Origin of the sequence: Streptomyces sp. NPDC059875, assembly GCF_042731085.1 — a bacterium.
GTDB lineage: Bacteria > Actinomycetota > Actinomycetes > Streptomycetales > Streptomycetaceae > Streptomyces.
On sequence record NZ_JBHWJZ010000042.1, the window covers coordinates 1 to 56,089 of the forward strand.

General features: G+C 71.4%; 55 protein-coding genes and 1 pseudogene (1 of these 56 cut by a window edge). 41 read left to right on the forward strand and 15 right to left on the reverse strand.

Going from position 1 to position 56,089, the window contains the following annotated elements:
• Nucleotides 1–50: 50 nt before the first annotated feature.
• Nucleotides 51–722 (reverse strand): response regulator, encoded by a 672-nt coding sequence (locus ACFV9D_RS33855; protein WP_385155041.1) that lies wholly within the window; start codon nt 720–722, stop codon nt 51–53.
• A gap of 10 nt (nt 723–732) precedes the next feature.
• On the reverse strand, nt 733–1,647 hold the full coding sequence (locus ACFV9D_RS33860) for a RecB family exonuclease (protein ID WP_385155044.1): 915 nt from the start codon (nt 1,645–1,647) through the stop codon (nt 733–735).
• Between the two features lie 241 nt (nt 1,648–1,888).
• Here ACFV9D_RS33860 and ACFV9D_RS33865 point away from each other — a divergent pair, with 241 nt between their 5' ends.
• The 3 genes from ACFV9D_RS33865 (at nt 1,889) to ACFV9D_RS33875 (ending at nt 4,681) form a co-directional block, all read left to right on the forward strand.
• A complete protein-coding gene (locus ACFV9D_RS33865) occupies nt 1,889–3,022 on the forward strand; it encodes a site-2 protease family protein (RefSeq protein WP_385155176.1) in 1,134 nt (377 codons plus the stop codon).
• Between the two features lie 18 nt (nt 3,023–3,040).
• A complete protein-coding gene (locus ACFV9D_RS33870) occupies nt 3,041–3,928 on the forward strand; it encodes a tRNA (adenine-N1)-methyltransferase (protein WP_019884997.1) in 888 nt (295 codons plus the stop codon).
• A gap of 180 nt (nt 3,929–4,108) precedes the next feature.
• Complete coding sequence (locus ACFV9D_RS33875; RefSeq protein ID WP_385155048.1) at nt 4,109–4,681, forward strand: hypothetical protein; 573 nt, start codon at nt 4,109–4,111, stop codon at nt 4,679–4,681.
• 4 nt (nt 4,682–4,685) lie between these two features.
• On the opposite strand, the gene ACFV9D_RS33880 is transcribed toward ACFV9D_RS33875, so the two are convergent.
• Nucleotides 4,686–4,997, reverse strand: a complete 312-nt coding sequence (locus ACFV9D_RS33880; RefSeq protein WP_385155051.1) for a ferredoxin — start codon at nt 4,995–4,997, stop codon at nt 4,686–4,688.
• A 255-nt stretch (nt 4,998–5,252) separates the two neighbouring features.
• Between ACFV9D_RS33880 and arc the strand changes: the two genes are divergently transcribed.
• The 6 genes and pseudogenes from arc to prcA all read left to right on the forward strand — a co-directional run bounded on the left by arc (nt 5,253) and on the right by prcA (nt 10,975).
• Complete coding sequence (gene arc / locus ACFV9D_RS33885) at nt 5,253–7,019, forward strand: proteasome ATPase (RefSeq protein WP_385155054.1); 1,767 nt, start codon at nt 5,253–5,255, stop codon at nt 7,017–7,019.
• Between the two features lie 177 nt (nt 7,020–7,196).
• Nucleotides 7,197–8,708: a depupylase/deamidase Dop gene (gene dop, locus ACFV9D_RS33890; RefSeq protein WP_385155057.1), complete on the forward strand. Its 1,512-nt coding sequence runs from the start codon at nt 7,197–7,199 to the stop codon at nt 8,706–8,708.
• Between the two features lie 136 nt (nt 8,709–8,844).
• The gene (locus ACFV9D_RS33895; RefSeq protein WP_215071186.1) at nt 8,845–9,057 is read left to right on the forward strand and encodes a ubiquitin-like protein Pup; all 213 of its coding nucleotides are present in this window, start codon (nt 8,845–8,847) and stop codon (nt 9,055–9,057) included.
• Nucleotides 9,058–9,113: 56 nt separating this feature from the next.
• Nucleotides 9,114–9,371: pseudogene (locus ACFV9D_RS33900) on the forward strand (endonuclease VII domain-containing protein); the annotation flags it as partial.
• Nucleotides 9,323–10,162, forward strand: coding sequence for a proteasome subunit beta (gene prcB, locus ACFV9D_RS33905; protein WP_385155062.1), 840 nt, complete (start codon nt 9,323–9,325; stop codon nt 10,160–10,162). The pseudogene ACFV9D_RS33900 and the gene prcB, both read left to right, overlap by 49 nt.
• 45 nt (nt 10,163–10,207) lie before the next feature.
• Nucleotides 10,208–10,975: a proteasome subunit alpha gene (gene prcA / locus ACFV9D_RS33910; RefSeq protein ID WP_385155065.1), complete on the forward strand. Its 768-nt coding sequence runs from the start codon at nt 10,208–10,210 to the stop codon at nt 10,973–10,975.
• Nucleotides 10,976–11,035: 60 nt separating this feature from the next.
• Here prcA and ACFV9D_RS33915 read toward each other — a convergent pair whose 3' ends face one another.
• Nucleotides 11,036–12,052 carry a LacI family DNA-binding transcriptional regulator gene (locus tag ACFV9D_RS33915; protein ID WP_385155068.1) on the reverse strand — a complete coding sequence of 339 codons (1,017 nt, stop codon included), beginning with the start codon at nt 12,050–12,052 and terminating at the stop codon, nt 11,036–11,038.
• Nucleotides 12,053–12,179: 127 nt separating this feature from the next.
• Between ACFV9D_RS33915 and ACFV9D_RS33920 the strand changes: the two genes are divergently transcribed.
• From ACFV9D_RS33920 to ACFV9D_RS33985, 14 genes are all read left to right on the forward strand, one after another.
• Nucleotides 12,180–13,502: an MFS transporter gene (locus ACFV9D_RS33920; RefSeq protein ID WP_385155071.1), complete on the forward strand. Its 1,323-nt coding sequence runs from the start codon at nt 12,180–12,182 to the stop codon at nt 13,500–13,502.
• Between the two features lie 9 nt (nt 13,503–13,511).
• On the forward strand, nt 13,512–14,873 hold the full coding sequence (gene pafA, locus ACFV9D_RS33925) for a Pup--protein ligase (protein ID WP_137990376.1): 1,362 nt from the start codon (nt 13,512–13,514) through the stop codon (nt 14,871–14,873).
• A gap of 118 nt (nt 14,874–14,991) precedes the next feature.
• Nucleotides 14,992–15,930: an FKBP-type peptidyl-prolyl cis-trans isomerase gene (locus ACFV9D_RS33930; RefSeq protein ID WP_385155074.1), complete on the forward strand. Its 939-nt coding sequence runs from the start codon at nt 14,992–14,994 to the stop codon at nt 15,928–15,930.
• Between the two features lie 61 nt (nt 15,931–15,991).
• Nucleotides 15,992–16,363: an FKBP-type peptidyl-prolyl cis-trans isomerase gene (locus tag ACFV9D_RS33935; RefSeq protein ID WP_385155077.1), complete on the forward strand. Its 372-nt coding sequence runs from the start codon at nt 15,992–15,994 to the stop codon at nt 16,361–16,363.
• A 139-nt stretch (nt 16,364–16,502) separates the two neighbouring features.
• Complete coding sequence (locus ACFV9D_RS33940; protein ID WP_385155080.1) at nt 16,503–17,483, forward strand: helix-turn-helix transcriptional regulator; 981 nt, start codon at nt 16,503–16,505, stop codon at nt 17,481–17,483.
• Nucleotides 17,484–17,499: 16 nt separating this feature from the next.
• On the forward strand, nt 17,500–18,456 hold the full coding sequence (locus tag ACFV9D_RS33945) for a helix-turn-helix transcriptional regulator (protein ID WP_385155085.1): 957 nt from the start codon (nt 17,500–17,502) through the stop codon (nt 18,454–18,456).
• A 98-nt stretch (nt 18,457–18,554) separates the two neighbouring features.
• Entirely contained in the window at nt 18,555–18,818 is a 264-nt protein-coding gene (locus tag ACFV9D_RS33950) for a hypothetical protein (RefSeq protein ID WP_385155088.1), read from the forward strand.
• Between the two features lie 105 nt (nt 18,819–18,923).
• Nucleotides 18,924–19,121 carry a hypothetical protein gene (locus ACFV9D_RS33955; RefSeq protein WP_385155091.1) on the forward strand — a complete coding sequence of 66 codons (198 nt, stop codon included), beginning with the start codon at nt 18,924–18,926 and terminating at the stop codon, nt 19,119–19,121.
• Nucleotides 19,122–19,376: 255 nt separating this feature from the next.
• Complete coding sequence (gene tatA, locus ACFV9D_RS33960; protein WP_385155094.1) at nt 19,377–19,661, forward strand: Sec-independent protein translocase subunit TatA; 285 nt, start codon at nt 19,377–19,379, stop codon at nt 19,659–19,661.
• A gap of 107 nt (nt 19,662–19,768) precedes the next feature.
• Entirely contained in the window at nt 19,769–20,680 is a 912-nt protein-coding gene (gene tatC, locus ACFV9D_RS33965; protein ID WP_385155179.1) for a twin-arginine translocase subunit TatC, read from the forward strand.
• A gap of 43 nt (nt 20,681–20,723) precedes the next feature.
• Nucleotides 20,724–21,650 carry a diacylglycerol kinase gene (locus ACFV9D_RS33970; RefSeq protein WP_385155096.1) on the forward strand — a complete coding sequence of 309 codons (927 nt, stop codon included), beginning with the start codon at nt 20,724–20,726 and terminating at the stop codon, nt 21,648–21,650.
• Between the two features lie 44 nt (nt 21,651–21,694).
• Nucleotides 21,695–24,523: a DEAD/DEAH box helicase gene (locus ACFV9D_RS33975; protein WP_385155099.1), complete on the forward strand. Its 2,829-nt coding sequence runs from the start codon at nt 21,695–21,697 to the stop codon at nt 24,521–24,523.
• A gap of 192 nt (nt 24,524–24,715) precedes the next feature.
• Nucleotides 24,716–26,104: a cytochrome P450 gene (locus ACFV9D_RS33980; RefSeq protein ID WP_385155102.1), complete on the forward strand. Its 1,389-nt coding sequence runs from the start codon at nt 24,716–24,718 to the stop codon at nt 26,102–26,104.
• A 7-nt stretch (nt 26,105–26,111) separates the two neighbouring features.
• A complete protein-coding gene (locus ACFV9D_RS33985) occupies nt 26,112–27,275 on the forward strand; it encodes a winged helix DNA-binding domain-containing protein (RefSeq protein ID WP_385155105.1) in 1,164 nt (387 codons plus the stop codon).
• A 75-nt stretch (nt 27,276–27,350) separates the two neighbouring features.
• Here the strand turns inward: ACFV9D_RS33985 and ACFV9D_RS33990 are convergent, their stop codons facing one another.
• Both ACFV9D_RS33990 and ACFV9D_RS33995 read right to left on the reverse strand, forming a co-directional pair.
• The gene (locus ACFV9D_RS33990; protein ID WP_385155108.1) at nt 27,351–27,782 is read right to left on the reverse strand and encodes an ABA4-like family protein; all 432 of its coding nucleotides are present in this window, start codon (nt 27,780–27,782) and stop codon (nt 27,351–27,353) included.
• The gene (locus tag ACFV9D_RS33995) at nt 27,779–28,681 is read right to left on the reverse strand and encodes a hypothetical protein (protein WP_385155111.1); all 903 of its coding nucleotides are present in this window, start codon (nt 28,679–28,681) and stop codon (nt 27,779–27,781) included. Before ACFV9D_RS33995 ends, ACFV9D_RS33990 begins: the two co-directional genes overlap by 4 nt.
• 177 nt (nt 28,682–28,858) lie before the next feature.
• On the opposite strand from ACFV9D_RS33995, the gene ACFV9D_RS34000 reads away from it, so the two are divergent.
• Nucleotides 28,859–29,491, forward strand: a complete 633-nt coding sequence (locus ACFV9D_RS34000; RefSeq protein WP_385155113.1) for a MerR family transcriptional regulator — start codon at nt 28,859–28,861, stop codon at nt 29,489–29,491.
• 253 nt (nt 29,492–29,744) lie between these two features.
• Here the strand turns inward: ACFV9D_RS34000 and ACFV9D_RS34005 are convergent, their stop codons facing one another.
• Nucleotides 29,745–30,581: a siderophore-interacting protein gene (locus ACFV9D_RS34005; protein ID WP_385155116.1), complete on the reverse strand. Its 837-nt coding sequence runs from the start codon at nt 30,579–30,581 to the stop codon at nt 29,745–29,747.
• 73 nt (nt 30,582–30,654) lie between these two features.
• A complete protein-coding gene (locus ACFV9D_RS34010) occupies nt 30,655–31,560 on the reverse strand; it encodes a 5'-3' exonuclease H3TH domain-containing protein (RefSeq protein ID WP_385155182.1) in 906 nt (301 codons plus the stop codon).
• Nucleotides 31,561–31,917: 357 nt separating this feature from the next.
• Between ACFV9D_RS34010 and ACFV9D_RS34015 the strand changes: the two genes are divergently transcribed.
• The 4 genes from ACFV9D_RS34015 to ACFV9D_RS34030 all read left to right on the forward strand — a co-directional run bounded on the left by ACFV9D_RS34015 (nt 31,918) and on the right by ACFV9D_RS34030 (nt 36,303).
• Nucleotides 31,918–32,991, forward strand: a complete 1,074-nt coding sequence (locus tag ACFV9D_RS34015; protein WP_385155119.1) for a glycine betaine/L-proline ABC transporter ATP-binding protein — start codon at nt 31,918–31,920, stop codon at nt 32,989–32,991.
• On the forward strand, nt 32,984–34,789 hold the full coding sequence (locus ACFV9D_RS34020; RefSeq protein WP_385155121.1) for an ABC transporter permease/substrate binding protein: 1,806 nt from the start codon (nt 32,984–32,986) through the stop codon (nt 34,787–34,789). The genes ACFV9D_RS34015 and ACFV9D_RS34020 overlap by 8 nt, the downstream gene beginning before the upstream one ends.
• A 156-nt stretch (nt 34,790–34,945) precedes the next feature.
• The gene (locus ACFV9D_RS34025; RefSeq protein ID WP_385155124.1) at nt 34,946–35,497 is read left to right on the forward strand and encodes a helix-turn-helix domain-containing protein; all 552 of its coding nucleotides are present in this window, start codon (nt 34,946–34,948) and stop codon (nt 35,495–35,497) included.
• A complete protein-coding gene (locus tag ACFV9D_RS34030) occupies nt 35,494–36,303 on the forward strand; it encodes a helical backbone metal receptor (RefSeq protein ID WP_385155127.1) in 810 nt (269 codons plus the stop codon). Before ACFV9D_RS34025 ends, ACFV9D_RS34030 begins: the two co-directional genes overlap by 4 nt.
• Here ACFV9D_RS34030 and ACFV9D_RS34035 read toward each other — a convergent pair.
• Nucleotides 36,230–37,387, reverse strand: a complete 1,158-nt coding sequence (locus ACFV9D_RS34035; RefSeq protein ID WP_385155130.1) for a TDT family transporter — start codon at nt 37,385–37,387, stop codon at nt 36,230–36,232. The genes ACFV9D_RS34030 and ACFV9D_RS34035 overlap by 74 nt on opposite strands.
• 70 nt (nt 37,388–37,457) lie before the next feature.
• Between ACFV9D_RS34035 and ACFV9D_RS34040 the strand changes: the two genes are divergently transcribed.
• Nucleotides 37,458–38,393: a LysR family transcriptional regulator gene (locus ACFV9D_RS34040; protein WP_385155133.1), complete on the forward strand. Its 936-nt coding sequence runs from the start codon at nt 37,458–37,460 to the stop codon at nt 38,391–38,393.
• Between the two features lie 291 nt (nt 38,394–38,684).
• Here ACFV9D_RS34040 and ACFV9D_RS34045 read toward each other — a convergent pair whose 3' ends face one another.
• The 3 genes from ACFV9D_RS34045 to ACFV9D_RS34055 form a co-directional block, all read right to left on the reverse strand.
• A complete protein-coding gene (locus ACFV9D_RS34045; RefSeq protein ID WP_385155136.1) occupies nt 38,685–39,365 on the reverse strand; it encodes a gamma-glutamyl-gamma-aminobutyrate hydrolase family protein in 681 nt (226 codons plus the stop codon).
• Nucleotides 39,366–39,393: 28 nt separating this feature from the next.
• On the reverse strand, nt 39,394–40,836 hold the full coding sequence (gene eat, locus ACFV9D_RS34050; RefSeq protein WP_385155139.1) for an ethanolamine permease: 1,443 nt from the start codon (nt 40,834–40,836) through the stop codon (nt 39,394–39,396).
• A gap of 116 nt (nt 40,837–40,952) precedes the next feature.
• The gene (locus ACFV9D_RS34055) at nt 40,953–41,684 is read right to left on the reverse strand and encodes a FadR/GntR family transcriptional regulator (RefSeq protein ID WP_385155185.1); all 732 of its coding nucleotides are present in this window, start codon (nt 41,682–41,684) and stop codon (nt 40,953–40,955) included.
• A gap of 99 nt (nt 41,685–41,783) precedes the next feature.
• On the opposite strand from ACFV9D_RS34055, the gene ACFV9D_RS34060 reads away from it, so the two are divergent.
• From ACFV9D_RS34060 to ACFV9D_RS34075, 4 genes are all read left to right on the forward strand, one after another.
• Nucleotides 41,784–43,148 (forward strand): glutamine synthetase family protein, encoded by a 1,365-nt coding sequence (locus ACFV9D_RS34060; protein ID WP_385155142.1) that lies wholly within the window; start codon nt 41,784–41,786, stop codon nt 43,146–43,148.
• A complete protein-coding gene (locus ACFV9D_RS34065; protein ID WP_385155188.1) occupies nt 43,115–44,530 on the forward strand; it encodes an aldehyde dehydrogenase family protein in 1,416 nt (471 codons plus the stop codon). Before ACFV9D_RS34060 ends, ACFV9D_RS34065 begins: the two co-directional genes overlap by 34 nt.
• Before the next feature lie 5 nt (nt 44,531–44,535).
• Nucleotides 44,536–45,321, forward strand: a complete 786-nt coding sequence (locus tag ACFV9D_RS34070; protein ID WP_383557580.1) for a 3-oxoacyl-ACP reductase — start codon at nt 44,536–44,538, stop codon at nt 45,319–45,321.
• 124 nt (nt 45,322–45,445) lie between these two features.
• Entirely contained in the window at nt 45,446–46,354 is a 909-nt protein-coding gene (locus tag ACFV9D_RS34075) for a DUF2510 domain-containing protein (protein ID WP_385155145.1), read from the forward strand.
• A 7-nt stretch (nt 46,355–46,361) separates the two neighbouring features.
• Here ACFV9D_RS34075 and ACFV9D_RS34080 read toward each other — a convergent pair whose 3' ends face one another.
• Nucleotides 46,362–47,564, reverse strand: coding sequence for an amino acid deaminase/aldolase (locus ACFV9D_RS34080; protein WP_385155148.1), 1,203 nt, complete (start codon nt 47,562–47,564; stop codon nt 46,362–46,364).
• Between the two features lie 126 nt (nt 47,565–47,690).
• On the opposite strand from ACFV9D_RS34080, the gene ACFV9D_RS34085 reads away from it, so the two are divergent.
• Complete coding sequence (locus tag ACFV9D_RS34085) at nt 47,691–49,475, forward strand: hypothetical protein (RefSeq protein ID WP_385155151.1); 1,785 nt, start codon at nt 47,691–47,693, stop codon at nt 49,473–49,475.
• Nucleotides 49,472–50,659: a type VII secretion-associated serine protease mycosin gene (mycP, locus tag ACFV9D_RS34090; protein ID WP_385155154.1), complete on the forward strand. Its 1,188-nt coding sequence runs from the start codon at nt 49,472–49,474 to the stop codon at nt 50,657–50,659. Before ACFV9D_RS34085 ends, mycP begins: the two co-directional genes overlap by 4 nt.
• Here the strand turns inward: mycP and ACFV9D_RS34095 are convergent.
• A complete protein-coding gene (locus ACFV9D_RS34095; RefSeq protein WP_385155157.1) occupies nt 50,634–51,488 on the reverse strand; it encodes a serine hydrolase in 855 nt (284 codons plus the stop codon). The two genes, mycP and ACFV9D_RS34095, sit on opposite strands and share 26 nt — an antisense overlap.
• A 95-nt stretch (nt 51,489–51,583) precedes the next feature.
• Between ACFV9D_RS34095 and ACFV9D_RS34100 the strand changes: the two genes are divergently transcribed.
• Nucleotides 51,584–52,318 carry an SseB family protein gene (locus ACFV9D_RS34100; protein ID WP_385155161.1) on the forward strand — a complete coding sequence of 245 codons (735 nt, stop codon included), beginning with the start codon at nt 51,584–51,586 and terminating at the stop codon, nt 52,316–52,318.
• A 143-nt stretch (nt 52,319–52,461) separates the two neighbouring features.
• Here ACFV9D_RS34100 and ACFV9D_RS34105 read toward each other — a convergent pair whose 3' ends face one another.
• On the reverse strand, nt 52,462–52,821 hold the full coding sequence (locus ACFV9D_RS34105) for a DUF1844 domain-containing protein (protein WP_385155163.1): 360 nt from the start codon (nt 52,819–52,821) through the stop codon (nt 52,462–52,464).
• Between the two features lie 316 nt (nt 52,822–53,137).
• Here ACFV9D_RS34105 and infC point away from each other — a divergent pair, with 316 nt between their 5' ends.
• The 5 genes from infC to ACFV9D_RS34130 all read left to right on the forward strand — a co-directional run.
• Nucleotides 53,138–53,854 (forward strand): translation initiation factor IF-3, encoded by a 717-nt coding sequence (gene infC, locus ACFV9D_RS34110; RefSeq protein WP_385155191.1) that lies wholly within the window; start codon nt 53,138–53,140, stop codon nt 53,852–53,854.
• 123 nt (nt 53,855–53,977) lie between these two features.
• Entirely contained in the window at nt 53,978–54,172 is a 195-nt protein-coding gene (gene rpmI, locus ACFV9D_RS34115; RefSeq protein ID WP_019884943.1) for a 50S ribosomal protein L35, read from the forward strand.
• A gap of 107 nt (nt 54,173–54,279) precedes the next feature.
• The gene (rplT, locus tag ACFV9D_RS34120; RefSeq protein WP_043227974.1) at nt 54,280–54,666 is read left to right on the forward strand and encodes a 50S ribosomal protein L20; all 387 of its coding nucleotides are present in this window, start codon (nt 54,280–54,282) and stop codon (nt 54,664–54,666) included.
• A 136-nt stretch (nt 54,667–54,802) separates the two neighbouring features.
• A complete protein-coding gene (locus tag ACFV9D_RS34125) occupies nt 54,803–55,642 on the forward strand; it encodes a TrmH family RNA methyltransferase (protein ID WP_385155168.1) in 840 nt (279 codons plus the stop codon).
• An 83-nt stretch (nt 55,643–55,725) separates the two neighbouring features.
• Nucleotides 55,726–56,089: the 5' end (the start) of an ATP-binding protein gene (locus ACFV9D_RS34130; RefSeq protein ID WP_385155170.1), read on the forward strand. Its footprint extends 785 nt past the window's final position; only the first 364 of its 1,149 coding nucleotides appear in the window; its start codon is at nt 55,726–55,728; the stop codon falls past the right edge of the window.

Here is a 56,089-nt window from a genome sequence, read left to right on the forward strand (position 1 = left end):
GGCACGCCTACAGCGTGCCGGGCCCCTTCCCGTACGTCCCACTCCGCCGGCTACTGCCCGCCGGGGCGCACCAGACCGCTCTCGTACGCGTACACCGCCGCCTGCACCCGGTCGCGCAGCCCCAGCTTGGTCAGCACATGGCCCACGTGCGTCTTCACCGTCGTCTCGCTGACGAACAGATCCGCCGCGATCTCCGCGTTGGACAGACCGCGCGCCACCAGCTTCAGCACCTCGACCTCACGCTCGGTCAGCGTGTTCAGCGTGTCCGGCACCTGCTCGTCGCCCGACGGCAGATGCGCCGAATACTTGTCGAGCAGCCGTCGCGTGATCGACGGAGCCAGCATCGCCTCACCCGCCGCGACCACCCGGATCGCCTGTACCAGCTCGTTGGCCGGCGCGTCCTTCAGCAGGAACCCGCTGGCCCCCGCCCGCAGCGCCTCCACCACGTACTCGTCCAGATCGAACGTCGTCAGCACCAGCACCTTCGCCGGACCGTCCCGCCCGGGACCCGTGATCTGCCGGGTCGCCTCGACCCCGTCCATCCGAGGCATCCGGATGTCCATCAGGACCACATCGGGCTGCAGGGCCCGCACCTGCTCCAGAGCCTGGAGGCCGTCGCCGGCCTCACCCACGACCGCGATGTCCTGCTCCGCCTCCAGAATCATCCGGAAACCGGTACGTAGCAGCGGCTGGTCGTCGACCAACAGGACGCGGATAGCCACAGAAACTCCTTCACGGCGCGGGCTGGACCGGCCCCATTCTGCCCTGCCCCGATTCGCCCGACTCCGGCGGGCGCGCGGAAACGATCTCGCTCCGGATCTCCAGCGGATACACCGGGGGAGTCCCCCCGAACTCCGGACACACCGCCTGGTGGTCGCACCAGCCGCACAGCTTCGTCGGACGCGGGCGCCACTCACCCGTATCCGTCGCCAGCCGGATGGCCTCCCACAGGGCGAGCAGCTTCCGCTCCACCCGCAGCAGATCCGTCTCCACCGGGTCGTACGTCAACACATCGCCACTGCCCAGGTACACCAGCTGCAGGCGACGCGGCACCACCCGCTTCAGCCGCCAGATCACCAGCGCGTAGAACTTCATCTGGAACAGCGCGCCCCCGCTGTACTCCGGCCGCGGCGCCTTGCCCGTCTTGTAGTCGACGATCCGTACCTCGCCCGTCGGCGCCACGTCGATCCGGTCGATCACCCCGCGCAGCCGCAGCCCCGACTCCAGCTCCGTCTCCACGAACAGCTCACGCTCCGCCGGCTCCAGCCGCGTCGGATCCTCCAGCGTGAACCACCGCTCCACCAGCTGCTCCGCCTCGCCCAGCCAGCGCGTCAGACGCTCACCCTCGGCGTCCTCGGCGAACAGCTCGCCCAGCTCGGGCTTCGACTCCAGCAGCCGGTCCCACTGCCCCGGAATCATCGCCTTCGCCCGCGGCGCCGTCCGGTCCACCGCGGGATCGTCGAAGAGCCGCTCGAGCACCGCGTGCACCAGCGTGCCCCGGGTCGCCGCCTCGCTCGGCTTCTCCGGCAGCCGGTCGATCACCCGGAACCGGTACAGCAGGGGACACTGCATGAAGTCGCTCGCCCGCGAAGGCGACAACGACATGGGCGTCCTGGCCCCCACGGGCGGCTGCTCGCTCGTACTCATGACTCAGACCCTACGACCCGCCACTGACAGCGAGCCGCATACCATCGACGACAGACCCCGTCACGCTGCATGATCGAAGAGTGACGCACGACAGGGGTCGGGCGGAAGGCTACGAGAGGAACCCGTGAACCAGGACGACGAGCGCGGCGAGAACAAGCGGCCGCGGTCCGGCGACGCGGAACCGCCGGCCGGCGCCGACTCCCGCACCCGACGGAACGAGGAACCCGGCGGAGGGATCCTCATGGGCCGCCCCTTCGGCGTGCCCGTCTACGTCGCCCCCAGCTGGTTCCTCGTCGCCGCCCTCATCACCTGGGTCTTCGGCGACCAGATCGAACGCGTCCTGCCCGAGCTCGGCGCCGCCCGCTACCTGGTCTCCCTCTTCTTCGCCATCGCCTTCTACGCCTCGGTCCTCGTCCACGAACTGGCCCACACGATCGCCGCACTCCGCTTCAAGCTCCCGGTGCGCCGCATCCAGCTCCAGTTCTTCGGCGGCGTCTCCGAGATCGAGAAGGAGACCGAGACGCCCGGCCGCGAGTTCGTCCTCGCCTTCGTCGGACCGTTGCTCTCCCTCGTCCTCGCCGGCGTCTTCTACCTCACGCTGTACGCCGTCGAACCCGGCACCGTCCCCGGCGTGCTCCTCGCCGGGCTGATGATCTCCAACCTGATCGTCGCGATCTTCAACCTGCTGCCCGGCCTTCCGCTCGACGGCGGCCGCATGCTCCGCGCCGTCGTCTGGAAGATCACCGGCAAGCCCATGGCCGGCACCGTCGCCGCCGCCTGGGTCGGCCGGGCGCTCGCCGTCACCGTCCTCATCGGCCTCCCGCTCCTCACCCGGACGGGACTCCTCGGCAACTCCACCGACGACATCAGCGGCATGGACACCGTCACCGACGCCCTGCTCGCCGCGATCCTCGCCGCCATCATCTGGACCGGCGCCGGCAACAGCCTGCGCATGGCTCGGCTCCGCGAGCACCTCCCCGAACTCCGCGCCCGCACCCTCACCCGGCGCGCCATCCCCGTCGAACCCGCCACCCCGCTCTCCGAGGCCCTGCGCCGCGCCAACGAGGCCGGAGCCCGCGCCCTCGTCGTCGTCGACGGCCAGGGCAGCCCCACCGGCCTCGTCCGCGAGAGCGCCATCGCCGGCGTCCCCCAGCACCGCCGCCCCTGGGTCGCCGTCTCCACCCTCGCCCAGGACCTCACCGACGGCATGAGGGTCCCCGCCGAACTCACCGGCCAGCCCCTCCTCGACCACCTCCGCGCCAGCCCCGCCTCCGAATACCTCGTCGTCGAGGACACCGGCGAGATCTACGGGGTCCTCTCCGCCAACGACGTGGAACGCGCCTTCGTCAAGGCCATGGCAAGACCCTCCGCGTAACCCCGGTACTCTGGTCACATGTCCGAACCGACCGGTGCCGCCCGCCGTCGCGGGCCCTTCAAGGTCGGGGACCAGGTCCAGCTCACCGACCCCAAGGGACGCCACTACACGTTCACGCTCGAGGCCGGGAAGAATTTCCACACCCACAAGGGTTCCTTCCCCCACGACGAGCTGATCGGTGCTCCCGAGGGCAGTGTTGTCCGTACCACGGGAAACGTCGCCTACCTCGCGCTGCGCCCCCTGCTCCCCGACTACGTCCTGTCCATGCCCCGCGGTGCCGCCGTGGTCTATCCCAAGGACGCGGGGCAGATCCTGGCCTTCGCCGACATCTTCCCCGGCGCCCGCGTCGTGGAAGCCGGGGTGGGCTCGGGCTCGCTCAGCAGCTTCCTCCTGCGCGCCATCGGCGACAGCGGAATGCTGCACTCCTATGAGCGCCGCGAGGACTTCGCCGAGATCGCCAAGGGCAACGTCGAGCGCTACTTCGGTGGCCCGCACCCCGCCTGGCAGCTCACCGTCGGCGACCTCCAGGACAACCTGTCCGACACCGACGTCGACCGCGTCATCCTGGACATGCTCGCCCCCTGGGAGTGCCTGGAGGCCGTCTCCAAGGCGCTCGTCCCCGGCGGCATCCTCTGCTGCTACGTGGCGACCACCACCCAGCTCGCGCGCACCGTGGAGTCCATCCGCGAATTCGGCTGCTACGCCGAACCGCAGCCCTGGGAATCCATGATCCGCAACTGGCACGTGGAAGGCCTGGCCGTCCGCCCGGACCACCGGATGATCGGCCACACCGGCTTCCTCGTCACCGCCCGCCGCCTCGCGGACGGCGTCGAGCCCCCCATGCGCCGCCGCCGCCCCGCCAAGGGCGCGTACGGCGAGGACTACGAAGGCCCCAACAAGGGCTGACGCCCCGACAACGAAGGCGTGCCGCCGCCGAGTTCCCGCCCGGAGCGGGGAACTCGACGGCGGCACCTTCACGTTCGGCATCTTTGCGGACTGCCCGCACCCCGACTGTTCCACCCACCTGTGACGTGTGGCACGATGCCCGCAACTCCTTCCGCGCCACCCTCACAGGAGACATCCCGCGTGCAGCCCCCCGCCGTCCCGGACCTCGCGCACACCCACGCCCGGCCGGTGCACTGGCTGGCCACCGCGACCGCGATGGCCGCCGTCGTGGCCGCCGCCGGCCTGCTGCAGCCCGGCCCCGCCACCGCGACGACCGCGGCCGCCGGCAGCGGGACGACTGCCCCGCGGCCCGCGCCCGACGCCGCGTCGGCCGACTATCCCCTGGAGTGCGGGGGAGCCCCCGTCAAGATCGCGCAGCGGGCCACCGGGGACCTCGACGGCGACGCGAACCCCGAGACCGTCGCAGTCGTACACTGCGAAGCCGGTTCGGGCACGCCTCCGCACGCCCTCTACGTCCTGACCCACGCCAAGTCCGGCCCGGGCGCGCGCGTGGTCGCGACCCTCGTGGAGCCCACCCAGCAGAAGAACGTCGCCGGCCTCGCCGTACGCGACGGGGCGGTCACCGCCACCCTGCTCGGCTACTCGTCCCCGGACGTACCCAGTTGCTGCCCCGACGAGCAGGAGCGCGTCAGCTGGCGATGGGAGGGCGGCACCTTCGTCCGCGCCGCCCGGAGCGACGCTCGGAGTGTGTGACGGGTCACTCCGCGTCAGGGCCGTAGACCTCGACCCTGTCCGAAACCCGGCGCACGTGGATGCAGTCGCCCGGGCACTCCTTCGCGGAGTCCACCACGTCCTGCAGCAGCGGCAGCGGCACCGGCGTGGTGGCCCCGGCGTCCTGCAGCAGCTCGTCGTCCGCGCTCTTCACGTACGCGAGCCCGTCGATGTCCAGCTCGAAGACCTCGGGAGCGTACTGCACGCAGATCCCGTCCCCGGTGCAGAGGTCCTGGTCGATCCAGACCTCCAGCGCCTCGCCGGTGCCCGTCGTCGGGGCCTCGTGCTGCACGGTCATGTCTCCTGCCGTTCCTGAGCGTCGAAAGAGATCGTTCTTCTAAGTCCGGCCAAGCCTGACGGGTGTTGACCACTCACGACGATACAACCGGCCCGCTTTTCGATGTTGATGGGTGGGTATTCCACTGGCGTGAGGGGAAGCGCAAGGGTGAAGATCGGACACGCCCCGACAGTCTTTGTGATCTAGGGGTTTCAATCACCACCCACGCAGGTAGGGTCAGGAAGCGTCCAGCTCCCCTTGGAGGAGGTGAGGACCGTGGCAGCCCACGACGACGACATCAACCGCGGCATCCGGCCGGGGCGGGGGTCTGAAGACCCCGCCGGCCAGGTTGCCTATCTCGAGCAGGAAATCGCCGTCCTGCGCCGCAAGCTCGCCGACTCTCCGCGTCATACGAGGATTCTCGAAGAGCGGATCGTCGAGCTGCAGACAAACCTGGCCGGCGTGTCCGCGCAGAACGAGCGGCTCGCCAACACACTCCGTGAGGCCCGCGACCAGATCGTGGCCCTCAAGGAGGAGGTCGACCGGCTCGCACAGCCGCCGGCAGGCTTCGGTGTCTTCCTGCACGCCAACGAGGACGGCACCTGCGACATCTTCACCGGAGGCCGGAAGCTCCGCGTGAACGTCAGCCCCAGCGTCGAGCTCGACGAGCTCCGGCGCGGCCAGGAAGTCATGCTCAACGAGGCGCTCAACGTGGTCGAGGCCATGGAATTCGAGCGCGCCGGGGACATCGTCACCCTCAAGGAGATCCTCGAGGACGGCGAGCGCGCCCTGGTGATCGGGCACACCGACGAGGAACGGGTGGTCAGGCTCGCCGAGCCGCTGCTGGACATCACCATCCGCCCCGGCGACGCCCTCCTGCTCGAACCCAGGTCCGGCTACGTCTACGAAGTGGTCCCCAAGAGCGAGGTCGAGGAACTCGTCCTCGAAGAGGTCCCGGACGTCGACTACACCAAGATCGGCGGTCTCGGCGGCCAGATCGAGATGATCCGGGACGCGGTCGAGCTTCCGTACCTCTACCCGGACCTCTTCAAGGAGCACGAACTGCGGCCCCCGAAGGGCATCCTGCTCTACGGTCCGCCCGGCTGCGGCAAGACGCTGATCGCGAAGGCCGTCGCCAACTCCCTTGCCAAGAAGGTCGCCGAGGTCACCGGCCAGCCGGCCGGAAAGTCCTACTTCCTCAACATCAAGGGCCCGGAGCTCCTCAACAAGTACGTCGGTGAGACCGAGCGGCACATCCGCCTCGTCTTCCAGCGTGCCCGGGAGAAGGCGAGCGAGGGCACCCCCGTCATCGTCTTTTTCGACGAGATGGAATCCCTCTTCCGCACCCGCGGATCCGGAGTCAGCTCGGACGTCGAAAACACGATCGTCCCGCAGCTGCTCGCCGAGATCGACGGCGTGGAGGGGCTGGAGAACGTCATCGTGATCGGCGCCTCGAACCGCGAGGACATGATCGACCCCGCGATCCTGAGGCCCGGCCGGCTCGACGTCAAGATCAAGATCGAGCGCCCGGACGCGGAGGCCGCGAAGGACATCTTCGCGAAGTACCTCACGTCTTCGCTGCCGCTGCACTCCGACGACCTCTCCGAGCACCACGGCTCGAAGGAGGCCGCCGCCCACGGAATGATCCAGTCCGTGGTCGAGCAGATGTACGCGGAATCCGAGGAGAACCGCTTCCTCGAGGTCACGTACGCCAACGGCGACAAGGAAGTCCTCTACTTCAAGGACTTCAACTCCGGAGCCATGATCCAGAACATCGTGGACCGGGCCAAGAAGATGGCCATCAAGGCCTTCCTCGACCACAACCAGAAGGGCATCCGCGTCTCCCACCTCCTCCAGGCCTGCGTGGACGAGTTCAAGGAGAACGAGGACCTGCCCAACACCACCAACCCGGACGACTGGGCCCGTATCTCCGGAAAGAAGGGCGAGCGGATCGTCTTCATCCGCACCCTCGTCACCGGAAAGCAGGGCGCGGACACCGGACGCTCCATCGACACGGTGGCGAACACCGGTCAGTACCTGTAGATCGCACACCGGCTGCGGATGTCCGGCACCACGGACATCCGCAGCCGTCGTATTCCACCCCAGTTCCACCCAGCAAAACCGTGAATCGATCTCCCCACCGGCGCGGAGTCGCTCTAGGCTCGTCGGTACTTGTTGCGCCGCACCCGAAGGGGAGCGCCGCCGGGCAAGGAGGGCCGCATGACCGTACGGCGAGTAATGGGCATCGAAACGGAGTACGGGATCTCCGTTCCGGGCCACCCGAACGCCAATGCCATGCTCACCTCGTCCCAGATCGTCAACGCCTACGCGGCGGCGATGCACCGGGCGCGCCGCGCCCGCTGGGATTTCGAGGAGGAGAATCCGCTGCGGGACGCCCGCGGCTTCGACCTCGCCCGCGAGGCCGCCGACTCCAGCCAGCTCACCGACGAGGACATCGGCCTGGCCAACGTGATCCTCACCAACGGAGCCCGGCTCTACGTCGACCACGCCCACCCGGAATACAGCGCTCCCGAGGTCACCAACCCCCGCGACGCCGTCCTCTGGGACAAGGCCGGCGAGCGGATCATGGCAGAGGCCGCCGAACGAGCCGCCCAGCTCCCCGGCGCCCAGCCCATCCACCTCTACAAGAACAACACCGACAACAAGGGTGCCTCCTACGGCACGCACGAGAACTACCTGATGAAGCGGGAGACCCCCTTCTCGGACATCGTGCGCCACCTGACGCCCTTCTTCGTCTCCCGCCAGGTCGTCACCGGCGCCGGCCGCGTCGGCATCGGCCAGGACGGCCGCGAACACGGCTTCCAGATCAGCCAGCGCGCCGACTACTTCGAGGTCGAGGTCGGCCTGGAGACCACGCTCAAGCGCCCCATCATCAACACGCGCGACGAGCCGCACGCGGACGCCGAGAAGTACCGCCGACTCCACGTGATCATCGGCGACGCGAACCTCTCGGAGATCTCCACCTATCTGAAGCTGGGCACCACGGCCCTGGTGCTGTCGATGATCGAGGACTCCTTCATCAACGTGGACCTCGCCGTCGACCAGCCCGTACGCACGCTCCACCAGGTCTCCCACGACCCGACGCTCCAGCACCTGGTCACGCTGCGCAGCGGCCGGACACTCACCGCGGTCCAGCTCCAGATGGAGTACTTCGAGCTGGCCAGGAAGTACGTGGAGGAGCGCTTCGGTGTCGACGCCGACGAACAGACCAAGGACGTCCTGATCCGCTGGGAGGACACGCTCAACCGGCTCGAGCACGATCCGATGAGCCTGGCCGGCGAGCTGGACTGGATCGCCAAGCGGGAGCTCATGGAGGGCTACCGGCGACGCGACGACCTGGACTGGGACGCGGCCCGGCTGCACCTCGTGGACCTGCAGTACGCCGACGTACGCCCCGAGAAGGGCCTGTACAACCGCCTGGTGGCCCGTGGCCGCATGAAGCGGCTCCTGGACGAGACCGAGGTCGAGAGGGCCGAGACGAAGCCTCCGGAGGACACCAGGGCCTATTTCCGTGGGCGCTGCCTGGAGCAGTACGCGGACGACGTGGCGGCCGCCTCCTGGGACTCGGTGATCTTCGACCTCCCGGGCCGGGACTCCCTCCAGCGGGTGCCGACCCTGGAGCCCCTGCGGGGCACCAGGAACCACGTGAAGGAACTGCTCGACCGGTGCAGGACGGCGGAGGAACTGGTCCGCGTCCTGTCGGGCGGCTGAAATGGCCGGGCGCTGGGAATCATGGGACTAGCGCCCGGACGTTGTACCAAACTGCGGGGCCGATGTCAGACCTGGCTTGTAGGGTCTGATCTTGAGAGACCCAACCGAGCGGGCCGATTCGAGCGGGGTGAGGGATATGGCGACCAAGGACACCGGCGGCGGACAGCAGAAGGCGACGCGTTCCACGGAGGAGGTCGAGGAGACGACCGCGGAGGAGACCTCCGACCTCAAGGAGCGCCAGGAGAAGCTGAGCGACGACGTCGACTCCGTGCTGGACGAGATCGACGACGTGCTCGAGGAGAATGCCGAGGACTTCGTGCGCTCCTTCGTGCAAAAGGGCGGCCAGTAAGGCATCCGACCTTCGGATCGAAGGTCGGGGCGGGGTGACCCAGGCGATTGCCGGACGGTGCGGGCGAGGCTGCTCGCGCCGTCCGGTCGCAAGCGATGTGTCGAACGACAGTGCGGTCGACTGCCCCCGCAATCGATGTGGATCATCGTCACAGGACGGGTAGGGTCCGTGGCGTACTGTGCTTCAACTGCAATTCGGCCATCGGCAAGTTGGGAGACGATCCCGACACTCTGCGTCGGGCCATCTCATATTTGGAGGGACACGCGTGGAAGCCAACACTCGTAGCACCGGGCGTCTACCAGCTGCCTTCCTGACGCCGGGATCGTCCTCGTTCATGGACTTCCTGTCCGACCACTCGCCGGAGATGCTGCCGGGCAACCGGAAGCTGCCCGAGGGGGTCGTCGAGGCGCCGCACGGCACCACCATCGTCGCCGCGACCTTCGCCGGCGGCGTGGTCCTCGCCGGTGACCGGCGGGCGACCATGGGCAACATGATCGCGCAGCGCGACATCGAGAAGGTGTTCCCGGCCGACGAGTTCTCGGCCGTGGGCATCGCCGGCACCGCCGGTCTCGCCGTGGAGATGGTCAAGCTGTTCCAGCTGGAGCTGGAGCACTTCGAGAAGGTGGAGGGGGCGACCCTCTCCCTGGAGGGCAAGGCGAACCGTCTGTCCACCATGATCCGCGGGAACCTCGGGATGGCGATGCAGGGCCTCGCCGTCGTGCCGCTCTTCGCCGGCTGGGACGAGGGCAAGGAGAAGGGCCGGATCTTCTCCTACGACGTGACCGGCGGCCGCTCGGAGGAGCACGGATTCGCCGCCACGGGTTCCGGTTCGATCTTCGCCCGGGGCTCGATGAAGAAGTTGTTCCGCCCCGACCTGACGGAGGAGCAGGCCACGACGCTGGTCGTACAGGCGCTGTACGACGCCGCCGACGACGACTCGGCGACCGGCGGACCGGACCTGTACCGCCACATCTATCCCATCGTCACCGTCATCACCGACGAGGGCTTCCGCAGGCTCACCGAGGAGGAGTCCTCGGCGCTCGCCCGCTCGGTCACCGATCGGCGCCTGGAGCAGCCCGACGGTCCGCGCGCGGCCCTGCTCTGATCACTCGTCGTCCGAAGAATCCCAGAAGAAAGGGACGGGTAGCCGGTGTCGACTCCGTTCTACGTCTCACCCCAGCAGGCCATGGCCGACCGGGCGGAGTACGCCCGCAAGGGCATCGCCCGCGGCCGCAGTCTGGTCGTCCTTCAGTACACCGACGGCATCGTGTTCGTCGGCGAGAACCCGTCCCGCGCGCTGCACAAGTTCAGCGAGATCTACGACCGGATCGGTTTCGCGGCGGCCGGAAAGTACAACGAGTACGAGAACCTGCGGATCGGCGGTGTCCGCTACGCCGACCTGCGTGGTTACACCTACGACCGGGACGACGTGACGGCCAGGGGCCTGGCCAACGTGTACGCCCAGACGCTGGGCACGATCTTCTCGAGTGCGGGGGAGAAGCCGTACGAGGTGGAGCTGGTCGTCGCCGAGGTCGGTGCCGAGCCCGAGGGCGACCAGATCTACCGCCTGCCGCACGACGGCTCCATCGTGGACGAGCACGGTTCGGTGGCCGTGGGCGGCAACGCGGAGCAGATCGGCAGCTTCCTCGATCAGCGGCACCGCGACGGGATGTCGCTCGCCGAGGCGCTGAAGCTGGCCGTGCAGGCGCTGTCGCGGGACACCAACGGCAGTGAGCGGGAGATCCCCGCGGAGCGGCTCGAGGTGGCGGTCCTCGACCGTACGCGCCCGCAGCAGCGGAAGTTCAAGCGGATCGTCGGGCGTCAGCTGGTGCGTCTGCTGGAGGCGGACAACGCGGCGATCGCGAAGACGGACGAGCCGTCGGACGACATTCTCGACGACTTGGACCTGGACGAGTAGATCCCTCCTCGCCCGCTCGATGGCCCCGGTCCGCTTCTGCGGGCCGGGGCTTCGTCGTGCTCAGGCCGGTGCCGGGCCTGAGGAGTCGCGGGGCATCAGGGTGACCGGGAGGTGGCCGGGTTCCGGGGTCTCGCCCGCCAGGACGGCGAGGAGGGCGGCCATGCCGCGCTCGCCGATGCGTTCGGCGGGCAGGCGGACGGTGGTGAGCTCCGGTTCGACGGCGGTGGCGAGGGCCAGGTCGTCGAAGCCGGTGACGGAGACGTCCTCGGGGACGCGCAGGCCCAGCCGCCGCGCGGCCTTGCAGGCGCCGGCGGCGAGGATGTCGTCGTCGCAGACGAGGGCGGTGGGTCGCGGGCCGGGGCCGGTGAGGGCGCGTTCGGCGGCGGCGCGGGCGCCGTCCACGTCGAGGGGCGCGCGCACGGTGCGTACCGAGGCGTCGCGGAGCGCCTCGGCGAGGGCGGCAGCCCGTACGTCGAAGGTCCAGGAGGGCACGGCCGAGGCGAGATGGACGAAGCGGCGGTGACCGAGGGCCAGGAGGTGTCCGGTGACCTGCCGCATCCCGTCCGCGATGTCGAGGTTGACGTGCGCGGCGGCGCCGGTGTCGGCGGGGTCGCTGTCGAGCATGACCAGGGGCAGATCGGTGCCGCGGAAGGCCTTGAGGGCGTCGGCGGCCATGGAGGAGGCGATGACGCCGTCGAGTGCGGCGCGGGCGGAGGCGAAGGGGTCCTTGGCCGGGCCGACGCCGTCCGGCGAGGGGTAGAGGACGACGCCGAAGCCGTGCCGGGCGGCAACGGTGGCGGCGCCGGTGTAGACGCGGGCGAAGAACTCGTTGGTGAGCGCGGGGACGACGAGGAGCGCGGTCCTGGTGTGCCCGAGGCGGAGGTTGCGAGCGGCGAGATTCGGCCGATATCCGAGACCGCGCGCTGCCTCGCGTACGGCCTGTGCGGTGCGTTCGGAGACGCGACCGCGCCATTTGTCGCCGAGCACGAGGGAAACGGTGGCCTGGGACACTCCGGCGGCCCTGGCGACGTCCCGGCTGGTGGGCCGCGCTGCGCTGGGGGGTTCCGGGGTCTGCACTCGTTGCCTCCGCGAGGGATGGTTGCCGCCCACGGGGTGGACCCGGGGGATGCCGCCATGGTACGTATGACTCCGGAAGTTATACGTAAAACCTCGGGGGTGGGGCACCGGGGGAGAGGAGACGGACATGGCCACCGAGGCCAAGGAGAGCGGCGGCTATCTCGACATCCTCAGGGCGCCGCACGCCCTGCGACTGCTCACCGGCACCCTCGTCGGCCGGCTCCCGAACGGCACGGGACCCATCGCCATCGTGCTCTTCACCCGCTCGGAGGGCGGCAGCTACAGCCTGGCGGGCGGGCTCACCGCCGCGTACGGCATCGCCACCGCCGTCGGCCAGCCCCTGCTCGGCCGGGCCGTCGACCTCAAGGGTCAGCCGCGCGTCCAGCTCCCCGCCGCGCTCGTCTCCGCCCTCGGCATGATCGTCCTGGGCGTGGCCGGAATCAGCCCCCTCGTCCTCGCCTACGCGGCCGTCGTCGTCGCCGGGCTCTTCACCCCGCCCCTCGAAGGCGGACTGCGCGCCCTGTGGCCGAGCGTGCTCGGCCGGGAGGACCGCGTCCACCGGGCCTACGCCCTGGACGCCGTCGCCCAGGAGGTCATGTTCACCGTCGGACCGTTGCTGGTGACCCTCCTGGTCGCCCTCTGGTCGCCGGCCGCGGCGCTCCTCGTCATCAACGTCCTCGGCGTCCTCGGCGCGCTCTCCGTCGTCCTGTCCGAGCCCTCGCGCGCGTGGCGCTCGGAGCCCCGCGAGGCACACTGGCTCGGCGCCCTGCGCTCGCCCGGTCTGCTCGCCCTGCTCGGCTCGTTCTTCTTCGTCGGGCTCGCCCTCGGCTCCATCACCGTCGCGGGCCTCGCCTACGCCGACGACCGGGGCAACGAATCGGCCTACGGCTGGCTGATGGCCGCACTCGGTCTCGGTGCGCTGATCGGCGGCGTCCTCTACGGCGCCCGGCGCTGGGCCGGCGCCCCCGAGCGGCGACTGCGGGTCATCGTCGGACTGCTCGCCCTGGGCTACCTGCCGCTCATGCTCACGCCCGGTGTCGTACCGATGACGGCCCTCGCGGCGCTCTCGGGCTTGTTCCTCGCCCCGGCGCTCGCCTGCGGCTTCATCGTCGTCGACCGGCACGCACCGAGCGGCACCGTCACCGAGGCCTTCTCCTGGCTCGTCACCACCTTCGGCGTGGGGGCGGCCCTCGGCTCGGCGGTCGCGGGGCCCGCCGTCGAACTCGCCGGAACCACGGCGGGCTTCGCCGTCGCCGGCGGAGGCGGTTTCGTGGCCCTCCTCGTCCTCCTGGCCACCGGACGGGTCCTCACGGCCCCCGGCCGCAGCGTGCGACACGCCGTCAGCGTGACCGGCGGGAGTGCGGGACACGCCGAAAGGAACGCGCACTCATCGGAAAATGATCGAAACGGGGCTGTCGAACCCGGTTTCAGCTCAGGCCATCAGGCGTAATGTTCAGACATGGACCGCCGCATTTTCGGGCTGGAGAACGAGTACGGCGTCACGTGCACGTTCAGGGGACAGCGCCGACTGTCTCCTGACGAAGTGGCGCGCTACCTCTTCCGCCGTGTCGTGTCATGGGGCCGCAGCAGCAATGTCTTCCTGCGGAACGGCGCCCGCCTGTACCTCGACGTGGGTTCGCATCCGGAATACGCAACTCCCGAATGCGACAACGTGACCGAACTGGTCACGCACGACAAGGCCGGCGAACGCATTCTCGAAGGCCTGCTCGTCGACGCCGAACGCCGCCTGCACGAGGAGGGAATCGCCGGCGACGTCTATCTCTTCAAGAACAACACCGACTCGGCGGGAAACTCCTACGGCTGCCACGAGAACTATCTCGTCGCCCGCCACGGAGAGTTCTCCCGGCTCGCGGACATCCTCATTCCCTTCCTCGTCACCCGACAGCTCATCTGCGGCGCCGGAAAGGTGCTCCAGACCCCGCGTGGCGCGGTCTACTGCGTCTCCCAGCGGGCCGAGCACATCTGGGAGGGCGTCAGCTCCGCGACGACCCGCTCCCGGCCCATCATCAACACCCGCGACGAGCCGCACGCGGACGCCGAGCGCTACCGCCGGCTGCACGTCATCGTCGGCGACTCGAACATGTCCGAGACGACCATGCTGCTCAAGGTCGGCGCCACCGACCTCGTGCTGCGCATGATCGAGGCGGGCACCGTGATGCGCGACCTGACCCTGGAGAACCCGATCCGGGCCATCCGCGAGGTCAGCCACGACATCACCGGCCAGCGCAAGGTCCGGCTCGCCAGCGGCCGCGAGGCCTCCGCCCTGGAGGTCCAGCGCGAGTACTACGAGAAGGCGGCCGACTTCGTCGACCGCAGGGGCATCCGTACCGGCACGGTCGCCCAGGTCCTGGAGCTGTGGGGCCGCACGCTGGACGCCATCGAGGCCGAGGACCTCGACCGGATCGGTACCGAGATCGACTGGGTCATGAAGTACAAGCTCATCGAGCGGTACCGGGCGAAGAACAACATGACCATGTCGCACCCCCGGGTCGCGCAGATAGACCTCGCGTACCACGACATCCACCGCCGCCGCGGGCTCTACTACCTCCTGGAGAGGAAGGGCCAGGCGGCCCGGATCTGCAACGACCTGAAGATCTTCGAGGGCAAGTCGGTGCCCCCGCAGACCACCAGGGCGCGGCTGCGCGGCGACTTCATCCGCCGCGCGCAGGAGCAGCGGCGGGACTTCACCGTCGACTGGGTCCACCTCAAGCTCAACGACCAGGCGCAGCGCACCGTGTTGTGCAAGGACCCCTTCCGGTCGGTCGACGACCGGGTGGAAAAGCTGATCGCCGGAATGTAGGACATCGCTGTACGAAGTGCCAGGGCCCCGTGTGATTGACGCGCGGGGCCCTTGGCCTGTCCGGATGGTCCCCTAGAGTGTCGAGCAACTACTGTGCCGTCTGAGATCTGAGGAACACGTGCGCCGACTTGCCGGCCTACTGGTCGTCCCGCTGCTGCTGCTCTCGACAGCGGCCTGCGGCAGCGACGACAAGGGCTCCGATTCCGCCTCGATGAAGAACGGACTGCCCGCCATCACCGCGGGTGAGAAGTTCGGGGAGAAGCCCACCCTCTCGAAGGGGGAGGGGGACCCGCCGAAGGAACTCAAGGTCAATGTGATCAGCGAGGGCGACGGCGCCGTCACGAAGAAGGGCGACGCGCTCCAGGTGAACTACCTGGGTCAGGCCTGGGACTCGACCACACCCTTCGACAACAGCTTCGACCGCGGGCAGCCGTTCGACCTGACCCTCGGTGCCGGCCAGGTCATCAAGGGCTGGGACCAGGGCCTGGAAGGCCAGAAGGTCGGCAGCCGCATCGAGATCGGCATCCCGCCGGAGCTCGGTTACGGGGCGCAGGGGCAGGGCGACATCAAGCCCAACGCCACCCTCGTCTTCGTGGTGGACATCCTGAAGGCCACCACGGTCCCGAAGTCCGCCGAGGGCACCGAGGTCGCCCAGGAGAACAAGGACCTGCCGAAGGTCGGTACGAACACCGACGGCAAGGCCCCGTCCCTGACGGTTCCGAAGGTCGACCCGCCGACCAAGCTCGTCTCCAACTACGTGCTGGAGTCCAAGGGCGAGGCCGTCACGGCCACCGACACGGTCGTCGTGAACTACGTCGCGGCGCTGTGGAAGGACGGCAAGGTCTTCGACTCCACGTACGCGACGGGCAAGCCCGCCAACTTCCCGCTCGCCCAGCTGACGCTGAAGGGCCTGAAGGACGGCATCACCGGCAAGAAGGTCGGCAGCCGCATCCTCATCGTCGCCCCGCCGTCCGAGGCGTTCGGCGACAAGGAGCAGCAGGGGATCCCGAAGAACTCCACGCTGGTCTTCGCCGTCGACATCCTGGCGAAGATGTAAGACTGTCCAGGTCGCGCAGTTCATCGTTTGCGCGGTTCATCAGTTTGAGGAGCACACTGCAGTGAGCATCGAGAAGCCCGAGGTCGACTTCCCGGGCGGCGAGCCGCCGGCCGACCTGGAGATCAAGGACATCTGGGAGGGCGACGGCCCGGAGGCCAAGGCCGGGGCCACCGTCTCCGTCCACTACGTGGGCGTCTCCTTCTCCACCGGCGAGGAGTTCGACTCCTCGTGGAACCGCGGCACCCCGCTGCAGTTCCAGCTCGGTGCCGGCCAGGTCATCGCCGGCTGGGACCAGGGCGTGCAGGGCATGAAGGTCGGCGGCCGTCGCCAGCTGATCATCCCCGCCCACCTCGCCTACGGCGACCGTGGCGCCGGCGGCAAGATCGCCCCGGGCGAGACCCTGATCTTCGTCTGCGACCTGGTCGCCGTCTGATCGGTCACGCCCCGACCTGAAACGGTCACCCGAGGGTCCCCGCCGTCCGGCGGGGACCCTCGGCTTTTGCCACGACACCCCGGGGCGGTACGGTCGGATGTCCGAGAAGTCAATCCGGCAGAAGAGGTGCAGGGCGTCGATGGCGATTGCCAAGGCCGAGCGGTTGATGAATCTGGCCCTCTGTCTGCTCGGAACCCGCCGGCCGCTCTCCAAGCGTGAGCTGCGGGACTCGATCGAGGCCTATGTCGAGGCCGTCAGGCCGGGCAACGGGGCCGCCGGTGGCGACGACGCCTTCAACCGGATGTTCGAACGCGACAAGGATGATCTGCGCGAGCTCGGCCTCGTCATCGAGACGGTCGAGAACCTCGAGGGCGAGATCGGGTATCTGGCCCGCCGCGACTCCAACCGCCTCCCGCCGATCACGCTCGACGCCGAGGAGGCCGCTGCGCTCGGCCTCGCCGCCAAGGTGTGGCAGCAGGCACGCCTCGCCGGAGCGGCCAGCGGCGCCCTGCAGAAGCTGCGGGCCGCCGGGATGCCCGAGGCCGAGGACTCGTACGACGCCCAGCACAGCGCGCTCGAGCCCCGCATCCCCGTCCACGAGACGGCCTTCGAGCCCCTGATGCTGGCCTGCCGCGACCGGCGCCCGGTCGTCTTCGACTACCGCAAGGCGACGGCCGCGCGCCCGGAGACCCGCCAGGTGGAGCCGTGGACGCTGGAGTGCTGGCGCGGCCACTGGTACCTGGCCGGCTGGGACCGCGACCGCAGCGCCGAGCGCGTCTTCCGCCTCTCCCGTATCACCGGCAAGGTCCGCTCCCGGGCCGGTGCCTTCACCGCGCCGGTGCCCGACGTCGTCACCGTCCGCGAGACCGTGGAGAGCTGGGCGGGCGAGATCGCGACCCGCTCCGCCCGGATCCGGCTCCGCGCCGGCTGCGGCTATCCGCTGCGGGCCAGGGCCCAGTCCGTACGGGAGGGCGCGGACGGCTGGGACGAGCTGGAGATTCCGTACGGGCACGGCCTCGACGCCTGGCTCGTGGAGTTCGGTCCCGATGTCGTCGTGCTCGAACCCGCGGACCTGCGGGCCGATGTGGTGGACCGGCTGCGCGCCGTGGCCAAGGGCTGAAGGGGAGACGTACAGCATGGCTGCGAACGCGATCGACCAGACGAGGCGGATGCTCTCCCTTGTCACCTACCTCCGGGAACGGCCCGGCGCCCACGTCGCCGACGTCGCCCGCGCCTTCGGGATCACCGAGGACGAACTGATCTCCGACCTCGATGTGCTGCCCATGTGCGGGACGAGCTTCCGCGGCGGCGATCTGCTCGACATCGACACCGACGGCGACCGGATCTGGTGGCACAACCCGGACGACGTCGCCGAGCCGCTGCGGCTCGCCGCCGACGAGGCGACGGCCCTGCTGGTCGCGGCGCGGGCCGTGGCCACGCTGCCCGGCCTGCGGGAGAGCGACCGCCAGGCACTGCTGCGTGCCACCGCCAAGCTGGAGACGGCGGCCGGCGAGGCCGCGGGGGCCAGTTCCCGGCTCTCGGTCACCTTCGAGTCCGAGGGCGGTGTCTTCGCCGAGGTGGACCGGGCGATCTCGGAGCGCCGACGGCTGTGGGTGCGCTACTACTCGCCCGCCCGCGACGAGCTGACCGAGCGCGAAGTGGACCCGATCCGGCTCTTCGCCGTCGGTCACACGTACATGGAGGCGTGGTGCCGACTGTCGGAGGCGCGCCGCACCTTCCGGCTCGACCGGGTCGCCGAGATCCGGATCCTCGAGGAGCAGTCCGCGCCGCCCGAGATCGAGCTGCGGGATCTGTCGGAGGGGCTGGTCCAGCCGTCGGCCGACGACCCGGAGGTCGTCGTCGAGGTCGGTCCGGGCGGCCGCTGGGTCGCCGAGTACTACCCGCACGACCGGGCCGACGAGCTGCCCGACGGGGGACTGCGCATCACGCTGCGGACGCCCGCCCCCGCCTCGCTGCGGCGGCTCGCGCTGCGGCTCGGCAGCGACGGGCGGATCGTCTCACCGCAGGACCTCGCCGACAGCGCCCGGGAGGCGGCGACAGCCGCCCTCGCCGCCTACGACGGCCAGGAGTGACGCACGGGGAATGTGACATTCCCCGCTGAGTCGACGCTGTTGTCTGTGGAGTCGATGGATTCGCGAGAGCGCGGGAGCCGTCGCGGGAACCGAGAGGGATGAGGGAAATGTCCGTGATGCACGGAATGACGGCGTCGATCGCACCGGTCCTCTTCAAGGCCGCCTGCCCCGACTGCCGTGCCCGTTTCGAACTCTCCGCGGGCGCGCTGCGCCTCGCGATCGGCGCCAGCCGCCGCACCACCTTCTACTCCTTCACCTGCCCCGAGTGCGGCAGTTCCGTACGCAAGCCTGCCGGCGAACGGATCGTCGAACTCCTCACCGGCGGCGGCGTCCGCACCCTGCGCCTGCACTCCACCGTCTGACACCCCGTCCGGCTCCCGGTCTCCAAGCCCGTCCGGCGGCCCGTCCGGCGCTTGGACGGCGCTTGGACGGCGCTTGGGCGGCCGCGCAACGTCTAGGCTCGGCACATGTTCTGGCCCATGCTCGCCATCGCTCTCGGCTTCCTCGGCATCGCCGTCCTCGGCGTCCTCGGCATCAAGGTCTTCCTCGAGGCCCAGCGGCTCGGCCGCCAAGTGGCCGACACCACTGAGCGGATCAACCGCGCCGCCGAAGAGCTCGAGAACGCCGCGGGGCAGCTCGCCCGAACCGGCGAAGCGCTGCGCTAGCACCCGGGAACCGGCGGGGTGCGGCGGTCGTGCCCGCGCTCAGGTGGTGGTCTCCTCGCGCATGGCGACGCGGGGTACGCTGCTGATCGCGGCCCAGATCAAGAGGGGCGGGCCGCAAACGGGTGTATGCACAGGGATTGCCCTGCGTTTACTCGTGCGCGTTACGATCGCTGACGGTCGGGGTTCGGACAACAGTCCGGGCGGCGGCCGCCAGCCCAGCCCCACGCCGCCTCGATGAGAAGGTAGACCACGCTTATGTTCCGTCAGATCGGTCCCCTCGAGATCAGCCTGATCCTCCTTGTCATCGTGCTGCTCTTCGGTGCCAAGAAGCTGCCGGAGATGGCCCGTTCCCTGGGTAAGTCGGCGCGCATCCTGAAGAGCGAGGCGAAGGCGATGAAGTCGGAGGGCGGCCAGCAGCCCGCCCCCGCCGACCCGCCGGCCGAGCAGCCCGCGGCGGCGCAGCGCACCATCAAGGCCGCGCCCGGCGACGTCACCTCCGCCCGGCCCGTCACCGAGCCGTCGGACACCACCCAGCGCTGACCCCGCTCGACCCCCAAGGCCGCTGCACGACGGCCTGCCGCACGAGATGAGGACGTGGGTTGCTGAAGCCTGCCCGCACAAAGAAGGAGAAGGATCCCGAGGGGCGGATGCCGCTCGTGGACCATCTGCGCGAGCTCCGTAACCGGGTCGCCAAGGCGATGCTCGCGGTCGTGGTGGCCTCGGTCGTGGCCGCGTTCTTCAGCCAGCAGCTGATGGACTTCCTCTCCTCGCCCGTACCGAAATGCCCGCCCGGCACTTCGGTCGCCGACAACACCGGCGGGCGCTGCGTCATCATCGCGTACCAGACCATGCTGTCGCCCTTCACCTCCACGGTGAAGGTGATCATGCTGGCGGGAGTCGTCGCCGCCTCTCCGGTCTGGCTGTACCAGCTGTGGGCGTTCGTCGCGCCCGGCCTCCACAAGAGCGAGAAGCGGTACACGTACTACTTCGCGGCCGTCGCCGTGCCGCTCTTCGCCGCCGGCGCCTACATCGCGTACCTGATCATGCCGGTCAGTGTGAAGGTCCTGATCAGCATCACGCCCGACGTCGCCTCGAACTTCCTCTCACTCGACGACGTCCTGGACTTCACCACGCGCATGGTGCTCGTCTTCGGGCTCGCCTTCGAACTGCCCCTGCTGCTGATCATGCTCAACTTCGCCGGCGTGGTGACCGGCAAGCGCATGGCCGGCTGGTGGCGCGGCGTGATCATGGGCATCTTCGTCTTCGGTGCGATCGCCACGCCGTCCACCGACCCCCTCGGCATGATCGCCCTCTCCGGGCCGATCATCGTCCTCTACTTCATCGCCGTCGGCATCTCGCTGCTGAACGACCGGCGCCGCGCCCGTAACAACCCGGACGCCGAGCTCGACGACGACGAGGCGTCCGCCCTCGACCTCACCCCGGAGGGCGTCGGAGCCATCGAACCCGTCAGCGCCACCCGCGCCCTGCCCGAGCAGGCCGGCGGCGAGGCCGACGGCGGCAGATCGCTCCGACCCGGCGGTTACGACGACATCACCTGATCTTGTAGGGTCCTCCCCCCAGACTCCGTCCGGGGGGACACCCATGACCAGCGAGATCACCCTTTTCGTCAATCCCACCGCGGGACGCGGCCGGGGCGCGCACGCCGCGCAGCCGGCCGCCCGCGCGCTCAGGGACGCCGGATTCTCCGTCCGTACCGTCCTCGGCGCCGACGCCGACGACGCCCTGCGGCGGGCCCGCGACGCCGTCGACGGCGGCACCGGCGCACTCGTCGCCGTCGGTGGCGACGGCATGATCTCGCTCGCCCTCCAGGCCCTCGCCGGCACCCGGACCCCGCTCGGCGTGGTCGCCGTCGGCACCGGGAACGACTTCGCCCGCACCCTCGGCCTGCCCGTACGCGAGCCCGCGGCCGCCGGCCGGCTCGCCGCCGAGCTGCTCAAGGGCGGCGGCGGACGCGACATCGACCTCGGCAGGGTCGGCGACCGCTGGTTCGGCACCGTCCTCGCCTCAGGCTTCGACTCCCGCGTCAACGACCGAGGCAACCGCATGAAGCTGCCCGTCGGCCGCTTCAAGTACGACCTCGCCATGATCGCCGAGCTCGCCGCTTTCCGGCCCGTCCCCTACCGCCTCACCCTCGATGACGGCACCGAGCGGGAGGTCGAGGCCACCCTCGTCGCCGTCGGGAACGGCACCTCGTACGGCGGCGGCATGCGCATCTGCGCCGGCGCGCGCATGGACGACGGCCTCTTCGACGTCACCGTCGTCGGCGACTGCTCCCGTACGACCCTGATCAAGGTCTTCCCCCGGGTCTACCGCGGCACCCACCTCGACCACCCCAAGGTCACCGTCCACCGCGTCCGTGCCCTCACCCTCGACGCCCCCGGCATCACCGGCTACGCCGACGGCGAGCCGCTGGGGCCCCTGCCGCTGACCGCCGAGTGCGTGCCCGGAGCGCTGCGCGTCCTGGCGCCCCAGGGGAGGCGCTCGGGCCGGGAATCCGTCGGTCATTAAAGATCGCGTCAGTGTCAGAGGTGGCGGGTAGGCTCGAGAGCAAGATGACAGAGGACCTCACACCAGCCGAAGCGTACGCAGCTGCTCGGGCCCGCAACGCCGAGCAGGCCACGGCGCTGGCCCCCTTCCGCGAGATGTACGAATTCGGTCTGGACCCCTTCCAGATCGAGGCCTGCCAGGCCCTCGAGGCGGGCAAAGGCGTGCTCGTCGCCGCCCCCACGGGCTCGGGCAAGACCATCGTCGGCGAATTCGCCGTCCACCTCGCCCTGCTCCAAGGGCGCAAGTGCTTCTACACGACACCCATCAAGGCGCTGTCGAACCAGAAGTACGCCGACCTCGTGAAGAGGTACGGACCCGGCAAGGTCGGCCTCCTCACCGGCGACAACAGTGTCAACGGCGACGCTCCGATCATCGTCATGACCACCGAGGTCCTCCGCAACATGCTGTACGCGGGGTCCCAGGCCCTCAGCGGCCTCGGCTACGTGGTCATGGACGAGGTCCACTACCTCTCAGACCGCTTCCGCGGCGCCGTCTGGGAGGAAGTGATCATCCACCTCCCCGAGTCCGTGACCCTGGTCTCACTCTCCGCGACGGTCTCGAACGCCGAGGAGTTCGGCGACTGGCTCGACACCGTCCGCGGCGACACCGAGGTCATCGTCTCCGAGAGCCGCCCCGTGCCGCTGTGGCAGCACGTGCTCGCCGGCCGCCGGATGTACGACCTCTTCGAGGAGGAGACCGACCACGGCGGCCGCGGCGCGTCCCGCCGTGAGGTCAACCCCGACCTGCTGCGCCTGGCGCGCACCGAGAACTCCCGCACGTACAACCCGCGTGAGCGCCGCCGGGGCAAAATGATCCGCGAGGCCGACCGCGAGCGCGAGCGCCGTCAGCGCTCCCGCATCTGGACGCCCGGACGGCCCGAGGTCATCGAACGCCTCGACGCCGAAGGGCTCCTGCCCGCCATCACCTTCATCTTCAGCCGGGCCGGCTGCGAGGCCGCCGTCCAGCAGTGCCTCTACGCCGGGCTGCGGCTCAACGACGACGAGGCCCGCCACCGGGTCCGCGAGATCGTCGAGGAGCGCACCGCCTCCATCCCCTCCGAAGACCTCCACGTCCTCGGGTACTACGAGTGGCTGGAAGGCCTGGAGCGCGGCATCGCCGCCCACCACGCCGGAATGCTCCCCACCTTCAAGGAAGTCGTCGAGGAACTCTTCGTACGCGGCCTCGTCAAGGCCGTCTTCGCCACCGAGACCCTCGCGCTGGGCATCAACATGCCCGCCCGTTCGGTGGTCCTGGAGAAGCTCGTCAAGTGGAACGGCGAACAGCACGCCGACATCACTCCCGGCGAGTACACGCAGCTCACCGGGCGCGCCGGACGCCGTGGCATCGACGTCGAGGGCCACGCCGTCGTCCTGTGGCAGCGCGGCCTCGACCCCGGCCACCTCGCCGGACTCGCCGGCACGCGCACGTACCCGCTGCGCTCCAGCTTCAAGCCCTCGTACAACATGGCCGTCAACCTGGTCGACCAGTTCGGGCGCCACCGCTCCCGCGAGCTGCTCGAGACCTCCTTCGCGCAGTTCCAGGCCGACCGTTCCGTCGTCGGCATCTCCCGCCAGGTCCAGAAGAACGAAGAGGGCCTCGAGGGCTACAGGGAGGGGATGACCTGCCACCTCGGGGACTTCGAGGAGTACGCGCGGCTGCGCCGCGACCTCAAGGACCGCGAGACCGACCTGGCCAAGCAGGGCGCCGCACAGCGCCGTGCCCAGGCCGCCGCGTCCCTGGAGAAGCTCAAGCCCGGTGACGTCATCCACGTCCCCACGGGCAAGTTCGCCGGACTCGCTCTCGTCCTCGACCCCGGCATCCCCGCCGGGCGGACCAACGGCCACCGCGGCTTCGAGCACCACGACGGGCCCCGCCCGCTCGTGCTCACCGCCGAACGGCAGGTCAAGCGGCTCGCCTCGATCGACTTCCCGATCCCGGTCGAGGCCATGGAGCGCATGAGGATCCCCAAGTCCTTCAACCCGCGCTCCCCGCAGTCCCGACGGGACCTCGCCTCCGCGCTTCGCACCAAGGCCGGGCACCTCAACCCCGAGCGGCACCGCAGGGAGCGCTCGGCGGCCGCCGACGACCGCGAGATCAACCGGCTGCGCACCGAACTGCGCGCCCACCCGTGCCACGGCTGCGACGAGCGCGAGGACCACGCCCGCTGGGCCGAGCGCTACCACCGGCTCCAGCGCGACACCCGGCAGCTGGAACGGCGCATCGAAGGCCGCACCAACACCATCGCCCGCACCTTCGACCGGATCGTCGCGCTCCTCACCGAGCTCGATTACCTCCGCGGCGACGACGTCACCGACAACGGCAAGCGGCTCGCGCGGCTCTACGGCGAACTCGACCTGCTGGCCAGCGAATGCCTCCGCGACGGTGTCTGGGAGGGCCTGACACCGCCCGAACTGGCCGCCTGTGTCTCCGCGTTGGTGTACGAGGCACGGCAGTCCGACGACGCCGTGCCGCCGAAGCTTCCCACCGGGAACGCGAAGGCCGCGCTCGGCGAGATGGTGCGGATCTGGGGGCGGCTCGACGCCCTGGAGGAAGAGTTCAAGATCAACCAGGCGGAAGGGGTCGGACAGCGCGAACCCGACCTCGGCTTCGCCTGGGCCGCCTACCAGTGGGCCTCCGACAAGGGGCTCGACGAAGTCCTGCGCGAGGCCGAGATGCCCGCCGGCGACTTCGTCCGCTGGTGCAAGCAGGTCATCGACGTCCTCGGACAGATCGCCGCCGCCGCACCCAAGGAGAACAGCACCGTCTCCAAGAACGCGCGCAAGGCGGTCGAATCGCTGCTGAGGGGTGTCGTCGCCTACAGCTCGGTGGGCTGACCTCCGACGTCGACGTGCTGAACTCACCCGCAGGGGCCCGTGGTTGATGCCACGGGCCCCTGCGCGTCGCGGCCTTCGTCCGAGGGTGGCCCGGGTTGTCCACAGGGTGTTGTCCACAGGGGTGGCGGAGTGTCAGGCCTCTCCGATTCCATGGACTCACACACCGGGCATCACCGCTGGGAGGGGACGCACGTGACCACGCAAGCCGGTTCGGCCGCCGTCGAGGAGACGGCCGACGGACACTCGATCGTGCCGGGGCCACGAGGCGTACCGCTGCTCGGAAACCTGCCCGAGTTCGGCAAGGACCCGCTCGCCTTCTTCGAGCAGCTGCGCGAGCGCGGAGACTTCGTCAGCTGGCGCTTCGGACCGGGCCCCGCACTCTTCATCGCCCACCCCGACACCATCGGGGAACTCCTCACCGAAGTCGAGCGCACCTTCGACCAACCCGACCTCGGCATCGCCTTCCGCACCTTGCTCGGCAACGGAGTTGTCGTCGCCAAGGGCGCCGACTGGCGCCGCAAGCGCTCCCTCGTCCAGCCCTCCGTCCGGCCCAAGCAGGTGCGGTCCTACGCCGCCACCATGGCCGAGTGCGCCATCGCCCTCGCCGACCGGTGGAGCGACGGGCAGCGCATCGACATCAAGAAGGAGATGGCCGCCCTCACCCAACTCATCGCCGTCCGCACCATCTTCGGTGTCGACACCGCCGCCGACGCCGAAGCCATCGGCCGTGCCATGGACGTCGCGCAGAAGGAGATAGGCGCCGAGTTCAGCGGCATCGGCGCCCTGCTGCCCGACTGGGTTCCCACCCCGGGACGCGCACGCATCAAGCGGGCCACCGCCGTCATCGACGCCGAGGTCTCCCGCGTCGTCGCCCGCCACCGCGAGGGCGACACCGAACGGCCCGACCTGCTCAGCCGCCTCCTCGCCGCCCAGGACGAGACCGGTGCCCACCTCTCCGACCAGGAGATCCGCGACGAGACCGTCACGCTCTACATCGGCGGACACGAGACCACGAGCTCGACCCTCGTCTGGGCGTGGCACCTGCTCTCGCACAACCCCCGGGTGCGCGAGACGCTCGCCGAGGAACTCGACCGCGTCCTCGGCGACCACGAACCCGGCTTCGACGACTACGCGCGACTGACCTACACCCAGGCCGTCGTGAAGGAGACCCTGCGGCTCTACCCGACCATCTGGCTCCTCACCGGCATCGCCAAGGAAGGTGCCACGCTCGGCGGCATGCCGATCGCACGCGGGACACGGGTGTGGAGCAGCCAGTGGGCCACCCACCGCGACGGCCGCTGGTTCACCGACCCCGAAGAGTTCCGTCCCGAACGCTGGGGCACGGCGGAGGGCGAGGCCGCCGAGGAGATACCGGAGTACGCCTGGTTCCCGTTCGGTGGCGGGCCGCGCGTCTGCCTCGGCACGCGGTTCGCGATGGTCGAGGCCGTCCTCATCCTCGCCGTCCTCGCCCGCCGGTTCCGCCTCGACCTCGACCCCGGGGAGATCCGCCCCGTACCGAGCCTCACGCTCCAGCCGGACCGGGAGGTCCACGCCACGGTCCGGGCGCGCGCTGAGGAATGATTCCCGCATGAAGATCACGGCTCGGGGACTCAACCGCTCCACACTGGCCCGGCAGTTGCTGCTGCGGCGCGAGAAGCTCGGTGCCGCCGAAGCGGTGCGGCGCGTCGTCGCGCTGCAGGCCCAGCAGCCCGCGTCGCCCTACCTCGCGCTGTGGAACAGGACCGTCGCGTTCGATCCGACCGATCTCGACGCCGCCTTCGCTCACGGGACGGTCGTCAAGTCGACACTCATGCGGATCACCCAGCATGCCGTCCACGCCGACGACTACCGGCCCTTCCGGGAGGCCCTCCACCCCGTGCTGAGGTCCGGCCGGCTCGGGGGCCGCTTCACGGCGTCGGGTCTGACCCCGGCCGACGCCGACGCGCTCGTCCCTGAACTGCTCGCGTTCGCCGACCGGCCCCGGACGAACGCGGAGTACGAGGCATGGCTCGAGCAACGGGTGGGCACCCCGCCGAAGTCCGGGGCCTGGTGGGGGCTGCGGCACTACACACCGCTGCTGCACGCGCCCACCTCGCCACCGTGGTCGTTCGGGGAACAACCCGCGTACGTCGCACCCCCCGACCCGCCGGCGCCGCCGGAGCCGGAGGCGTCCGACGCCGCTCTGCGGACGCTGGTCCTGCGCTATCTCGAAGGGTTCGGGCCGGCGTCGGTGCCGGACATGGCGCAGTTCGGGATGGTTCAGCGGGCCAGAGTCAGAAAGGCACTCGAAGCGCTGACCGACGACCTCGAGCGGTGGGAGGGGCCGGACGGCGAGGAGCTGTTCGACGTACCGGGCGCACCACGCCCGGACGAGGACACGCCCGCCCCGCCGCGGCTGATGGCGATGTGGGACAGCACCCTGCTGGCCTACGCGGACCGGGGCCGGGTCATCCCACCCGACTACCGCACGGTCGTCATACGCCGGAACGGAGACGTGCTGCCGACCCTGCTGGTCGACGGCTACGTCGCCGGGGTGTGGCGCCCCGTCGAGGGAGGCATCGAGGCGACCGCCTTCCACGACCTGCCGGACGAGGCCTGGGAGGGATTGGAAGACGAGGCCGGCGCACTGGTGGCCTTCCTCGCCGACCGCGACCCGGAGGTCTATCGCCGCTACGGCCACTGGTGGAGCAAGCTGCCGAACGCCGAGACCCGACTGCTGCCCGGGCTGTTGGGCGGGGGCGCGCGGACCTGAGGATCCGAGGGCCTGAGGGCCTGAGGGCCTGAGGGATGGTACGGGCGCATCCGCGTCCGGTCGGGGTCGAACTTCTCAGGCCGGCAGGGGAGTCGGCTGCTTCGCCGCCCGCAGCCCCAGGAAAACGAGCAGTCCGAACGGGGACAGGAGGATCGTGAGGACCAGCAACGGGCCCATGAGCAGGGGTGAGAGCCCCAGTCGGCGCGCCTCCCGGTACATCCACTGGCCCAGCAGCAGGTCCCAGGCGATGACCTGCGCCCAGATCGCCCCCGCGCCGTTCGCCAGCGCCGTGAGGTCACGGAACGTGTCGATGTCGGGGCTGCTGACCGCCGTCCACAGTTCGGGGAACACCGGGAGCGCCATCGCGAGGTAGACCGCCAGGATCGGTACGACGGTCAGCGGTGAGGCCGCGATCCGCTCCGTGCCACGCCACCCCGGCGCGAAGATCATCAGCAGCCAGACGGGTGCGGCGAGGTAGAAGCCGAGCTCGAACAGGAAGCCGGTCATGCGATGAACTCCTCTGTGGCGAGGGCGGTTTCGGTGCCGGCGGGCTTGCGCAGAGCCGCCCATGTCGCCGCCGCGCCGAGCAGCGCGATCGCGCCGGCCGCGGCGAGGGTGACGCCGTCGGGGTCCAGCAGCGCCTGACCGCGCAGCGCCTGCCAGGTGACGAGGGCGAACACCGCCGCGTATGTCCCCGCGACCACGAGCGTCAGTCGCAGCCGCACCCGCTCGTCGCGCAGCCGGGCGTACCTCGGGGCGAGGGTGACGAGGAGGAGTAGCAGGAGCGGGATCACCTGGAGGGCGTGCATGCCGAAGAAGTGCGCGATGCGCAGATCGCCGCCGGTCGTGGACCAGCCGGTCACGGGCATCGAAGGGCCGCCGTCCGGGACACCGACGCTGTGCGCGCCGTTGATGGGTGCGTCGTCCCCGGCCGCGAGCTGCTCCGGGGTCGGCTGGACCATCAGGAAGCCCACAGCCGCGCCGACGAGCGCGATCAGGGAGCCGAGCCGTACGGCCCAGGCGGTGGCGCGGTCCAGGATCCGGGCGCGCAGCAGCAGGATCGCGATGACCAGTGCGGCGAGCCAGAGGACGACGACGGTCGCGCCCATGGCCTGGAAGACGGCGGCGTCGAAGTCCGTCTGGTTGTTGAAGTGGCTCTGGGTGCCGCGGACCACCTGCATGGTGATCAGCACCATCTCGCCGGCACTCGCCAGGGCGAGCACCGTGCCCGCCCACCAGCCGATCCGCCGGCCGCGGGGGAGCAGGGTGAGCATCCAGGCGAGCGTCATGCAGTACGCGACGAACGAGACCGCGAACTTGAACGGCTTCGTCCAGATCGGCACGCCGACCAGGATCCGGTCGTCGAAGAGCAGGCCGCCGATCGAGACCAGGGCGAGTAACACCATGGACGCGGAGAACCAGACGAGAGGCCGGTGGAGCTCACTGACTCGCGGAAACGGTGAGGACATAGTTACCCCCGTGACTATGGATAGCGACACTTGCCACTATCTGATAGCGCCACTATCTATGATGGAGGGGCCGGTCGGCAAGGCCGGGGGCAGGATCGGGAAGGTGAACGCAGAGTGCGCATCGGAGAGTTGAGCCGCAGGACCGGGGTGTCCGTGCCGACGATCAAGTACTACGTACGGGAAGGGCTGTTGCCGGCCGGGCAGTTGACGAGCCCGAATCAGGCCTCGTACGACGAGACGCATGAGCGGCGCCTGCGCCTGATCCGGGCGCTCCTGGATGTCGGCGGACTGTCCGTCGCCGGGATCCGCGAGGTTCTCGCGGCGATCGAGGACCGGGAGCGGCCGGTGCACAAGATGCTGGGCACGGCGGCGAACCGGGTGGTGCCGCGCTACAGCGAGGAGCCGGGGGAGGGTGTCGCCGCGGCGCGGAAGGTGGTGGCGGAGCTGATCGCGCGGCGCGGCTGGCACGTGTACGAGAGCAACCCGGCTGCGGAGGCGCTCGCGATCGCCTTGGCCGCGCTGACGGAGGTCGGCCACGGGCACTTCACGCAGGTGCTCGACGCGTACGCGGGGGCAGCGGAGCAGGTGGCGCAGGCGGACCTGGAGTACGTGGCGCGGAACGTGGAGCGGGAGGACCTGGTGGAGAGCGTGGTGGTGGGGACGGTGTTGGGGGACGCGGTGTTCGGGGCGCTGCGGAGGCTGGCGCATGTGGATGCGTCGGGGAGGGTTTTCGGTACGGGGGAGTGACGTCGCCCTTGCGCGTGCGGGCGCCTTCGGGTCCCGCCTCCGGGGTGCCCGCCCTTGCGTGTGCGGGTGCCTCGGGGTGGCCCCGGGGCCCTGGCGTGAACGTCCCTTTAACGGGCGCCGCCCCCGTGGGTTGTGCCCACCCGTTCCGCCCTGCGGAACAGTTGCCCACAACAGGTCAGGGGTGGGATGGGAGCGCCCCGGCGGGACCGGCGCCCACAGCGGTGGGGGCGGGGGCGAAGGGCCCCCGCCGGGGTCAGTTCTCCTGTTCGCGTTCCACCTGGTCGTTCCATTCGCGCTTGATCGCGCGCCAGGCCTCGTCCGTCTTGCCCAGGCGCCAGTAGCCCGAGATCGACAGGCGCTCGCGGGGCACCTCGCGCTCCAGGCGGAGGTGGCGGCGGAGGTCCTTCACGAAGCCCGCCTCGCCGTGGACGAAGGCGTGGACGTCGCCCGCCGGGAAGTCCAGGCTCTTCACCGCGTCCAGCAGCGCCGCGCCCGTCGGGCGGTCGCCGCGGTGCAGCCAGGTCACCTCGATGCCCGCCGCCGTCGCGAACTTCTGCTCCTCCGTCGCGTCCGCGACCTCCAGGAACGCGTGCACCGCCGAACCCTCCGGCAGCCGCTCCAGGGCCACCGCGATCGCCGGCAGCGCGCTCTCGTCGCCCACCAGCAGGTGCCAGTCCGCCGTCGAGTCCGGCGCGTAGCCGCCGCCCGGCCCCAGGAAGCGCATCGTGTCGCCCGCCTGGGCCCGCGCCGCCCACGGCCCCGCCAGGCCCTCGTCGCCGTGGACCACGAAGTCGACGGTCAGCTCGCGGTGGAGCGGGTCCCAGCTCCGTACCGTGTACGTCCGCGTGGTGGGCCACTGCTCGCGCGGGAACTCCTCGCGGATCCGCTCCATGTCGAACGGCTCCGGATAGCTCACACCCTCCGGCGCGAACAGCAGCTTCACGTAGTGGTCGGTGTACTCGCCCGGCTCGAACGCGTCGAGGCCGTCCCCGCCCAGCACCACCCGCACCATGTGCGGCGTGATCCGCTCCGTGCGCACCACCCGCGCCTCGTGGGCCTTCGGTGCCTTGCGGGCCGGCTGCTCTGCCACGACGGTCTCCCCTGACTCTACGAACTTAGGTATGCCTAAGCTAGCATCCCGCGGAGCCCCCGCCCAGAACGCCTCAGCGCTCGAGCACCGGCAGCAGCCTGCCGACCGCCCCGCCCAGACCCCAGCGCGTCACCAGCTCCGCCAGCGCCTCCGGGTCCCGCGGCGCGCCCGGCAGGGCCGGGTCGAAGTCCGGCAGCGGTACGTCCCCGGCCACCCGGACGACCGTCGGGGCGACGTCCAGATACGCGGCCGCCTCGACGATCCCGCGCCGCTTGGCCGGGGTCAGCTTCGACGTGCGGTCCACGGCGGCCGCGCGCACGCCCGCCAGATCGTCGTACTCCGTGATCAGCTGCGCGGCCGTCTTCTCGCCGATGCCCTTCACCCCGGGCAGCCCGTCGCTGGCGTCGCCGCGCAGCGCCGCGAAGTCGGCGTACTGGTCGGCTCGCACCCCGTACTTCGTACGGATCAGCTCGCCGTCGACCAGGTCGCAGTCGCCGACGCCCTTGCGCGGGTACAACACGCGCACCCCGCGCTCGTCGTCGACCAGCTGGAAGAGGTCACGATCGCCCGTGACGATGTCCACCGGGCCCTTCGCCTGCCCGGCCAGCGTGCCGATGACGTCGTCCGCCTCGTAGCCCGCGACCCCGACCCGGGCGATGCCCAGGGCGTCCAGGACGGCCTCGATCACCGGCACCTGAGGGGAGAGCGTGTCGGGGATCTCCTCCTCGTCCGGCCCCGTCTCGGTCTCCACGGCGACCCGGTGCGCCTTGTACGAGGGGATCAGGTCCACCCGCCACTGCGGGCGCCAGTCGGCGTCCATGCAGGCGACGAGGTCGTCGGGGTGGTGGTCCTGGACGAGCCGGGTGATGAAGTCCAGCAGGCCGCGCACGGCGTTGACCGGCGTGCCGTCGGGGGCCCGGACCGAGTCCGGCACACCGAAGTACGCGCGGAAGTAGAGAGAGGCGGTGTCGAGGAGCATCAGGCGTCGCGTCACACCCCGATCATGCCGCACCCCACCGACACCCGCCCCGAACTCACACCCGCCCCGGACTCACACCCCGCCCCCGAACCGACACCCACCCCGGACTCACACCCGTCCCGAACCGCCATCGGTCCCGACCGACATCGCGGCTCGGTTCCGGCGACCTCGCGTGACCCCCGTCACCTTTGGGTTTGCCCCGCAGGGCCCGGGGCAGGCGCGGGCCCGGAGCGGACCCGGTACGGGATTCGACAACGAATCGTCGTACGTCACGGGAGTCGCGGGCCGAAACCGCCCCGCTCCACGGCCCGGCTGCGGGGGTGGCTGGCCGTTTTCGTTTCAACACGCGAGGTATATGTGTCCAGGCTCCAGGCCGACCACCTGTTCAAGGTGTTCGGCAGACGACCCGACGAAGCCGTCAAGAAACTCAGTGACGGTGCGGACCGCGACGAGCTCCGCACCGACGGCACGACGGCGGCCGTGATCGACGCGTCCTTCACCGTCGAGCCCGGCCAGATCTTCGTCGTGATGGGTCTGTCCGGATCCGGCAAGTCCACCCTCCTGCGCATGCTCAACGGCCTGCTCGAGCCCACCGCGGGCCGCGTGCTGTTCGACGGCAAGGACCTCACCGCGCTCAGCCCCCGCGATATGCGCACCGTGCGGTCCACGAAGATCAGCATGGTTTTCCAGCACTTCGCCCTCTTCCCGCACCGCAGCGTCCTCGAGAACGCGGCGTACGGCCTGGAGGTCCAGGGCGTCCCGCGCGCCGAGCGCGAGAAGCGCGCCACCGAGGCCCTGGAGATGTGCGGCCTCGCCGGCTGGGAGAAGTCCTGGCCCGACGAGCTGTCCGGCGGCATGCAGCAGCGTGTGGGCCTCGCCCGCGCGCTCGCCACCGACGCCGACCTGCTGCTCATGGACGAGTCGTTCAGCGCCCTCGACCCGCTGATCCGCCGCGACATGCAGGACCAGCTCCTCGAACTGCAGAAGCGTCTGAAGAAGACCATCGTCTTCATCACCCACGACCTCAACGAGGCCATGCGTCTCGGCGACCGCATCGCGGTGATGCGCGACGGCCGGATCGTCCAGCTCGGCGACGCCGAGGACATCCTGGTCCGCCCCGCCAACGACTACGTCGCCTCCTTCATCCAGGACGTCGACCGCTCCCGCGTCCTCACGGCCGCCGCCGTGATGACTGAGTCCGAGCACCCCACACCGGACAGCTGCGACTGCGAGACCGTCGGCCCCGACACCCTCGTCGCCGACCTGTGCGCGGTCAGCGCCCGCGTCCCGCACCCGGTGGCGGTCAAGGACACCCACGGCGCCGTCCTCGGCGTCGTACCGCAGTCCCGCCTGATCGGCTTCATCGGAGACGAGCAGCGCCCGCCCGTTGCCTGCACCACCGGTACGAAGGAGGTGGCCACCGATGCCTAGGCTCCCTCTCGGCCAGTGGGTCGACAGCTCCGTCGACTGGCTCCAGGCTCAGCTCTCCTGGCTCTTCGACGCCGTCACCGCCGTCGTCACCGGTCTCTACGACGGCATCGACGCGGTCCTCTCCGCGCCCGAGCCCCTGATCTTCGCCGGCATCCTCGCCGTCGTGGCCTGGTGGCTGCGCGGGCTGACCGCCGGTGTGCTCGCCTTCGCGGGCTTCGCGCTCGTCGACTCCATCGAGCTGTGGGACGACGCCATGTCGACCCTCTCCCTGGTGCTCGTCGCGACCCTCGTGACCCTGGTGATCGCGGTCCCGCTCGGCATCTGGGCGGCCCGATCCAAGACGGTCAGCGCCGTGTTGCGCCCCGTCCTGGACTTCATGCAGACCATGCCCGCCATGGTCTACCTGATCCCCGGCATCATCTTCTTCGGCGTCGGCGTGGTCCCCGGCATCATCGCCACCATCGTCTTCGCCCTGCCGCCGGGCGTGCGGATGACCGAGCTCGGCATCCGTCAGGTCGACGGCGAGCTGGTCGAGGCGGCCGAGGCGTTCGGCACCACCCCGCGCAACACCCTGCTGCGCGTCCAGCTGCCGCTCGCCCTGCCCACGATCATGGCCGGCATCAACCAGGTCATCATGCTGGGCCTGTCCATGGTCGTCATCGCCGGCATGGTCGGCGGCGGCGGGCTCGGCGGCGCGGTCTACCGCGCCATCGGCAACGTCGACATCGGCCTCGGCTTCGAGGCCGGCATCTCCATCGTCATCCTCGCCATGTACCTGGACCGGATGACCGGCGCGCTGGGCCGGCAGGTCTCGCCGCTCGGCCGCCGGGCGCTCGCCAAGGCGCGGGCCGCGAGTGCGGCACGTGCCGGGGCGAAGCTCTGGTCCCACCGCCCGCAGCCCGTCACCGCGCTCGTCGGCGTGGTCATCCTTGCCCTCGTCGCGGGCGGCATGGGCTTCCTCGGCGGCGGTACGGCGTCGACGACGGCCGGCGGCAAGGACATCGGCCACGGCAAGAAGATCAGCCTCGGCTACATCCCCTGGGACGAGGGCATCGCCTCCACCTTCCTCTGGAAGGAACTGCTTGAGCGGCGCGGCTACGAGGTCGACACCAAGCAGCTGGAGGCCGGCGCGCTCTACACCGGTCTCGCGGGCGGTCAGATCGACTTCCAGACCGACTCCTGGCTCCCGGTCACGCACGCCCAGTACTGGGAGAAGTACCAGAACAAGCTGGAGGACCTCGGCTCCTGGTACGGCCCGACCTCCCTCGAGCTGTCCGTGCCGTCCTACATGAAGGGCATCGACTCGCTCGAGGACCTCAAGGGCAAGGGCGGCCAGTTCAAGGGCCGGATCATCGGCATCGAGCCGAGCGCCGGAATGATGGGCATCCTCAAGGACAAGGTCCTGAACGACTACGGCCTGGCCGGCGAGTACAAGGTCGTCGACGGCTCCACGCCCGGCATGCTCGCCGAGCTGAAGCGCGCCTACGACAAGAAGGAGCCGGTCGTCGTCACGCTCTGGTCCCCGCACTGGGCGTACTCGACGTACGACCTGAAGAAGCTCAAGGACCCGAAGGGATCCTGGGGCACGGGCGACGGCGTCCACACCCTCGCCCGCAAGGGCTTCACCGCCGACAACCCCGAGGTCGGCGCCTGGCTGAAGAACTTCAAGCTGACCGAGAAGCAGCTCACGGACCTCGAAGCCGCCATCCAGGCGACAGGCAAGGGCAAGGAGCAGGAAGCGGTCCGCGGCTGGCTGGAGAAGAACCCCGGCCTCGCCGAGAAGCTCGCCCCGCAGTAGAAAGCCAGTCCACGACTCCTGTCCGAAAAGGGGTGGTCGCCGAGCGTATTCGGCGGCCACCCCTTTTCGCCACGACGCGAAACCGTGCCCCAAAGCTGCGTAAGGTTCAGGTAACCGACCAGTACGCAGGGACGAGGCACGAGGGAGGGAGCCGACATGGACGAGAAGGAATCACTGCGCGTGGGCGCGGCCGTCAAGAGGCGCCGCAGAGCGCTCAAGCTCACTCTGGCCGTCGTCGCCTCGCGCAGCGGCCTGTCCGTGCCCTTCCTCAGTCAGATCGAGAACGAGCGGGCCCGGCCGAGCACGCGGTCCCTGCAGCTCGTCGCCGGAGCCCTGGAGACCACGGCCGCCGAACTGCTGGCCGCGGCGGAGTCCGCCCGTACCGTCGACGTCGTACGGGCCGCCGAGCAGCTGCACGACATGCCCACCGGGGTACGCCCCCTGGTCCGCGGCCGGCACCAGCTGCACGCGCTGGAGTTCACCGGCGAGCGGGACGCCGGCCGCGAATTCCAGCACCGCAACGACGAGTTGTTGTTCGTCGCCGACGGCGCCGCCGAGGTCGAGGCCGAGGGCCGGGCGTACCGGCTCGAACGCGGGGACACGCTGTATCTCTCCGGAGGCGTACGGCACCGGTGGCGCGCCACGGAGTCCGGCACCCGCCTGCTGGTCGTCGCCGTCGCCGAGCACATCGAGGCCGACGACAGATGAGCCCGGGGGCCCGTGTCGTCTCCCTCGTCCCCTCGCTGACCGAGGCGGTCGCCGTGACCGCCCCCGGACTGCTCGTCGGCGCCACCGACTGGTGCAGCCACCCCGCGGATCTCGACGTCGTACGGATCGGGGGCACCAAGAACCCCGACGTCGCCGCGATCACCGCCCTCGGACCCGACCTGGTGATCGCCAACGAGGAGGAGAACCGCGCCCCCGACCTGGCCGCGCTGCGCGCCGCCGGGATCGAGGTCCTGGTCACCGAGGTGCGCACGCTCGACCAGGCGTTCCGCGAGCTGGAGCGGGTCCTGCGCGCCTGCGGTGTCCCCGACCGGCCGCGCTGGCTGGACGAGGCGGAGGAGGCCTGGGCCGCCGTGGAGACGCCGGGATCGGGGGCGGAGCCGGGGTCTGGGTCCGGGTTCGGGTCAGGGCCTGGGGCAGGGCCTGGGCCTGGACCTGGGTCGGGCCCGCAGCTCACCGCCGTCGTGCCGATCTGGCGGCGGCCCTGGATGGTCCTCGGCCGTGACACCTTCGCGGGCGACCTGCTGGCCCGCCTCGGCGTCCGGCAGCTGTACGCCGGTCACACCGAGCGCTATCCGCGCATCCCCCTCGACGAACTCCGGGCCGCCGGCGCCGACCTGGTCGTCCTGCCGGACGAGCCGTACCGCTTCACGCGCGACGACGGGCCCGAGGCGTTCCCCGGGACCGCCGCCGCGCTCGTCAGCGGGCGCCATCTCACGTGGTACGGGCCGTCACTGGCCGAGGCGCCCCGGGTCCTCGCCCGGGAGCTGCGAGCAGCGCACCGCTGAACAGCCCGCGCAGGGTGTGGAATCCGGCCACCAGCCAGGCCACGACGAGGAACACGTACAGGGCGATCGCGAGCCAGCGGAAGGCGGCGAGGCCGGTGTGGTGGGCGAGCCCCTCCGCGCCGGTCACACAGGTGCCGACCGGGAAGGTGAAGGCCCACCAGGTCATCGCGAACCCCATGCCCTGCCGCCGCGCGCGGAGCACCATCGCGCCGGCGAGTGCCGACCACAGCAGGGCGAAGCCCATCACCGGCACGCCGTAGAGGACGGCGAAGGCGGCGAAGCCGTGTGTGTACGGGGCGGGCAGCACGCCGGGAGCGACGTCGGCGAACTTGTTCGCGGCGGTGGTCGACTGGCCCAGCGGGCCGAGGACCAGGAAGAGGGTGGGGGTGAGGGCGAGGGGCAGGGGTCCGCCGGTGACGAGCCGGCCGAAGACCAGCGGCAGCATCACGAGGGTGGCGAGCAGGCTGATGCCGAACATGGCGTAGCAGGCGAGGAGGAGGGTCTCCTGGGCCTGGCCGACGGGCAGGTGGGGCACGAGCAGCGGGCCGAGGGCGGCGGACACCATCGGGGCGACGACCGGGAGGAGCCAGACCGGTGACGCGCTCTCGATCTTGTGGTGCACCACCATGAGGTACGGGATCGCGACCGCGGCGGCCAGGCCGATGGCCGTACCGGCGGTGAACAGGACGGTGTCGACGGCGACGGCCGCGGGGAGACCGATCCAGTCCTGGCCGACGATCAGGGCGCCGCCGCCGACCGCGAGCAGGGCCATCGACAGACAGCCGTAGAACGGGGCCACTGCCGGGTCCATGAGGTGGTCGCGGGCCCGGTCGCGATGGTGGACCCAGTGCAGGGCGCGGGCCGTGAGCAGGGCGAGGAGCATCGCGAAGGAGAGCGCCCAGACGGCGGTGCACGCGGTGCGCAGACCGGGGGCGTCGACAGGGAGGGTCGCTCCCGCGTTGGCGACGATGGCGGTGCCCATCACCGAGGCGTACCAGTTGGGGCCGAGGTGACGGACCGCGGCCGCCCGCACGCCGGGGGTGGTGGCGCGGGGGGCCGGACGGGAAGGTGCGAGGGTTGCCATGGCTCCACCCTCGTACCGCCGGTCGGCCCCGACCAGGGATCTTGGCACTATGACGTCATAAGCTGACTTTATGAGCAGCGAGCCTACCGAGACTTCACCCCTGTCCCACCGGGTCCCCGACCTCGGCGCGCTCGAACTCCTGCTGGCCGTCGCCCGGCACGGCAGCCTTGGGCGGGCGGCCCGCGAGGTGGGCATCACGCAGCCCGCCGCGAGCAGCCGGATCCGGTCGATGGAGCGACAGCTCGGCGTCGCGCTGGTGGACCGCTCGCCGCGCGGCTCGCGCCTCACCGACGCGGGGGCGCTCGTGACCGACTGGGCGCGGCGGATCGTGGAGGCGGCGGAGGCGTTCGACGCGGGCGCTCAGGCGCTGCGGGGGCGTCGGGACTCGCGGCTGCGGGTGGCCGCGTCGATGACGATCGCCGAGTATCTGCTGCCGGGCTGGCTGATCGCGCTGCGCCCGGAGCGGCCGGATACGGCGGTGTCGCTGATGGCGGGGAACTCGGCGGCGGTCGCGGAGCGGCTCCTCGCCGACGAGGCGGACCTGGGGTTCGTGGAGGGGCTCGCCGTGCCCGACGGTCTGGACGGGGCGGTCGTCGCCCGTGACCGGCTCGTCGTGGTCGCCGCCCCGTCCCACCCGTGGGCCCGCCGCCGCAGGCCGCTGGACCCCGGCGAGCTGGCCGCGACCCCGCTGATCCTGCGCGAACGAGGCTCGGGCACCCGCCAGGTCCTCGACTCCGCGCTCTCCGCCCACGGCGGACTCGCCCAACCGCTCCTCGAACTCGCCTCCACCACGGCCGTCAAGGCCGCGGCGGTCAGCGGCGCGGGCCCCGCCGTCCTGAGCGAACTCGCCATCGCGGAGGAGCTGGCCTCCCGACGCCTGGTCGAGATCCCGGTCGAGGGAGTCCTGCTCCGCCGCGACCTCCGCGCGGTCTGGCCGACCGGTCATCGGCCTACGGGCCCGGCGCGGGATCTGCTGTCGCTGACCCGGGCGAGGCCGACGGGCTGACGGGGCGACGGGGCGGGGCCGGACGACGGGGCGCTGCGGGCCGGTTGTGGCCGGTCGCGCAGTTCCCCGCGCCCCTGGGGGGATCAGGGTCGTGCTGAGGGTGCGGGCCGGTTGTGGCCGGTCGCGCGGTTCCCCGCGCCCCTGGGTGGATCGGGGTCGTGCTGAGGGTGCGGGTGGGTTGTGGTTGAGCGCGTAGTTCCCCGCGCCCGCTCGGGGCGGGGCCGGACGACGGGGCGCTGCAGGCCGGTTGTGGCCGGTCGCGCAGTTCCCCGCGCCCCCATGGGGCGCTTGTCAGCCTGCCGCTGCCGCGATCAGGCCCCGCATCACCCGCAGGTCCTCGCCCATCTCCGGGTGCCACTGGACGCCCAGCGCCCAGGTCGGGTCGGGCAGTTCGATCGCCTCGACCGTGCCGTCCTCCGCGTACGCCGAGGCGGTCAGGCCCTTGCCCAGGCGGTCCACGGCCTGGTGGTGGTAGGTCGGCACCGAGGTCAGTTCCGGGACCAGGGAGGCGTACCGCGTCCCCGGGACCGGCTTCACCGCGTGGCGGCCGATCACGCCGACCGACTCCACGTGGCCGTCCAGGTGCTGGATCAGGGTGCCGCCGAGCGCCACGTTGAGCAGCTGCATGCCCCGGCAGATGCCGAGCACCGGGGTGCCGGCGGCCAGTGCCGCCTCGACCAGGGCCAGCTCCCACGCGTCCCTGGCCCGGGCGGGCGGGCCGGTACGGGGATCGGGCGCGGCCCCGTACCGTACCGGCTCGACGTCCGCGCCGCCCGCGACCACCAGGCCGTCGAGCCGGGCCACCACCGCCGCCGCGGCGGACGGCTCGTCCGGCGGGAGCATCGCCGCGAGGCCGCCGCTCGCCTGGACCAGGCGGGGGTACTGCGCCGGCAGCAGGGCCGCGGGCATGTCCCACACCCCCCACCGGGCCTGGTCCAGATAGGTCGTCACGCCGATGAGCGGCTTGGACACGTCGTATTCCTCCGGAAGAGAGTGGTGGTCAGTCGCGTTCGAGTTCGGCCTCGGCCGCCGCCAGCGCCGCGAACTCCTCCTCCGGCGCCTTGGCCACCAGATGGTGCCGACTGTAGAACGCGAAATAGGCGAGTGCGATCACATAGACCCCCAGCGCGATCAGAGCCGCGTCCTTGTCGACCAGGAAGGTCGCCACCAGCGCCGACAGGGCGAGGACGAAGGCCACGGACGAGGTCACCACGCCGCCGGGAGTCCGGTAGGGGCGGTGCAGCTCCGGTTCGCGGCGGCGCAGCACGATGTGGGAGAGCGCCATCAGGGCGTACGAGATGGTCGCGCCGAACACCGCGATGTTCAGCATCCGCGCACCGTTCCCGGTCCCCGCGGCGAGCGCGAAGCCGATCGCGCCCGGGATGAGCAGCCCCAGGTACGGCGACTTGCGGCGGCTCGTCAGGGACAGGAACCGGGGCAGGTACCCGGCCCTGGACAGGGCGAAGAGCTGACGCGAGCCCGCGTAGATGAGGGAGAAGAACGAGGCGACGAGCCCCGCGAGGCCCGCGTAGTTCACGAAGCGGCTGAGCGCCGTCGGGTCCCCGTCGCCCTGCAGCGCTACGACCAGCGGGTTCCCCGCCTCCTGGATGGCGGCCGAGCCGCGCGCCCCGGTCGCGGCGAAGAAGGTCACCACGGCGAGCAGCACCAGGATGCCCATGGACAGGGCGAGCGCCTTCGGCATCGAGCGGACCGGGTCCTTCGCCTCCTCCGCCGCGAGCGGCACACCCTCGACTCCGAGGAAGAACCACATGCCGAAGGGGAACGCCGCCCAGATCCCGAGCAGGCCGTACGGCAGCCAGGAGTTGGAGCCCAGCGCCTCGGTGTCGACCGGGATGTCGTTCAGCCCGTCGACGTGGAAGTCGCTCAGCGCGCCCAGCGCGAAGATCACGAGCGCCGCCACGGCGATCGCCGTCACGATCAGGCTGAACCGCAGTGCCTCGCCCACGCCCCACAGGTGGATCCCTATGAAGATCACGAAGCAGGCGAGATAGACCGGCCAGCCCGACTCCAGGCCGAACAGGCCGAGCGATTCGACGTAGTCGCCGATGAAGATGGAGATCGCGGCGGGGGCGAGGATGTACTCGATGAGGATCGCGGTGCCGGTGAGAAAGCCGCCCCAGGTGCCCAGCGCCCGGCGCGCGAAGCCGTAGCCGCCGCCCGCGGTGGGCAGGATCGCGGAGAGCTCGGCGAGCGCGAAGACGAGACAGGCGTACATCGCGCCCATCAGCACGGTGGCGACGGCGAGTCCGCCGAATCCGCCCTTGGACAGGCCGATGTTCCAGCCGGAGAAGTCGCCGGAGACGACGTAGGCGACGCCGAGTCCGGTGAGCAGCAGCCAGCCGGCGCTGCCGCGGCGCAGGGCCCGGCGTTCGAGGTAGTCGTCAGGTGCTGTCTTGTCCCCGGTGGTGTCTTCGAGCGTCATGGCAGCGTCAGCTCCCGCGTCGGGCCCAATGGAATGGGACCATACCTTTGCGCCGGGTCGGCCGGAACGCAACCCCCGTGCGTTACTTTCGGGTTACGTGAGCGACCCGGTCCGCCTCACGTCAGGAAGCCGCGCAGCAGCGCCGCCGTACCCCCGCAGTGTTCGCGCATGACCTCGCGGGCCGCGTCCGCGTCGCCGTCGAGGACGGCCTCCACCAGCGCGGTGTGCTGGTGCTGCGAGTGCTCCAGGTTGCGTACGAGCAGCGGGATGCAGTCCAGGAGGTCGTTGACCGTCGCCCGGACGGCCGCGTACTGGGCGGTGAGCGTCGGGGAGCCGGAGAGTTCTGCCAGCGTGAGATGGAGCAGCGTGTCCTGGCGCCGGTAGTCGGCCAGCGGGGCGTCGTGCGTGGCCGCGAGCGAGGTGCGCAGCCGTTCCGCGCCCGCGTCGTCGAGCCCGTGCGCCGCGCACAGCCCCGCCGCACCGACCTCCAGGACCTCGCGGAAGCGCAGGGTGTCCTCGACGTCGATCGTGGCGATCCGGCGCCTCAGCTCGTCCTCGTCGGCCGTCTGCGGCCGGTGCAGCACGAACGTTCCGCCGTACCGGCCGCGCCGGCTCTCCACGAGCCCCTGCTCCTGGAGGACCTTCAGGACCTCGCGCAGGGTGACCCGGCTGATCCCCATCCGGTCGGCCAGCTCCCGCTCGGCGGGCAGCCGTTCGCCGCCGGGGACCAGTCCGAGCCGGACGACCTGGAGGATCTGCTCCAGCGCCTCCTCGAAGCCGTTGCCTGCCCGCACAGGCCGCAGCACGGGCGTCAGCCGGTCCGGGGCGCCACTCGGCGCCGCGTCCATGTCCCCACCGATCTTCGCCACGTTGCGGTTTCCCCTTCCCAAGCAATGGTCTTCGGCAATACCTTATGGCTCCCGGCTGGCCGAAGGAGGAGTAATCCCGTGGCAGACCGCAAAGCCCCGCTCTCCGTCGAGGAGCTCCGTGCCCTCGTCGCGAGCGGTGAGATCGACACAGTCGTCCTGGCCTTCCCCGACATGCAGGGGCGGCTCCAGGGCAAGCGGTTCGCCGCACCGTTCTTCCTCGACGAGGTCCTCGACCACGGCACCGAGGGCTGCAACTATCTCCTGGCCGTCGACGCGGAGATGAACACGGTCGACGGATACGAGATGTCCTCCTGGGACCGCGGCTACGGCGACTTCGCCATGCACCCCGACCTCTCCACCCTGCGCCGCGTCCCCTGGAACGAGGGTACGGCGATGCTGATCGCCGACCTCGCCTGGAACGACGGCTCACCCGTCGTCGCCGCCCCCCGCCAGATCCTCCGCCGTCAGCTTGAGCGGCTCGCCGAACACGGTTTCACCGCCCACGTCGGCACGGAGCTCGAGTTCATCGTCTTCAAGGACACCTACGAGCAGGCCTGGGACGCGAACTACCGCGGCCTGACCCCCGTCAACCAGTACAACATCGACTACTCCGTCCTTGGCACCGGCCGCATCGAGCCGCTCCTGCGCCGGATCCGCAACGAGATGGCCGGCGCCGGACTGACCGTCGAGTCCGCCAAGGGCGAGTGCAACCCGGGCCAGCACGAGATCGCCTTCAAGTACGACGAGGCCCTCGTCACCTGCGACCAGCACGCCGTCTACAAGACGGGCGCCAAGGAGATCGCCGCCCAGGAAGGCGTCTCGCTCACCTTCATGGCGAAGTACAACGAGCGCGAGGGCAACTCCTGCCACATCCACCTCTCCCTCCAGGACGCCGACGGCACCAACGTCATGGCCGGGGACGGCCCGGGCGGGATGTCGGAGGTCATGCGGCACTTCCTGGCCGGCCAGCTCGCCGCCCTGCGCGAGTTCTCGCTCCTCTACGCGCCCAACATCAACTCCTACAAGCGCTTCCAGCCCGGCTCCTTCGCCCCCACCGCCGTCGCCTGGGGCGTGGACAACCGCACCTGTTCGCTGCGCGTCGTCGGCCACGGCCGCTCGATGCGCTTCGAGAACCGCCTGCCCGGCGGAGACGTCAACCCGCACCTCGCCGTCGCGGGCCTCGTCGCCGCCGGCCTGTACGGCATCGAGCAGCGGCTCGAACTGCCCCCGGCCTGCGACGGAAACGCCTACACCGCCGAGTACGCCCACGTCCCCACCACCCTGCGCGAGGCCGCCGAGCTCTGGGAGACCAGCCCGATCGCCAAGGCCGCCTTCGGAGACGAGGTCGTCGCGCACTACCGCAACATGGCCCGCGTCGAACTGGACGCGTACGACGCCGCGGTGACCGACTGGGAGCTGCGCCGCTCCTTCGAACGCATGTGAGGAACGAGTTGCCGCACGAACTGCTTGTCCTGAACCCGGCGACCGAGGAGCTCGTCGCCACCGTCCCCGCCGCCACCCCGACCGACGTCGACGCGGCCGTCGTACGGGCGACCGAAGCCCAGCGCGGCTGGGCCGCAGCCGCCCCGGCCGACCGGGCCCGGCTGCTGCGCCGCTTCGCCGCCGTCGTCGACGCCCACACCGAGGAACTGGCCCTCCTCGAAGTCCGCGAGGCCGGCCACACCCTCGGCAACGCCCGCTGGGAGGCGGGCAACGTCCGCGACCTGCTCGACTACGCGGCCGGGGGAGTGGAGCGGCTGAACGGCCGCCAGATCCCCGTCGCCGGCGGGCTCGACATCACCGTCCTCGAACCCCTCGGCGTCGTCGGCGTGATCGCGCCCTGGAACTTCCCCATGCCGATCGCCGCCTGGGCCACCGCCCCGGCCCTCGCCGCCGGCAACGCGGTGATCCTCAAGCCCGCCGAGACCACCCCGCTCACCGCGCTCCGCCTCGCCGAGCTCGCCCTGGAGGCCGGACTCCCCGAGGGCCTCTTCCAGGTCCTGCCGGGCGAGGGCGCCGTCGCGGGCAACGCGCTCGTCGAACACCCCGGCGTCGCCAAGATCGTCTTCACCGGCTCGACGCGGGTCGGGAAGAGCATCATGGCCAAGTGCGCCGACCAGGTGAAGCGCGTGACGCTCGAACTCGGCGGCAAGAGCCCGAACATCGTCTTCGCCGACGCCGACATCGAGGCCGCCGCGGCGGCGGCGCCGATGTCCTTCCTCGACAACAGCGGCCAGGACTGCTGCGCCCGCACCCGCATCCTGGTCCAGCGCTCGGTGTACGACCGCTTCCTGGAGCTGCTCGCCCCGGCCGTCGAGGAGATCGTGGTCGGCGACCCGGCCGACGAGAAGACCCAGATGGGCCCGCTCATCTCCCGGGCCCAGCTGGAGCGCGTCCGGGCGTACGTCCCCGACTCCCTCCCCGGCATCCGGGGCAAGGCCCCCGAGGGCCCGGGCTTCTGGTTCCCGCCGACCGTCCTCACCGGCCTCGCCGAGGACGCGCCCTGCGCGGTCGAGGAGGTCTTCGGACCGGTCGCCGTCGTCCTGCCCTTCGAGGACGAGGCCGACGCCGTACGCCTCGCCAACGCCACCGAGTACGGCCTGTCCGGCTCGATCTGGACCCGGGACGTGGGCCGCGCCCTGCGCGTCTCGCGCGCCGTCCGGGCCGGCAACCTCTCCGTCAACTCGCACTCCAGCGTCCGCTACTGGACCCCGTTCGGCGGCTACCAGCAGTCCGGCCTCGGCCGGGAGCTCGGCCCCGACGCCCTCACCGCCTTCACCGAGACCAAGAACGTCTTCATCAGCACGGAAAGCACGGAGGCCTGAACCGCATGAGCACCGAAGAGATCGTCTGCCGCCGTCTGGTCGGCCGTACCGCCGTCATCACCGGGGCCGGCAGCGGCATCGGCCTCGCCACCGCCCGCCGCCTCGCCTCCGAGGGCGCGAACGTCGTCTGCGGCGACATCGACGAGACCGCCGGCAAGGCGGCGGCAGAGGAGGTCGGCGGGACCTTCGTGAAGGTGAACGTCACGGACCCCGAGGAGGTCGAGAACCTCTTCAAGGTCGCCTTCGACACCTACGGCTCCGTCGACATCGCCTTCAACAACGCGGGCATCTCCCCGCCCGACGACGACTCCATCCTCACCACCGGCCTGGAGGCCTGGAAGCGCGTCCAGGACGTCAACCTCACCTCGGTCTACCTCTGCTGCAAGGCCGCCCTGCCCTACATGCAGCGCCAGGGCCGCGGCTCCATCATCAACACCGCCTCCTTCGTCGCCATCATGGGCGCGGCCACCAGCCAGATCTCGTACACCGCCTCCAAGGGCGGCGTGCTCGCGATGTCCCGCGAACTGGGCGTCCAGTTCGCCCGTGAGGGCATCCGTGTCAACGCCCTGTGCCCCGGGCCGGTCAACACCCCGCTCCTGCAGGAGCTGTTCGCCAAGGACCCGGAGCGGGCCGCCCGCCGGCTCGTGCACATCCCCGTCGGACGGTTCGCCGAGGCCGAGGAGATCGCCGCCGCGGTCGCCTTCCTCGCCAGTGACGACTCCTCCTTCATCAACGCCACCGACTTCCTCGTCGACGGCGGCATCTCGGGCGCGTACGTGACCCCGCTCTAAACCCTCGCCGCACCCTCGCCCACCGCCGCCGCCGCCGACCTCCCCACCCCACTCCCCACCCGACAGCCGGGCGCCACAAGGCGCCCGGCTGTCGGCCCCTGAACCCGCCCTCTAGGCTTGCGGGATGAGCATGACGACCCCTCCCGGCTGGTACCCGGACCCGTCCACGCCCACCGTCGAACGCTGGTGGGACGGTACGACCTGGACCGCGCACACCCGGCAGGGGCCCGCTGCGCCGGCGCCCACGACCGTGTTCACCGCTCCTCCCGCGGCCAGCGGGCGCGGCCGGGCCGTCGCGCTCGGCGCGGGCGCGGTGGTCGTCGTGGCGGCGGTCGTCGCCGGAGTCGTCCTCTTCGGCGGCGGCGACGAAGAGAAGGACCCGGGCACGGCAGGTCCGACCGCGGCGCCCACGACCACCTCGGCGCCCACGTCGTCCGCCTCCAGCAGCCCGCCCGCCGAGGACCCCACGAAGGTCGTCGACCAGCTCAACGGCATCACGCTCCCGGTCATCAAGGGCTGGGAGAAGCCGGACTACCACGCGGGCGGCGTGCCGACGGTCACGACCGTCGGCGAGTACCCCTGTCCGGGCGCCACCAACCAGGACTGCCGGCACGGCACGGTGGCCTCCCGTACGGCGTCGGGCACGGACGCCGGGTCCCCCGAGGCCCTTGCCAAGGAGGACATCGCCCTGGCCGCCGACGACTTCTACGAGGAGGACGTCCTCGGGTACCAGCGGTACGGCGGCATCGTCTCCCACAAGCAGATCGACGCCCGCTCCACCGTCGTCGCCGGGCGCACCGGCTACCTCGTCCGATGGCAGGTCACCACCGGCAAGGGCCCCGGCGCCTACGTCCAGTCGCTCGTCTTCCCGTCCCCCACGGGCAGCGAGTCGCCGGTCGTCGTGCGCTTCGGCTTCGACGCGGGCCCCGGCGGTCCGCCGCTCGCCGCGATGGACGAGATCACGAAGGGGATCCTGCCGATCGGCAGCGCGACGGGCGGGGGAGTGGGCAGCTCGATCACCCCGGGGTCCTGACCGACGGTCACAGGAACGTGCGGCCCTCGCCCCGGTACGTCGGGACCGTCGCCGTGATCCGGTCGCCCTCGATCAGCTGGAGGCTGTCGAACCGCTCGCACAGCTCCCCGGCCTTCGCGTGCCGGAACCACACCTTGTCCCCGATGAGGAGATCGTCGGCGGGCGACCCGAGCAACGGCGTCTGCACCTCGCCGGGACCCTCCTGCGGGTCGTAGCGCAGCCCCTCCGGGAGGTACGGAACGGGCAGCCGGTCCACGCCCGCCGCACCGGACGCCGGATAGCCGCCGCCGAGCACGGTCACCACGCCGACGCCCGGGCGACGCACGACGGGCTGCGCGAAGAGGGCGGCGGGACGGCCGGTGAAGGACGTGTAGTTGTCGAAGAGACGCGGCACGTAGAGGCCCGAACCGGCGGCGATCTCGGTCACCGCATCCTCGGCCGCCGTGTGCTGCACGCTGCCCGTCCCGCCGCCGTTGACGAACTCCAGATCCGGCGCCACCGCCCGCACGGCGCGGACCACGGCCGCGCGCCGGGACTCCAGCTCCTTGCGGGCGGCCGACTGCATGAGCCGGATCGCCCGGGACCGCAGCGGCCGACCGGCGACCGCGTCCCCGACACCGGCGACATGCCCCTCGTACGCCATGATCCCGACCAGCCGGAAGCCCGGCCTGCGGGCCACGGAGCGGGCCAGCTCGGCGAGCTGGGCGGGCTCGCGGAGCGGGGAGCGGAGGGCTCCTATCCGGACGCGACCGCCGAGCAGCCGGAACGAGGTGTCCAGTTCCAGGCAGACCCGGATCTCCTCACCGCCGCCCGCGCGGGCGGCGTCGATCAGGTCCAGCTGCGCCGGGTCGTCGACCATGACGGTCACGGCGGCGGCGAGCTTGGGGTCGTTCGCCAGCTCGCCGAACGCGGTGCGGTCGGCGGACGGGTAGGCGAGCAGCACGTCCTCGAACCCGGCCCTGGCCAGCCACAGCGACTCGTCGAGCGTGAACGACATGATCCCCGCGAAGTCCTCGCGGGCGAGGACCCGCTCCAGGAGCGCGCGGCACCGCACGGACTTGCTCGCCACCCGGATCGGCTTGCCGCCCGCGCGGCGCACGAGGTCGTCGGCGTTGGCGTCGAACGCCTCCAGATCGACGATGGCGACGGGCGCGTCGAGATGGGCGGTGGCCCGGTCGTACCGGGCCCGGTCGGCGGCGCGGGGAGTCATGGCCCGAGCTTGCCAGACGGGTTTACGGGTGGGTAGCCCCTGAGTTCCCGTGCTGCGGGGAACAGCCCGTAGAGTGGCGGGCATTGCCGGGGCAGGCACCACGACGGGACAACCAGGGGGACGGGGATGAGCACCGACGCGCACCAGCCCACGTCCCGCATCACCGACGCCCTGCTCCCACCCCCGAAGTCGGCGCCCGACGCCGCCGCGGGCGGTACGGCGGCCACCACGCCGCCCCGCGTCGCGTCCGCACCTCCGCAGACCCCGGTCCCGCCCGCCGCCTCGCCGGGCCCGGGTCCGGTCGGCCCGGCCGCCCCCGCACTTCGCCCGATCGCCGCCCCGCCGGTTCCCGCTGCCGCTCGCCCGGCTGCCGCGCCGCAGGTGCCGGCAGCCGGCCGTCCGGCCGCTACCGCACCGGCCGCGCATGCCGCCCCCTCGCGCCCCGCCTCGGCGCCGACCGCGCCACCTGCCGGACACGCTGCTCGTCCCGAACCGGCCCCGTCACGCCCCGCGTCGGCCCCGGCCGCTCCGGCCCCGGCGACGTCGGTCACGGAGCACGCCGGTCGCACCGCCCCCATACCGCCGCGCCCGGCGGCAGCGCCCCGCATACCCACCGCCGGCCCGGCCACCCCGGGGAGTGGCCCCGGCGCGGCTCCGCGTACCGCATCCGCGGCGGGCGGTTCCGGCGGCGCGCCCGTGCCGAAGCCCGGCCGGACCTCCGGCGCTCAGCCCTCGCACGGCGTCCCGCCGCGAGCGGCGCAGGCGCCCGTCCCGAGCCCTGCCACCGGCCCCACGCGCGGGCTGCCGCCGCGGCCGGAAGCCGCTCCGGACTCCGCGCCCGCCGCGCCCGCCGACGACTCGGTCCGGCCCTCGGGCCCCGTGCGTCCCGCCCGCACGTCGGACGTGCCCGCGGCGGAGACGACCACGCGCCTGCGGCCCATCCGCGCCACCGAGCCCCCGCGCGCCCCGGCACCCCGCCCCGCCCCCGCGTCGGACCTGCCCGTCGTGGAGACGACCACCCGCCTGCGGCCCATCCGCGCCACCGAACCCTCGCGCCCCGCCGCGCCGAAGCCCCACCAGGCCTACGGCGCGTACCGGCCCTACACCGTGCCGCCCGAGACGCCCGCCGAGACGACCACGCGCCTGCGGCCCGTCCGTGAGCGCAGCACGGGGCGCGTCGTCGCGGCCGGCGCCTGTCTCGTCCTGGGGATCGGTCTCGTCGGTGGGGCCGTCGCCGGGGCCGTACTCGCCGCCACGGACGCCGGCGAACCCGCCCCGCCCGCGGGATACGAACAGGCCAGGACCCTGTGGCACGACGTCCCCGTCGACACCCTCTTCCCCCGTACCCTCGCCGGCCCCGGCACCGGCCCCGGTGCGGCCGACCGCACCTGGACGCGGGTCGTCGTCGCCGCAGACGCCCCCTGCACGGCCGCCGTCCTGCAGAAGAGCCTGCTCACGGCGGTGCAGAGCGTCGGCTGCGACCGCGTCCTGCGCGCCACCTACACCGACGCCACCGCCAGCAGCGTGGTCACCGTCGGCCTCGTCTTCACCCAGGCCGAGCCCGAGGCCACCCGCTCCCTCGCCGGCGAGTCCGCCGCCCGGATCGCCGCCGACGTCCCCCCTGCGCTCGCCGCCCCCGGCACCGTCGCCGCCCGCTTCGGCGCCGCGCAGCGCGCCAGCTGGTTCACGCGCGCCCTCACCGACCTCCCCGTCGTCGTCACCTCCGTCTCCGGCTTCGCCGACGGCCGCCCCGTCACCCGCCCCGAGCCCGCCGAACGCGCCATGGCCGCCGGGCAGACCAGCGCCCCCGCCCAGGCCGGCCTCGGCCACGAGGCGAAGGGCGTAGCCGACCGCATCGAGCGCGGACTGCGCACCGCCGTCACCGCGGCAACGAAGGACGACGACCAGTGACCCGTCTCCGCCCCCGCGCCCTCGCGGCCCTCCTCGCCGCCTCCTTCGTCGTCCTCCCCGCCACCACCACCCCCGCGTACGCCGACACCATCCGCGCCCGCCAATGGGGTCTCCAAGCCCTGCACACCACCGAGGCGTGGCGCACCACCAAGGGCGAGGGCATCACCGTCGCCGTCCTCGACACGGGCGTCGACGCCGACCACCCCGACCTCGCCGGCTCCGTCCTCACCGGCAAGGACTTCGTCGGCTTCGGCGCCGAACGAGGCGAGCCCGCCTGGGCCGTGCACGGCACCGCCATGGCCGGCATCATCGCCGGACACGGCCACGGCCCCGGCCGCCAGGACGGCGTCCTCGGCATCGCGCCGAAGGTCGAGATCCTGCCTGTACGGGTCATCCTCGAAGGCACCGACAAGTCCCGCGACAAGGCCCGCAAGACCCGTGGCACCGCCCTCGCCGAGGGCATCCGTTGGGCCACCGACCACGGCGCCGACGTCATCAACCTCTCCCTCGGCGACGACTCCAAGTCCGCCCACCCCGACGCCGGCGAGGATGCCGCCGTCCAGTACGCCCTCTCCAAGGGCGTCTCCGTCGTCGCCTCGGCCGGCAACGGCGGCGAGAAGGGCGACCACATCTCGTACCCCGCCGCCTACCCCGGCGTCGTCGCCGTCACCGCCGTCGACCGCTACGGCACCCGCGCCTCCTTCTCCACCCGCCGCTGGTACGCCACCGTCAGCGCCCCCGGCGTCGACATCGTCATGGCCAACCCCGACCGCCGCTACTACGAGGGCTGGGGCACCAGCGCCGCCGCCGCCTTCGTCTCCGGCGCCGTCGCGCTGGTCCGCTCTGCCCACCCGGACCTGACCCCCGCCCAGATCAAGCAGCTCCTCGTCGACACCGCCCGCAACCGGCCCAAGAACGGCCGCAGCGACGACAAGGGGTACGGCACCGTCGACCCGGCGGCCGCGATCGAGGCCGGAATCCGGCTCAAGGGTGCCGATCCCAAGAGCGCCTCCTCCGGCTACACCGGCCGGTACTTCGGCCCCGGACCGCAGGCCGCCCCCGCCGAGAGCGAGCCGATCGGCCTGCTCGCCCCCGCCGTCGGCGGCCTCGGCGCGCTGCTGCTCGCCGCGGCGGTGGTCCTGTGGCGCGGCAGCCGCGCTACAGGACCGCGCCCACCGAGGTGACCGCCGCCCGGGCCGTGTCCTCCACGAGCCCGACCCCCGCCTCCTTCGTGGCGTGCCCGTCGGACACCACCGCCACCAGGTAGACCCGGCCGTCCGCGGTCACCCGCCCCACGCTGTTGACGTCCCACAGCCCGGTCGCTTCCCGAGGCAGCCACCCGTTCTTGAGCGCCCGGTCACCGCCCGCCGCGGACACGCCCCAGTCCTGCCCGGCGACCACACCTTCCATCAGCTCCGCGACGTACGCGCGGGACTCCGCCTCCAGCGGCGAGTCCGTGCCGAACACCGCAGCCAGCAGCGCCAGTTGATCCTCAGCTGTGGTCTGGGTCAGCCCCCAGGCCGCCGCCGCGGTCGTCTCGGTGAGTCCGAGCCGCGCGTTGGCCGCGTCGAGCCCCTCCGCGCCGCCGACGGCCTGCCAGAGCGCGGTCGCCGACGCGTTGTCGCTGCGCTCGATCATCGCGGCGGCGGCCGTCCGCTCCGCCGCGGTCGGCTCCCGGCCCTCGTCCTGCGCGCGGAGCAGCAGCGCGGCGAGGATGTCGAGCTTCACGATGCTGGCGGTGTCGTACGTCCGCCCCTCGCCGCCGTACGAGGCCGAGCGCCCGGTCTCCAGGTCGAGCACCGCGACCGACACGGACGCCTCGCTCCCGGCGAGCACCAGCGCCACCGCCTCCGCGAGCACGGCGTCGAGATCCACTTCCACGGTCACGGTGGCCGTCTCCTCCATGGTGGGACGTGCGGCGGTCAGGGCCGGATCGGCCGGCCGCACGGCGGGTGCGCACAGGGCGGCCGCCGTGAGCACGACGGCCGGCAGGGCAAGTCTGGGGCGGGGCATGGGCGGGACGCTAGGAACGCCGCCTGAGTGCGGCCTGTGCGCGAGCTGGCCACCCGCTGGGAAAACGCCCCCGGAGCGGCGGTTAGGCTCGGTGCGTGGCGCTCAAGAACATCCCTGACCCCGGTTTCTCCGACGACGACGGCACCGCCGACCCGCGGCTCGCCGCGGCCCTCGCGGCCTGGGCGGAGGACAGAACTGCCCACGGCCCGGTCCTGGAGGCCCTGCGGGACGCGCGCCTGCTCGTCCCCGTCGTCGCCGTCCTCGGCGAGGTCGAGGAGGACCCCGAGACGGGGCTGCGCCGCGAGAAGACCAGCGACATGGCCGTGCCCACGCTGACCGCGGGCGACCGGCGCGCACTGCCGGCGTTCACCTCGATCGCCTCGCTCGCGCTCTGGGACCCGGCGGCCCGGCCCGTCGCCGTTCCCCTGCACCAGGCGCTGCAGGCCGCCGCGCACGAGAAGGCCGACACCGTCGTCCTCGACCTGGCGGGACCCGTCCCGTACCAGCTGAGCGGCCCGGCGCTGCTGGCCCTCGCGGAGGGCCGCGCCAGCGCGGACCCGCTGGACGACCCGGCGGTACGGGACGCGGTGCGGAACGCTGTCGCGGCCGAGCCCGCGGTCCTGCGCGCCCACCTCGGCCCCGGCAGCGCCGACGGCATCCTCGCGCTCGTCCTGGCCGAGGACGCCGCGCCCGCGGAGGCCGCCCAGCGGGTGGCCCGTTCCCTGGCGGCCGACGAAACACTGAGGGCCCGCCTGGTGCGCGGCCTCGACCTGGCACTCCTGCCGGCCTCGGCCACGCCTCCGGGCGAGCCCTTCTACGTAAGGAACTGACTTCGGGCGGGTCCCAGCCGTAAACCGGACCCGTGGCTGCGATCTCCCGGGGGGCGACCCCCGTACCCCCGATGGGTCCTAGCCGTAAACCGGCCCCGTGACTGCGATCTCCCGGGGGGCGACCCCCGTACCCCCGACGGGTCCTAGCCGTAAACCGGCCCCGTGTACTTCTCGCCCGGGCCCTGGCCCGGCTCGTCCGGGACGATCGAGGCCTCGCGGAAGGCCAGCTGCAGGGACTTCAGGCCGTCCCGCAGCGGCGCCGCGTGGAAGGAGCTGATCTCCGTCGCGCCGGCGTCGAGGAGGCCCGCCAGCGCGTGGACCAGCTTGCGCGCCTCGTCGAGGTCCTTGTGCTTCTCGCCGTCCTCGGTGAGGCCGAGCTTCACCGCGGCGGCGCTCATCAGGTTCACCGCGACGGTCACGATGACCTCGACCGCGGGGACCTCCGCGATGTCACGGGTCATGTCGTCGAAGTCGGGGGACTCGGTGTGGGGCGTCTCGCTCATGCCCACACGATAAGCCGGGAGACCCCGCCGGACGTCCCGCGGTCCTCGGTTAGCGAACCCCGGCGGTCGGTGCTAACCTTGTGTAACGACCGGCCGGACACCTATGTGCCCGGCCCACAAGTGGAGGCTCCGATCTCCCACCTGGCCGCCCTCGCGGGCGGCGGGTCACCGGTCAGGTGGCGCCCATCGTTCCGTACGGACGATGGAGCCGCCCGATGTGCGCCCCGCGGTTGACCGCGGCGGTGCTCCGGTATTTCCGTGGAGCCCCGCCTGTGTCCCGTCCGGGGCGTTTTTTGTACCGGCGCGGTTGGTCTCACTGAAACAGACATACGCGTCCGTCCGCCAGGCGGTCGCGTGGTGCTACCGAGGAGGATCCATCAGCGCCGAGCCCCGCATCAACGACCGGATTCGCGTTCCCGAGGTGCGACTTGTCGGTCCCAGCGGCGAGCAGGTCGGGATTGTTCCGCTTGCCAAGGCCCTGGAGCTCGCACAGGAGTACGACCTCGACCTGGTCGAGGTCGCGGCGAACGCCCGTCCGCCCGTGTGCAAGCTCATGGACTACGGGAAGTTCAAGTACGAGTCGGCCATGAAGGCCCGTGAGGCGCGCAAGAACCAGGCGCACACGGTCATCAAGGAGATGAAGCTCCGGCCGAAGATCGACCCGCACGACTACGACACCAAGAAGGGTCACGTCGTCCGGTTCCTCAAGCAGGGCGACAAGGTCAAGATCACGATCATGTTCCGTGGTCGTGAGCAGTCCCGCCCCGAGCTTGGATTCCGGCTGCTGCAGCGGCTGGCTTCGGACGTCGAGGAGCTTGGCTTCATCGAGTCCAACCCGAAGCAGGACGGCCGGAACATGATCATGGTTCTCGGCCCGCACAAGAAGAAGACCGAGGCCATGGCCGAGGCGCGTGAGGCCCAGGCCGCGCGCAAGGCGGAGCGTCAGGGCGGTTCGTCCGACGAGACCGTCGAGGCTCCGGCCGAGGAGGCTTCGGCCGAGGCTGCCGCCGAGGCCGAGAACCCCGAGGCGTGACCCGAGGGGCTGCCATCCAGGCAGCCCCGGGCCCCGCCCGGAACCACCAAACGAATCTGACGCTCCCGGATGTCCGGTGCCCTTACCGGGCGGGAGCGCCACTGACGAGGAGATAACGGCGCGATGCCGAAGAACAAGACGCACTCCGGTGCCAAGAAGCGCTTCAAGATCACCGGCTCCGGCAAGGTGCTGCGCGAGCGCGCCGGCAAGCGCCACCTGCTCGAGCACAAGTCGTCCAAGCTGACGCGTCGCCTCACCGGCAACGCCGAGATGGCCCCGGGCGACGCGGCCAAGATCAAGAAGATGCTGGGCATCTGAGCTTGATCTCCCGCCCTCGGCGACGAGGGCATCCGGCCAAGTCCGGGACCCATCCGATTTCCGGGTCGTGTGAGTACCCCCACGACCCCGCTACAAGGAGTTAAGAAGTGGCACGCGTCAAGCGGGCAGTCAACGCCCACAAGAAGCGCCGGGCGATCCTCGAGGCGGCCTCCGGCTACCGCGGTCAGCGTTCGCGCCTGTACCGCAAGGCCAAGGAGCAGGTCACCCACTCCCTGGTCTACAACTACAACGACCGCAAGAAGCGCAAGGGCGACTTCCGTCAGCTGTGGATCCAGCGCATCAACGCCGCTGCCCGCCAGAACGGCATGACGTACAACCGCCTCATCCAGGGTCTGAAGGCCGCCAACATCGAGGTGGACCGCAAGATCCTCGCCGAGCTGGCCGTCAACGACTCGAACGCGTTCGCCGCGCTCGTCGAGGTCGCGCAGAAGGCCCTTCCGGCCGATGTCAACGCCCCGAAGGCCGCTGCCTGATCTCCAGGCCGCAGATCTTCTGCACCGGACCCGCAGGCCTTCGGGCCTGCGGGTCCGGTCGTGTTCGGAGCACCCCAGCCCCCGAGCCGCCCGGACCCCCGACCCGCCCGGACCCCCGAAAAGAGCCACCGACCCCATGGGTACCCCCGAGCTGATCTCCCCGCGTTCCCCGCGTGTCGTCGCCGCCAGGCGGCTCGCCAAGCGCAACTTCCGGGGCAAGGACCGCCTCTTCATCGCCGAGGGCCCGCAGGCCGTCCGCGAGGCCGTCCAGCACCGCAGCGGCACCGGTGAGCCCACCCTCGTCGAGCTCTTCACCACCGTCGAGGCCGCCGAGCGGTACGCCGACATCGTCGACGCCGCCCGCGCCGCCGGGGCCCGTGTCCACCACGCCTCCGACGCCGTCCTCGCCGAGGTCTCCCAGACCGTCACCCCGCAGGGCCTGGTCGGAGTCTGCCGCTTCCTCGACTCGCCCTTCGAGGAGATCCTCGCCGCCAAGCCCAAGCTGGTCGCCGTCCTCGCCCACGTCCGCGACCCCGGGAACGCCGGCACCGTCCTGCGCTGTGCCGATGCGGCAGGCGCCGACGCCGTCGTCCTCACCGACGCCTCCGTCGACCTGTACAACCCCAAGTCCGTCCGCGCCTCCGTCGGCTCCCTCTTCCACCTCCCGGTCGTCGTCGGCGTCCCGGTCGAGCAGGCCGTCGCCGGCCTGAAGAGCGCGGGCGTACGGATCCTGGCCGCCGACGGGGCCGGGGAGGACGACCTCGACGACGAGCTGGACGCCGGCACCATGGGCGGGCCCACCGCATGGGTGTTCGGCAACGAGGCATGGGGGCTGCCGGAGGAGACCCGAGCCCTGGCCGACGCGGTGGTGCGCGTGCCGATCCACGGCAAGGCCGAGAGCCTCAACCTCGCGACGGCCGCCGCCGTGTGCCTGTACGCCTCCGCGCGTGCCCAGCGCCCCCGAACCTCCGCCTGAGGGGGTCCACTCCGCCACTTTCAACTAGTAGGGTGACGGGCTCGGGGGGCCCACTGCGCTACACGGAGGGGTGGGGAACGGGGATGACGGTCGGCACGGACAGTCCCGCACACGCACGGAGTGCCGAACCGCCTGCCCCGAAGGAGCCGGCGGAACCCGCCTCCCCGGCGCCGGACGGCCCCGGGATCGACCCCGACGAGCTGCCCGACGGCCTCGTCGTCGCCGACGCCACGGGCCGGGTCGTCTGCTTCAACGCCGCCGCCAGCCGCATCACCTCCGTCCCCGGTCACCAGGCCCTCGGCCTTCCCCTGGAGCAGGCCCTGCCCCTGGAGGACCTCAAGGGCCGGCGCTGGTGGACCCTCACCGACCCGTACGGCGGCCTCGCCACCCGCCGCGGCCAGCCCGAGCGCAATCTGCTCCTGCCCGGCGGCCGCGAGGTCCTCGTCT

What these genes read in the sequence shown, in the direction of transcription:
- ACFV9D_RS33940 (WP_385155080.1), top strand. Translation starts at nt 16,503, where the DNA reads ATGGCGATTGCCAAGGCCGAGCGGTTGATGAATCTGGCCCTCTGTCTG.
- ACFV9D_RS33895 (WP_215071186.1), top strand. Translation starts at nt 8,845, where the DNA reads ATGGCGACCAAGGACACCGGCGGCGGACAGCAGAAGGCGACGCGTTCC.
- ACFV9D_RS33860 (WP_385155044.1), bottom strand. Translation starts at nt 1,647, where the DNA reads ATGAGTACGAGCGAGCAGCCGCCCGTGGGGGCCAGGACGCCCATGTCG.
- ACFV9D_RS34125 (WP_385155168.1), top strand. Translation starts at nt 54,803, where the DNA reads ATGGGTACCCCCGAGCTGATCTCCCCGCGTTCCCCGCGTGTCGTCGCC.
- ACFV9D_RS33950 (WP_385155088.1), top strand. Translation starts at nt 18,555, where the DNA reads ATGAGGGAAATGTCCGTGATGCACGGAATGACGGCGTCGATCGCACCG.
- ACFV9D_RS33990 (WP_385155108.1), bottom strand. Translation starts at nt 27,782, where the DNA reads ATGACCGGCTTCCTGTTCGAGCTCGGCTTCTACCTCGCCGCACCCGTC.
- ACFV9D_RS33975 (WP_385155099.1), top strand. Translation starts at nt 21,695, where the DNA reads ATGACAGAGGACCTCACACCAGCCGAAGCGTACGCAGCTGCTCGGGCC.
- ACFV9D_RS33880 (WP_385155051.1), bottom strand. Translation starts at nt 4,997, where the DNA reads ATGACCGTGCAGCACGAGGCCCCGACGACGGGCACCGGCGAGGCGCTG.
- ACFV9D_RS33970 (WP_385155096.1), top strand. Translation starts at nt 20,724, where the DNA reads ATGACCAGCGAGATCACCCTTTTCGTCAATCCCACCGCGGGACGCGGC.
- dop (WP_385155057.1), top strand. Translation starts at nt 7,197, where the DNA reads ATGACCGTACGGCGAGTAATGGGCATCGAAACGGAGTACGGGATCTCC.
- ACFV9D_RS34030 (WP_385155127.1), top strand. Translation starts at nt 35,494, where the DNA reads ATGAGCCCGGGGGCCCGTGTCGTCTCCCTCGTCCCCTCGCTGACCGAG.
- pafA (WP_137990376.1), top strand. Translation starts at nt 13,512, where the DNA reads ATGGACCGCCGCATTTTCGGGCTGGAGAACGAGTACGGCGTCACGTGC.
- ACFV9D_RS33985 (WP_385155105.1), top strand. Translation starts at nt 26,112, where the DNA reads ATGAAGATCACGGCTCGGGGACTCAACCGCTCCACACTGGCCCGGCAG.
- ACFV9D_RS34055 (WP_385155185.1), bottom strand. Translation starts at nt 41,684, where the DNA reads ATGGACGCGGCGCCGAGTGGCGCCCCGGACCGGCTGACGCCCGTGCTG.
- ACFV9D_RS34085 (WP_385155151.1), top strand. Translation starts at nt 47,691, where the DNA reads ATGAGCACCGACGCGCACCAGCCCACGTCCCGCATCACCGACGCCCTG.
- rpmI (WP_019884943.1), top strand. Translation starts at nt 53,978, where the DNA reads ATGCCGAAGAACAAGACGCACTCCGGTGCCAAGAAGCGCTTCAAGATC.
- ACFV9D_RS34020 (WP_385155121.1), top strand. Translation starts at nt 32,984, where the DNA reads ATGCCTAGGCTCCCTCTCGGCCAGTGGGTCGACAGCTCCGTCGACTGG.
- eat (WP_385155139.1), bottom strand. Translation starts at nt 40,836, where the DNA reads ATGACGCTCGAAGACACCACCGGGGACAAGACAGCACCTGACGACTAC.
- ACFV9D_RS34010 (WP_385155182.1), bottom strand. Translation starts at nt 31,560, where the DNA reads ATGCTCCTCGACACCGCCTCTCTCTACTTCCGCGCGTACTTCGGTGTG.
- ACFV9D_RS33995 (WP_385155111.1), bottom strand. Translation starts at nt 28,681, where the DNA reads ATGGTGTTACTCGCCCTGGTCTCGATCGGCGGCCTGCTCTTCGACGAC.
- ACFV9D_RS33955 (WP_385155091.1), top strand. Translation starts at nt 18,924, where the DNA reads ATGTTCTGGCCCATGCTCGCCATCGCTCTCGGCTTCCTCGGCATCGCC.
- ACFV9D_RS34035 (WP_385155130.1), bottom strand. Translation starts at nt 37,387, where the DNA reads ATGGCAACCCTCGCACCTTCCCGTCCGGCCCCCCGCGCCACCACCCCC.
- ACFV9D_RS34025 (WP_385155124.1), top strand. Translation starts at nt 34,946, where the DNA reads ATGGACGAGAAGGAATCACTGCGCGTGGGCGCGGCCGTCAAGAGGCGC.
- ACFV9D_RS33945 (WP_385155085.1), top strand. Translation starts at nt 17,500, where the DNA reads ATGGCTGCGAACGCGATCGACCAGACGAGGCGGATGCTCTCCCTTGTC.
- ACFV9D_RS34070 (WP_383557580.1), top strand. Translation starts at nt 44,536, where the DNA reads ATGAGCACCGAAGAGATCGTCTGCCGCCGTCTGGTCGGCCGTACCGCC.
- ACFV9D_RS33870 (WP_019884997.1), top strand. Translation starts at nt 3,041, where the DNA reads ATGTCCGAACCGACCGGTGCCGCCCGCCGTCGCGGGCCCTTCAAGGTC.
- ACFV9D_RS34105 (WP_385155163.1), bottom strand. Translation starts at nt 52,821, where the DNA reads ATGAGCGAGACGCCCCACACCGAGTCCCCCGACTTCGACGACATGACC.
- ACFV9D_RS34095 (WP_385155157.1), bottom strand. Translation starts at nt 51,488, where the DNA reads ATGCCCCGCCCCAGACTTGCCCTGCCGGCCGTCGTGCTCACGGCGGCC.
- ACFV9D_RS34080 (WP_385155148.1), bottom strand. Translation starts at nt 47,564, where the DNA reads ATGACTCCCCGCGCCGCCGACCGGGCCCGGTACGACCGGGCCACCGCC.
- ACFV9D_RS33920 (WP_385155071.1), top strand. Translation starts at nt 12,180, where the DNA reads ATGGCCACCGAGGCCAAGGAGAGCGGCGGCTATCTCGACATCCTCAGG.
- ACFV9D_RS34075 (WP_385155145.1), top strand. Translation starts at nt 45,446, where the DNA reads ATGAGCATGACGACCCCTCCCGGCTGGTACCCGGACCCGTCCACGCCC.
- tatC (WP_385155179.1), top strand. Translation starts at nt 19,769, where the DNA reads ATGCCGCTCGTGGACCATCTGCGCGAGCTCCGTAACCGGGTCGCCAAG.
- ACFV9D_RS34040 (WP_385155133.1), top strand. Translation starts at nt 37,458, where the DNA reads ATGAGCAGCGAGCCTACCGAGACTTCACCCCTGTCCCACCGGGTCCCC.
- tatA (WP_385155094.1), top strand. Translation starts at nt 19,377, where the DNA reads ATGTTCCGTCAGATCGGTCCCCTCGAGATCAGCCTGATCCTCCTTGTC.
- ACFV9D_RS33865 (WP_385155176.1), top strand. Translation starts at nt 1,889, where the DNA reads ATGGGCCGCCCCTTCGGCGTGCCCGTCTACGTCGCCCCCAGCTGGTTC.